The organism is Rhizorhabdus histidinilytica (genome assembly GCF_900167915.1).
Lineage (GTDB): Bacteria > Pseudomonadota > Alphaproteobacteria > Sphingomonadales > Sphingomonadaceae > Rhizorhabdus > Rhizorhabdus histidinilytica.
Window position 1 is genome coordinate 394,216 of the sequence record NZ_FUYM01000002.1, and the last position, 55,785, is coordinate 450,000.

54 protein-coding genes (2 of these 54 cut by a window edge) are annotated in these 55,785 nt (G+C 68.8%); 12 read left to right on the forward strand and 42 right to left on the reverse strand.

The annotated features are described in order from the left end of the window. The 4 genes from B5X82_RS05600 to B5X82_RS05615 all read left to right on the forward strand — a co-directional run. Positions 1-263, forward strand: partial view of an alpha/beta hydrolase gene (locus B5X82_RS05600; RefSeq protein ID WP_079647121.1) — the end only. It extends 688 nt beyond the left edge of the window; only the last 263 of its 951 coding nucleotides appear in the window; the start codon falls outside the window, past its left edge; its stop codon occupies positions 261-263. Next, the gene (locus tag B5X82_RS05605; RefSeq protein ID WP_079647122.1) at positions 260-736 is read left to right on the forward strand and encodes an RNA pyrophosphohydrolase; all 477 of its coding nucleotides are present in this window, start codon (positions 260-262) and stop codon (positions 734-736) included. The genes B5X82_RS05600 and B5X82_RS05605 overlap by 4 nt, the downstream gene beginning before the upstream one ends. Positions 737-822: 86 nt before the next feature. Beyond that, positions 823-3,009 carry a TonB-dependent receptor gene (locus B5X82_RS05610; protein WP_079647123.1) on the forward strand — a complete coding sequence of 729 codons (2,187 nt, stop codon included), beginning with the start codon at positions 823-825 and terminating at the stop codon, positions 3,007-3,009. After that, positions 3,006-4,067 (forward strand): PepSY-associated TM helix domain-containing protein, encoded by a 1,062-nt coding sequence (locus B5X82_RS05615; RefSeq protein ID WP_176152485.1) that lies wholly within the window; start codon positions 3,006-3,008, stop codon positions 4,065-4,067. The genes B5X82_RS05610 and B5X82_RS05615 overlap by 4 nt, the downstream gene beginning before the upstream one ends. On the opposite strand, the gene B5X82_RS05620 is transcribed toward B5X82_RS05615, so the two are convergent. From B5X82_RS05620 to B5X82_RS05630, 3 genes are all read right to left on the reverse strand, one after another. Continuing rightward, positions 4,062-4,523, reverse strand: coding sequence for a peroxiredoxin (locus tag B5X82_RS05620; RefSeq protein WP_079647125.1), 462 nt, complete (start codon positions 4,521-4,523; stop codon positions 4,062-4,064). The genes B5X82_RS05615 and B5X82_RS05620 overlap by 6 nt on opposite strands. A gap of 49 nt (positions 4,524-4,572) precedes the next feature. After that, positions 4,573-6,351 (reverse strand): glutamate-ammonia-ligase adenylyltransferase, encoded by a 1,779-nt coding sequence (locus tag B5X82_RS05625; RefSeq protein WP_079647126.1) that lies wholly within the window; start codon positions 6,349-6,351, stop codon positions 4,573-4,575. 228 nt (positions 6,352-6,579) lie between these two features. Next, entirely contained in the window at positions 6,580-9,270 is a 2,691-nt protein-coding gene (locus B5X82_RS05630; protein WP_235862603.1) for a bifunctional [glutamine synthetase] adenylyltransferase/[glutamine synthetase]-adenylyl-L-tyrosine phosphorylase, read from the reverse strand. 75 nt (positions 9,271-9,345) lie between these two features. Between B5X82_RS05630 and B5X82_RS26215 the strand changes: the two genes are divergently transcribed. After that, positions 9,346-9,525 (forward strand): hypothetical protein, encoded by a 180-nt coding sequence (locus B5X82_RS26215; protein ID WP_125725141.1) that lies wholly within the window; start codon positions 9,346-9,348, stop codon positions 9,523-9,525. Between the two features lie 49 nt (positions 9,526-9,574). Here the strand turns inward: B5X82_RS26215 and B5X82_RS05635 are convergent, their stop codons facing one another. Further along, entirely contained in the window at positions 9,575-10,210 is a 636-nt protein-coding gene (locus tag B5X82_RS05635) for a sigma-70 family RNA polymerase sigma factor (protein WP_176152469.1), read from the reverse strand. A gap of 165 nt (positions 10,211-10,375) precedes the next feature. Next, positions 10,376-11,170 carry a response regulator gene (locus tag B5X82_RS05640; RefSeq protein WP_079647129.1) on the reverse strand — a complete coding sequence of 265 codons (795 nt, stop codon included), beginning with the start codon at positions 11,168-11,170 and terminating at the stop codon, positions 10,376-10,378. A gap of 135 nt (positions 11,171-11,305) precedes the next feature. Here B5X82_RS05640 and B5X82_RS27015 point away from each other — a divergent pair, with 135 nt between their 5' ends. From B5X82_RS27015 to B5X82_RS05655, 3 genes are all read left to right on the forward strand, one after another. Next, positions 11,306-11,650, forward strand: coding sequence for a NepR family anti-sigma factor (locus B5X82_RS27015; RefSeq protein WP_235862604.1), 345 nt, complete (start codon positions 11,306-11,308; stop codon positions 11,648-11,650). Between the two features lie 61 nt (positions 11,651-11,711). Beyond that, complete coding sequence (locus B5X82_RS05650) at positions 11,712-13,253, forward strand: sensor histidine kinase (protein WP_079647130.1); 1,542 nt, start codon at positions 11,712-11,714, stop codon at positions 13,251-13,253. A gap of 300 nt (positions 13,254-13,553) precedes the next feature. Further along, positions 13,554-13,694 carry an entericidin A/B family lipoprotein gene (locus tag B5X82_RS05655; protein WP_016746793.1) on the forward strand — a complete coding sequence of 47 codons (141 nt, stop codon included), beginning with the start codon at positions 13,554-13,556 and terminating at the stop codon, positions 13,692-13,694. A 60-nt stretch (positions 13,695-13,754) separates the two neighbouring features. Here the strand turns inward: B5X82_RS05655 and tatC are convergent, their stop codons facing one another. The 31 genes from tatC to B5X82_RS05810 all read right to left on the reverse strand — a co-directional run bounded on the left by tatC (position 13,755) and on the right by B5X82_RS05810 (position 45,983). After that, positions 13,755-14,522, reverse strand: a complete 768-nt coding sequence (gene tatC / locus B5X82_RS05660) for a twin-arginine translocase subunit TatC (protein ID WP_079647131.1) — start codon at positions 14,520-14,522, stop codon at positions 13,755-13,757. Beyond that, positions 14,519-14,902 carry a Sec-independent protein translocase protein TatB gene (tatB, locus tag B5X82_RS05665; RefSeq protein ID WP_079647132.1) on the reverse strand — a complete coding sequence of 128 codons (384 nt, stop codon included), beginning with the start codon at positions 14,900-14,902 and terminating at the stop codon, positions 14,519-14,521. Before tatB ends, tatC begins: the two co-directional genes overlap by 4 nt. A 29-nt stretch (positions 14,903-14,931) precedes the next feature. Continuing rightward, positions 14,932-15,189, reverse strand: a complete 258-nt coding sequence (locus B5X82_RS05670; protein WP_079647133.1) for a twin-arginine translocase TatA/TatE family subunit — start codon at positions 15,187-15,189, stop codon at positions 14,932-14,934. 152 nt (positions 15,190-15,341) lie between these two features. After that, positions 15,342-15,929 carry an SMC-Scp complex subunit ScpB gene (gene scpB, locus B5X82_RS05675; protein ID WP_079647134.1) on the reverse strand — a complete coding sequence of 196 codons (588 nt, stop codon included), beginning with the start codon at positions 15,927-15,929 and terminating at the stop codon, positions 15,342-15,344. Continuing rightward, on the reverse strand, positions 15,926-16,699 hold the full coding sequence (locus B5X82_RS05680) for a segregation and condensation protein A (protein WP_079647135.1): 774 nt from the start codon (positions 16,697-16,699) through the stop codon (positions 15,926-15,928). Before B5X82_RS05680 ends, scpB begins: the two co-directional genes overlap by 4 nt. Positions 16,700-16,744: 45 nt before the next feature. After that, positions 16,745-17,758, reverse strand: a complete 1,014-nt coding sequence (gene nagZ / locus B5X82_RS05685; protein WP_079647136.1) for a beta-N-acetylhexosaminidase — start codon at positions 17,756-17,758, stop codon at positions 16,745-16,747. A gap of 105 nt (positions 17,759-17,863) precedes the next feature. After that, positions 17,864-18,670 (reverse strand): SPOR domain-containing protein, encoded by an 807-nt coding sequence (locus B5X82_RS05690; protein ID WP_079647137.1) that lies wholly within the window; start codon positions 18,668-18,670, stop codon positions 17,864-17,866. Next, positions 18,670-20,400 carry an arginine--tRNA ligase gene (gene argS, locus B5X82_RS05695; RefSeq protein WP_079647138.1) on the reverse strand — a complete coding sequence of 577 codons (1,731 nt, stop codon included), beginning with the start codon at positions 20,398-20,400 and terminating at the stop codon, positions 18,670-18,672. The genes B5X82_RS05690 and argS overlap by 1 nt, the downstream gene beginning before the upstream one ends. A gap of 59 nt (positions 20,401-20,459) precedes the next feature. Continuing rightward, positions 20,460-22,310, reverse strand: a complete 1,851-nt coding sequence (locus B5X82_RS05700; protein ID WP_079647139.1) for a M20/M25/M40 family metallo-hydrolase — start codon at positions 22,308-22,310, stop codon at positions 20,460-20,462. After that, positions 22,310-23,473 carry a deoxyguanosinetriphosphate triphosphohydrolase gene (locus B5X82_RS05705; RefSeq protein ID WP_079647140.1) on the reverse strand — a complete coding sequence of 388 codons (1,164 nt, stop codon included), beginning with the start codon at positions 23,471-23,473 and terminating at the stop codon, positions 22,310-22,312. The genes B5X82_RS05700 and B5X82_RS05705 overlap by 1 nt, the downstream gene beginning before the upstream one ends. 36 nt (positions 23,474-23,509) lie before the next feature. Continuing rightward, complete coding sequence (locus B5X82_RS05710; protein ID WP_079647141.1) at positions 23,510-23,758, reverse strand: hypothetical protein; 249 nt, start codon at positions 23,756-23,758, stop codon at positions 23,510-23,512. A 230-nt stretch (positions 23,759-23,988) separates the two neighbouring features. Next, complete coding sequence (locus tag B5X82_RS05715) at positions 23,989-25,410, reverse strand: SPOR domain-containing protein (RefSeq protein WP_235862605.1); 1,422 nt, start codon at positions 25,408-25,410, stop codon at positions 23,989-23,991. Positions 25,411-25,523: 113 nt separating this feature from the next. Then, a complete protein-coding gene (gene ftsZ, locus B5X82_RS05720) occupies positions 25,524-27,011 on the reverse strand; it encodes a cell division protein FtsZ (RefSeq protein WP_079647143.1) in 1,488 nt (495 codons plus the stop codon). A gap of 139 nt (positions 27,012-27,150) precedes the next feature. Continuing rightward, a complete protein-coding gene (gene ftsA / locus B5X82_RS05725) occupies positions 27,151-28,410 on the reverse strand; it encodes a cell division protein FtsA (protein ID WP_079647144.1) in 1,260 nt (419 codons plus the stop codon). A 34-nt stretch (positions 28,411-28,444) separates the two neighbouring features. After that, positions 28,445-29,359, reverse strand: coding sequence for a cell division protein FtsQ/DivIB (locus B5X82_RS05730; protein ID WP_079647145.1), 915 nt, complete (start codon positions 29,357-29,359; stop codon positions 28,445-28,447). After that, a complete protein-coding gene (locus B5X82_RS05735) occupies positions 29,356-30,297 on the reverse strand; it encodes a D-alanine--D-alanine ligase (protein WP_079647146.1) in 942 nt (313 codons plus the stop codon). Before B5X82_RS05735 ends, B5X82_RS05730 begins: the two co-directional genes overlap by 4 nt. Then, positions 30,294-31,214 (reverse strand): UDP-N-acetylmuramate dehydrogenase, encoded by a 921-nt coding sequence (murB, locus tag B5X82_RS05740; protein WP_176152487.1) that lies wholly within the window; start codon positions 31,212-31,214, stop codon positions 30,294-30,296. The genes B5X82_RS05735 and murB overlap by 4 nt, the downstream gene beginning before the upstream one ends. After that, positions 31,211-31,411, reverse strand: a complete 201-nt coding sequence (locus B5X82_RS05745; protein ID WP_079647147.1) for a hypothetical protein — start codon at positions 31,409-31,411, stop codon at positions 31,211-31,213. Before B5X82_RS05745 ends, murB begins: the two co-directional genes overlap by 4 nt. Beyond that, positions 31,408-32,829 carry a UDP-N-acetylmuramate--L-alanine ligase gene (gene murC, locus B5X82_RS05750; protein ID WP_079647148.1) on the reverse strand — a complete coding sequence of 474 codons (1,422 nt, stop codon included), beginning with the start codon at positions 32,827-32,829 and terminating at the stop codon, positions 31,408-31,410. The genes B5X82_RS05745 and murC overlap by 4 nt, the downstream gene beginning before the upstream one ends. Beyond that, complete coding sequence (gene murG / locus B5X82_RS05755) at positions 32,826-33,986, reverse strand: undecaprenyldiphospho-muramoylpentapeptide beta-N-acetylglucosaminyltransferase (protein WP_079647149.1); 1,161 nt, start codon at positions 33,984-33,986, stop codon at positions 32,826-32,828. The genes murC and murG overlap by 4 nt, the downstream gene beginning before the upstream one ends. After that, complete coding sequence (locus B5X82_RS05760) at positions 33,983-35,200, reverse strand: FtsW/RodA/SpoVE family cell cycle protein (RefSeq protein ID WP_079647150.1); 1,218 nt, start codon at positions 35,198-35,200, stop codon at positions 33,983-33,985. Before B5X82_RS05760 ends, murG begins: the two co-directional genes overlap by 4 nt. Beyond that, positions 35,197-36,477, reverse strand: coding sequence for a UDP-N-acetylmuramoyl-L-alanine--D-glutamate ligase (gene murD / locus B5X82_RS05765; RefSeq protein ID WP_079647151.1), 1,281 nt, complete (start codon positions 36,475-36,477; stop codon positions 35,197-35,199). The genes B5X82_RS05760 and murD overlap by 4 nt, the downstream gene beginning before the upstream one ends. Further along, complete coding sequence (gene mraY, locus B5X82_RS05770; RefSeq protein ID WP_047166507.1) at positions 36,474-37,544, reverse strand: phospho-N-acetylmuramoyl-pentapeptide-transferase; 1,071 nt, start codon at positions 37,542-37,544, stop codon at positions 36,474-36,476. The genes murD and mraY overlap by 4 nt, the downstream gene beginning before the upstream one ends. Next, positions 37,532-38,947: a UDP-N-acetylmuramoyl-tripeptide--D-alanyl-D-alanine ligase gene (locus tag B5X82_RS05775; RefSeq protein ID WP_079647152.1), complete on the reverse strand. Its 1,416-nt coding sequence runs from the start codon at positions 38,945-38,947 to the stop codon at positions 37,532-37,534. The genes mraY and B5X82_RS05775 overlap by 13 nt, the downstream gene beginning before the upstream one ends. Beyond that, complete coding sequence (locus tag B5X82_RS05780; protein ID WP_079647153.1) at positions 38,944-40,395, reverse strand: UDP-N-acetylmuramoyl-L-alanyl-D-glutamate--2,6-diaminopimelate ligase; 1,452 nt, start codon at positions 40,393-40,395, stop codon at positions 38,944-38,946. Before B5X82_RS05780 ends, B5X82_RS05775 begins: the two co-directional genes overlap by 4 nt. Continuing rightward, on the reverse strand, positions 40,382-42,121 hold the full coding sequence (locus B5X82_RS05785) for a peptidoglycan D,D-transpeptidase FtsI family protein (RefSeq protein WP_079647154.1): 1,740 nt from the start codon (positions 42,119-42,121) through the stop codon (positions 40,382-40,384). Before B5X82_RS05785 ends, B5X82_RS05780 begins: the two co-directional genes overlap by 14 nt. After that, positions 42,118-42,732 (reverse strand): hypothetical protein, encoded by a 615-nt coding sequence (locus B5X82_RS05790; RefSeq protein WP_079647155.1) that lies wholly within the window; start codon positions 42,730-42,732, stop codon positions 42,118-42,120. The genes B5X82_RS05785 and B5X82_RS05790 overlap by 4 nt, the downstream gene beginning before the upstream one ends. Then, a complete protein-coding gene (rsmH, locus tag B5X82_RS05795) occupies positions 42,729-43,697 on the reverse strand; it encodes a 16S rRNA (cytosine(1402)-N(4))-methyltransferase RsmH (RefSeq protein ID WP_079647156.1) in 969 nt (322 codons plus the stop codon). Before rsmH ends, B5X82_RS05790 begins: the two co-directional genes overlap by 4 nt. Continuing rightward, positions 43,694-44,266, reverse strand: coding sequence for a division/cell wall cluster transcriptional repressor MraZ (locus tag B5X82_RS05800; protein WP_223811011.1), 573 nt, complete (start codon positions 44,264-44,266; stop codon positions 43,694-43,696). Before B5X82_RS05800 ends, rsmH begins: the two co-directional genes overlap by 4 nt. Before the next feature lie 390 nt (positions 44,267-44,656). Next, on the reverse strand, positions 44,657-44,893 hold the full coding sequence (locus tag B5X82_RS05805) for a hypothetical protein (protein WP_079647157.1): 237 nt from the start codon (positions 44,891-44,893) through the stop codon (positions 44,657-44,659). 91 nt (positions 44,894-44,984) lie between these two features. After that, positions 44,985-45,983 carry a cysteine synthase A gene (locus B5X82_RS05810; protein ID WP_079647158.1) on the reverse strand — a complete coding sequence of 333 codons (999 nt, stop codon included), beginning with the start codon at positions 45,981-45,983 and terminating at the stop codon, positions 44,985-44,987. Positions 45,984-46,087: 104 nt separating this feature from the next. On the opposite strand from B5X82_RS05810, the gene B5X82_RS05815 reads away from it, so the two are divergent. Both B5X82_RS05815 and B5X82_RS05820 read left to right on the forward strand, forming a co-directional pair. Next, the gene (locus tag B5X82_RS05815; protein WP_176152471.1) at positions 46,088-46,618 is read left to right on the forward strand and encodes a DNA-deoxyinosine glycosylase; all 531 of its coding nucleotides are present in this window, start codon (positions 46,088-46,090) and stop codon (positions 46,616-46,618) included. Positions 46,619-46,701: 83 nt separating this feature from the next. Continuing rightward, positions 46,702-47,082: a hypothetical protein gene (locus B5X82_RS05820; protein ID WP_079647160.1), complete on the forward strand. Its 381-nt coding sequence runs from the start codon at positions 46,702-46,704 to the stop codon at positions 47,080-47,082. A 69-nt stretch (positions 47,083-47,151) separates the two neighbouring features. Here the strand turns inward: B5X82_RS05820 and B5X82_RS05825 are convergent, their stop codons facing one another. From B5X82_RS05825 to B5X82_RS05850, 6 genes are all read right to left on the reverse strand, one after another. Continuing rightward, a complete protein-coding gene (locus tag B5X82_RS05825; RefSeq protein ID WP_079647161.1) occupies positions 47,152-47,619 on the reverse strand; it encodes a YbaK/EbsC family protein in 468 nt (155 codons plus the stop codon). A gap of 3 nt (positions 47,620-47,622) precedes the next feature. After that, positions 47,623-48,813, reverse strand: a complete 1,191-nt coding sequence (locus tag B5X82_RS05830) for a hypothetical protein (protein ID WP_079647162.1) — start codon at positions 48,811-48,813, stop codon at positions 47,623-47,625. Positions 48,814-48,857: 44 nt separating this feature from the next. Next, positions 48,858-49,883 carry a phytanoyl-CoA dioxygenase family protein gene (locus tag B5X82_RS05835; RefSeq protein WP_079647163.1) on the reverse strand — a complete coding sequence of 342 codons (1,026 nt, stop codon included), beginning with the start codon at positions 49,881-49,883 and terminating at the stop codon, positions 48,858-48,860. 185 nt (positions 49,884-50,068) lie between these two features. Next, positions 50,069-50,872 carry a 3-deoxy-manno-octulosonate cytidylyltransferase family protein gene (locus B5X82_RS05840; RefSeq protein WP_079647164.1) on the reverse strand — a complete coding sequence of 268 codons (804 nt, stop codon included), beginning with the start codon at positions 50,870-50,872 and terminating at the stop codon, positions 50,069-50,071. 14 nt (positions 50,873-50,886) lie between these two features. Next, complete coding sequence (locus B5X82_RS05845) at positions 50,887-51,879, reverse strand: KpsF/GutQ family sugar-phosphate isomerase (RefSeq protein ID WP_079647165.1); 993 nt, start codon at positions 51,877-51,879, stop codon at positions 50,887-50,889. Positions 51,880-52,018: 139 nt separating this feature from the next. Next, positions 52,019-53,437 (reverse strand): SAM-dependent methyltransferase, encoded by a 1,419-nt coding sequence (locus B5X82_RS05850; protein ID WP_079647166.1) that lies wholly within the window; start codon positions 53,435-53,437, stop codon positions 52,019-52,021. Between the two features lie 177 nt (positions 53,438-53,614). Here B5X82_RS05850 and B5X82_RS05855 point away from each other — a divergent pair, with 177 nt between their 5' ends. Together B5X82_RS05855 and B5X82_RS05860 are read left to right on the forward strand one after the other, a co-directional pair. Further along, on the forward strand, positions 53,615-54,457 hold the full coding sequence (locus B5X82_RS05855) for a metallophosphoesterase family protein (protein WP_235862606.1): 843 nt from the start codon (positions 53,615-53,617) through the stop codon (positions 54,455-54,457). Between the two features lie 66 nt (positions 54,458-54,523). After that, on the forward strand, positions 54,524-55,785 hold the beginning of the coding sequence (locus B5X82_RS05860) for an EAL domain-containing protein (RefSeq protein ID WP_079647167.1). Its footprint extends 1,402 nt past the window's final position; only the first 1,262 of its 2,664 coding nucleotides appear in the window; its start codon is at positions 54,524-54,526; the stop codon falls past the right edge of the window.

A 55,785-nucleotide genomic window follows, 5' to 3' on the forward strand; every position in this document is an offset into this window, starting at 1 on the left:
ATTGGCGCGCCTCGCCTCGGCTTGGCGACCAGCGCGGCATGCCGCCCGCGCTGGTCGTGACGGCGACGCTCGATCCGCTGCTCGATCAGGGGCGGGCCTATGCGATGGCCTGCATCGAGGCGGGCGTGCCGGTGGTCTATCGCGAGGCCAAGGGCAATATCCACGGCTGGCTCACGCTTCGCCGCGCGATTCCCTCGTCGGAGGACGACCTGCGCGGCTGCCTCACCGCCTTCCGGATGATGATCGAGGAATATCGGCCGTGAAGAAGACGCTTCCCTATCGCCCCGCTGCGGCGATCATGCTGCTCAATGCCGAGGACAAGGTGTTCGTGGCGCAGCGGATCGACAGTGCGCTCGAGGCCTGGCAGATGCCGCAGGGCGGGCTCGATCCGGACGAGGAGCCGCAGGCCGGCGCGCTGCGCGAGCTCCAGGAGGAGACCGGCATCAGGCCCGAGCTCGTCGAGATACTGGCCAAGGCGCCGGAGGTCCTGTTCTATGACCTGCCGCCCGAGCTGATGGGCAAGATCTGGGGCGGCCGATACCGCGGGCAGGCGCAGCACTGGTTCGTCGCACGCTTCCTCGGCACCGACGCCGATGTGAACCTCGACACGCCCGAACCCGAATTCCGCGCGTGGAAATGGGCCGAGGCCGGCGAGCTGGTCGACCTGATCGTGCCGTTCAAGCGCGCGCTCTATACGCGGGTGATCGAGACGTTCCGCGATCATCTGCCGCGCTGATCCATCGGCTGCGAATCTGCGCTACTGATAATCACTTGCAGAAATAAACGACAAGGATTAGCGGCTCCCCATCAGAAAGGGGAAAGATGATCCGTCCGTTCCGCATCGCCGCGTCCGTCTCGGCGCTCGCCATCGCCATGCCCGCCCTGGCCCAGGTCTCGCCTGACGCCGCTGCCGAAACGGCGAAGGAAGACATCGTCGTCACCGCAGCGCGCAGCATCCTGCCGGCCAATGCGCTGCCGCTGACCATCGACATCGTCGGCAAGTCCGAACTCGACCAGCAGATGTCGATCTCCGGATCGGTGATCGATTCGATCGCGACGCTGACGCCGTCCTTCTCGCCGACCCGGCAGAAGATGTCCGGCGCGGGCGAGACGCTGCGCGGCCGCTCGCCGCTCTATGCGATCAACGGAATCCCGCAGACCACCCCGCTGCGCGACGGCAGCCGCGACGGCTTCACCATCGACGGCTTCTTCATCGACCGGGTCGAGGTGATCTACGGTTCGAACGCGTTGCAGGGCGTCGGCGGTACCGGAGGCATCGTCAACCAGGTGACGGTCGCGCCGCCGACCGCCGAAGGGTTCGGCGGTCGCGTGCTGTTGCAGGGCAATGCCGACGATCATTTCCGCAAGGACGGCCTGGGCGGAAAGGCCGCTGGGCTGATCCAGTATCGCAAGGACCGCTTCGACGCGACGGTCGGCGCCGCCTATGAGAAGCGCGCGGTCTTCTACGACGGTGACGGTCGCCGGGTCGGCGTCAACCTGACCCAGGGCGAAACCCAGGATTCGCGGACGCTCTCGCTGTTCGGGCGGTTCGGCTACCAGCTCGGCGACACCGGCCGCATCGACCTGATCGCCAGCCGTTACGAGATGAAGGTCGACGGCGACTATATCGCTGTGGCGGGCAATAAGGCGGCGGGCCTGCCGACAAGCGCCACGCGCGGCAACCCGCCGCTCAAACCCGCCGAGAGCCGCACCGAAAGCGTCGCGCTCTCGGTCACCGACACCGATCTCGGCGGCGGCAACTTCGTCAGCCAGCTCTTCTTCAACCGGACCCGCGATACCTTCGGCGGCGAGCCGGTTACGCAGGCGACCTTCCAGGATCCGACGATCGCGCCGGTCGGCGCGCTGTTCGACCAGTCGCAGAACCGGTCGCGCAAGCTCGGCTTCAAGATCAGCTATGAGCGCGCGCTTCCCGGTTTCGAGGCATTGACCGGCACGCTCGGCTTCGACGCCCTGTTCGACAAGACCGAGCAGCGGCTGATCGCCACCAACCGGATCTGGGTGCCGCCCAGCGATTTCCGCAGCCTCGCGCCCTTCGCCCAGCTCAACCTGGCCCTGTTCGACGAGAAGCTCCGCGTGGCGGGCGGCGCGCGCTGGGAGAATGTCCAGATCAAGATAGACGACTTCCGGACGCTGGCCTCGACTACGGTGACGGCAGCCAATCCGACGGCCTATGGCGGCGTCACGGTCGGGGGCGGCAAGCCGAAATTCGACGACGTGCTGGTCAATGGCGGCATCATCTTCGAGCCGTGGAAGGGCATTCGCGCCTATGCCAGCTATGCCGAGGGTTTCACCGTCGCCGACATCGGACGCATCACCCGCTCGATCGGCAAGCCCGGCATCGATCTCGACAATTATCTCGATATCAGCCCGGTCATCTCGAACAACCGCGAGGTTGGCGTCGAGGTGAAGCGCGGCCCGCTCGACGCGAGCGTCACCTATTTCTGGTCGTCGAGCAACCAGGGCCAGATCCTCGTCGCCGGCAGCGACGGCATCTTCAACGTCATCCGGCAGCGGGTCGAGATCGAGGGGCTGGAGCTCAATGCCGGCGTCCGTATGCCGATCGACGGGCTGAGGCTGTCGGTGGGCTACGCCCATATCAAGGGCCGCTACGACGCCAGCGCCACGCCCGACGGCACGGCCGGCACCGACCTCGACGGCGCCAACATATCGCCCGATCGCCTGAACCTCGCCGCCAGCTTCAACCGGGGTGCGGTCTCGGCGCGGGTACAGACCAACTTCTATCTGAGCCGGACGTTCCGGAGCAGTGAGATCGTGCTCGACCCGCGCAACAGCTTTGGCGGCTACGACCTGACCGACGCGAGCATCCGCTACCAGACGCGGCTGGGCGGTTTCACCTTCTCGGTCCAGAATCTTTTCGACAAGCAGTATATCGATTACGCCTCCTCGACGCAGCGCCCGACCGACAATTTCTTCAACTTCGCCGGCCGGGGCCGCAACTTCACGCTTAGCTGGGACTATCGCTTCTGAGCCTGCTCGACACGCTGCATCGCTGGACCGGCGGGCTGATCGGGCTGGTGCTCGCCCTGTTGGGGCTGACCGGCGCGATCCTCGTCCATCGCGATGCCTGGATAGGCCTGCCGCATGCGTCGGACGCCCGCGTCGCCGACGCGGGGGCGCTCGCCGCCGCGACCGCGCGGCTGATGGCCGATCCGGCGGCGCGGCCGCAGAGCATCCTCTATGCCAGCGACGGCTTCGGTCTGCTGCGCCTGTCTTACGCCAAGGGCGCGGGCGCCTATGCCGATCAGGCGGGCAACATCGTCAGCCGCTGGGACAGACAGTGGGAACGGCCCGAGCTGTGGCTGTTCGACCTCCACCACCATCTCTTCGCCGGCGACGCGGGCGAAGTGGTGATCGGCATCGCCGCGCTGTGCGGTCTGTTCTTCGTGATATCGGGCGTGATCCTGTGGTGGAGGACGCGCAAGACCTTCGAATGGCGGCTATGGCCGAGGCGGATGAGCCGGCCGGCGATCGTCCGACATCATCGCGACCTCGGCATCGTCATGGCCCCGCTGCTGGCGATGTCGCTCTACACTGGCGCGGTGATGATCTTCCGGCCGGTTGCCGTCGTGGCGCTGGGCCCCGGCACCTCCGCCGCGGTCGAGCGGGCGATGAAGCCGCCGAAGCCGCTGGGCGTGCCGCTGTCCGACCGGATCGACTGGGCCGGGATCGTCCGCGCCGCGCATGCGCGCTTCCCCGATGCCGAGCTGCGGCTGCTCAGCCTGCCGCGCAAGGACAGCGGCCTGATCGCGGTGCGGATGCGCCAGCCCGAGGAGTGGCTGCCCAATGGCCGGACGATGCTGTGGTTCGCGGCCGACAGCGGACGGCTGGTCGCCGCGCGCGACGCCCGCGGCTTCGACCGGCAGGCGCGCGGCTACAACATGATCTACCCGCTCCACGCGGCGAAGGTCGGCGGCCTGGGCTGGCGGATCGTCATCACCCTGTCGGGGCTGGCGCTCGCGTTGCTCGGCAGCCTCGCGGTGTGGAGTTTCTGGTTCCGGCGGCCGAAGCCGAGGCGCCCGCTATAAGGCCTTCGCGGCGGCGAGCACCTCCTCGGCGTGGCCCTTGACCTTCACCTTGCGCCAGATGCGCGCGATGGTGCCGTCCTTGCCGATCAGGAAGGTCGCGCGGTCGATGCCCATATATTGGCGGCCGTAGAGCGACTTCTCGATCCAGGTGCCGAACGCCTCGCACACGCTGCCGTCGCTGTCGGAGGCGAGGCGGAGCTTCAGGCCATATTTGTCGATGAACTTCTGGTGGCGCGCGGCGCTGTCCTTCGACACGCCGATGATCGTCGCGCCCGCCCTGGCGAAATCGTCGGCCAGCGCGGTGAAGCCTTGCGCCTCGGTGGTGCAGCCCGGCGTGTCGTCCTTCGGGTAGAAATAGAGGACGAGGATCTTGCCCGCCTCTCCGGCGACACTCGTCTTGCTGCCGTCGGGCAGGTCGAGCGTCACGTTGGGGGCCTTGTCGCCTTCCTTGAGCATCGCATGTCTCCTGAATCAGGAGACCTTTAGGACGGGGCGAAGGGGGACTTCAACCGTTCGTCGCCATCGTCCGCGCAACCGCTGCGCGCCAGCTCTCCTGCACGATCACCCGCGCGGCGCCGTAATCGGCTTCCAACCCGTCCCAATGGTCATGGCCGCAGAGGCGGGCGACGGTCGGCCGCTGTTCGGGCGTGGGTTCCCCGCCGCCCGGTGACAGCAGGTCGAACACCATCAGCAGCCGGACGAGCGTCGCGTGCGCGCCGGCTGCCGCCGGATCGAGCAGCCCCGCCCGGACCTGTGCGCCGACCGCCGTGCGCAGCTTCGGATCGACGCCGGCATGGTGGCCGAGCTGGTTGAGCCGGACCGCGAGGTCGAGCTCGGCCAGCCCGCCGCGTACCCGCTCGACGTCATAGGGGCCGCTGGCCAGCTTCCGGCGGGGAATGCCGCAAGGTTCGGCAAGCCCGCGCCGCATCGCTGCCAGCGCCGCCGTGCGGGCCGTATCCGGACCGTAGACCGGCCGCGCGCGGCTTAGCGCGATCGGATTCCGTATCTCCGCGTCGAAACCCTCGACCGGGCAGGGAGGCTGCCACGAGGCGATCGGGTGGAGCGTTGCCATGGCGGCGCTGATCCGCGCGGCCGCCCGCCCATAATAGGCATCGGCGTCGAGCGGGCTGCGACCGTCGCTCCGCGTCTCGCGGTCGCCGGTGAACAGATAGGCGAGGTCGAGGCGGGACTGGCTCGTCAGCGCGCCGGCGCCGAAAGGGCCGAGGGCCAGGATGACGAGGTCCGATCCCGGTATGGCGCCGTGATCCTCGCGCATCCGCGCCAGCGCGTCGGCGGCGATCGCGCGCAGCGCCGCCTCGGCGAGGCGGGCATGGGCCGCGGCGAGATCGAGCGGATCGGCCGTCCGCTCGATCAGCCGCAGCCCCAGGCCGAAGCGATGTGCTTCGACCGTGCGCGCGATCCGCGAGGGTCCCGCCTGCCGGTCGTCGAGACCGATCAAATGGCCGAACTCGGTATCGAGATCGGCAGGCGGGGGCAGCGGCGCGGAGGCGCTGCCGTCGATCAGCCGGCGGATCAGTGCCGGCTGGGCGATCAGGGAAGGTGACAGGCCCGGCGCATCGCCAAGCAGCTCGATCAACGCACGAAGCGAGGTGGAGAGGGCAATGTCGGCGGGCTGTCGAGCGACGATGATGTCGAGCGTGGCGAGCATGCCGTCGGGGTCCCGTGACTGGCCGAGCCTCGCGAGCAGGCCGGGCAGCAGCGCGTCGAACGCGTCGCGGTCGGTCGGGGCGATCCGCCAGCCGCGCAGCCGCTGCGCCGCATTGACCGGATCGGCGCAGCCCGCATCGGCCAATTGCACCTCGATCGGATCGTCGACCCCTGGATGGAGCAGCGCGCGGACCTCTTGCGACAACACGGCGTGGAGGCGATCGGCGTCAGCGCGAAGGGGCGCCATCAGCGCCATCAGCGCGGTGGCGGCCAGCATCTCGTCGCTGAAGCGCACGGTCGAGATGCCGAGCCGGGCCGGGAGCGCCAGCAGTCTTTCGACGTCGATGAAGACCTTGCCCAGATCGACATGGGCTTGACGGAAGGCGCGGCGGGCCTGCGGTTGCGGGCCGGCAGGATCGGACAGGTGCTCGATCAGTTCGGCTGCCCGGGCTGCGAAATCGTCCAGCCGGGCGAACAGCGGATCGATGCGGGCGGCGCCGGGCCGGGTGCGCAGGTCGAGGCAGCGCCGCTCCAGTTCCGCCAGCAGGCGGGTGGCGCCGGGGCCGGGACCGCCGTCGGGAAGGGCCGGAACCCGTAGGGCGGGTTCGTGCCTCATGGCCGCACCGGGCGGAGGAAAAGGGGGCGCCCCGATACGCTGGGGCGCCCGTCGATGAATACGACCATCGATGATCTCACGCTACGCAACACGCACTTCAATGATGATCGGGATAGCAGCGAGTCTTTAAGCTCGGGTGCGCGAGACTGGTTAAAATCGGGGTACCATATTTTCCCCGCTGTTCGTCCCCAAGCCGGAACGAGCCCGCATTTCCGCGCTGTTCTCGCTTCAGCCCGCGGAAGAGACCCGTTTCCATTCGTGGCGGATCAGCGCGCGGGCGGTTTCATAGGCCTTAACCAGCGATGGCCAGTCGGCCTGTCCGCAGGTCCGCGCCACAAGCGCCTGCGACGCCTCGGGAGGCTCGGTCGACGCAGGCGACACGAGCCGCAACGTGACGAGCATCCGGGTCAGCAGCTCGTGCGCGGGAATCACCGCCGGATCGAGCAACCCCTGGTCGGCGAGCAGCCGCATCGCGGAGCGCAGCCGTGGATCGAAGCCGGTGCGGTGGCGGAGCTGCAGCAAATGGACGGTGAACTCGGCATCGACGAGCCCGCCGTCGATCAGCTTGACGTCGAACGGGCTGGACGGCGGCTTGTGGCGGGCGATCTCGCCGCGCATCTTGACGACGTCGGCGAGCAGCGCGACCGGGTCTCGGTCGCGGCCCAGCGCTTCGGCGATGATCGCGTCGACCCGCGCGCGCGCCTTCGCCGATCCGAAGATCGTGCGCGCCCGGGTCAGCGCCATATGCTCCCAGGTCCAGGCGCTCTCTCGCTGATATTGCGCGAAACTGTCGATCGATGCAGCCAGCGGCCCCTGCGTGCCCGATGGGCGCAGCCTCGTGTCGACCTCGTAGAGCGGGCCGGCGGCGGTCGGGACCGACATCGCCGCCGAGACGCGCTGCGCCAGCCGGTTGAAATAGGTGGTGGCGCCGAGCGGCTTGGGGCCGTCCGATTCGGCCATGAAGTCGCCGTTGAACAGATAGACGATGTCGAGGTCGGAGGCATTGGTCAGCGCGCCGCCGCCGAGCCGGCCGAGCGCCACGATCAGCAGCTCGCCGCCCGGAATCCGGCCATGGTTCGCCTCGAACTCGGCGACGGTCGCGCTCGCCAGCACGGTGAGTGCGGCTTCCGCCACCCGGGCATAGCCCTGCGCCACGTCGAGCGGGTCGGACACCGCTTCGATCAGTTGGACGCCGAGCGCGAAGCGCCGCTCGCCGACCCGCTGGCGGACGCTGTCGAGCAGCAGCTCGTAATTGTCGCTGCGCTCGCTATCGCCGAACTCGGCGACCAGTTCGTCCTGCGGTGGGGGCGGTGCCAGCGCCGTCGCGTCGATCAGCCCGTCGAGCAACGCGGGGCGGCGGCCCAGCGCCTGCGACAGCGCCGGGGCATGGCTCAGCACGTCGATCAGCGCACGGGCGAGGGCGGGGCGGGCCTGGAGCAGCCGGAACAGGTTGATCGCGCTCGGCAATCCGGCGACGAGGTCCTCGAAGCGGTTGAGCGCGTCCTGCGGCGACGGCGCCTTGCCGAGCGCGGCGATCAGCGTCGGCAGCATCGCCTCCAGCGCGTCCTGCGCCACCGGCGTCCGCAGCGAGCGGCTCTTGCCGTCGCGCATCACCTCGATCCGCAGCCGGGCGGCCGACGGATCGGCGAAGCCCGCCTCCTCCAGCGCCGCTTCGAGCTGGTCGGGCTGGACGGGCAGGCGCGCCTCGCCGTCATTGTCGAGCCCGTCATAGACGGTGCCGACCCGGTCGACATGCGGGCGCAGCAGCTCGACCAGCGCAGGCCCGTCGTCGAGCCCGTGCAGCCGCGCGACATTGTCGAGCGCTTCCATCTGCTTGGGGAGTTGGTGGGTCTGGTGGTCGTCGACCATCTGGAGCCGGTGCTCGATGGTGCGGAACAGGCGATAAGCCTCGGCCAGGTCGGCGGCCGCATCGGCATCGATCCGCCCCGCCTCGCTCAGCGCGCGCAGCGCGTCGAGCGTCGCCGGCGCGCGGAGCTGCGGTTCGCGTCCGCCATGGATGAGCTGGTGAATCTGCGCGAAGAATTCGACCTCGCGGATGCCGCCGCGCCCGCGCTTCAGGTCGTAGCCCGGCCCCAGCACCTGCCCCCGCGAATAATGGTCGCGGATGCGGCGGGAAATCTGCCGGATCTCGCGCACCGCGCCGAAATCGAGCGAGCGGCGCCAGACGAAGGGTCGGATCGCCTCCAGAAAGCCTTGCCCCAGCGCGATATCGCCGGCGGCGGCGCGGGCGCGGATGAAGGCGGCGCGTTCCCAGGGCAGCGCCGCCGATTCATAATAGCTGAGCGCGGCATCGACCGGCAGGGCGAGCGGCGATACTTCCGGCGAGGGACGCAGCCGCAGATCGACCCGGAAGACATAGCCATGCTCGTCGCGGCTCTGGAGCAACTCGACGATCCGCCGCGCGATACGCACGGCGGCCTCGACCGGCTCCTCACGCGCCCGGTGCGGCAGCGTCCTGGGGTCGAAGATCAGGATCGGGTCGATGTCCGAGGAATAGTTGAGTTCGCCGCTGCCGTGCTTGCCGAGCGCCAGTACCGCGAAGCCGCCCGGTTCGGCGTCGGGGGTGCGTTCGGCGATGGCGGCTCGGATCGCCGTGTCGAGCGCATGATCCGCGAAGGCCGACAAATGGCCGACGACCTCTTCCAGCGTCGCCATTCCCGACAGGTCGGCGAGCGCGGTGGCGAGTGACACGACCTGGCGCTGCCGGCGCAGCATCTTGCCGACGTCGTCCGAATGCGCGGCGGCGAGGCCATCGCGGATCGCGCGGTCGAGGCCATGGTCGCGCACCGCTGCGACGATCTCGGGATGCCGGCCGACGAGGCTCGACAGGAACGGGGAGAAATCACCTATCCTTTCCAGCGTCTTGGAAAAGACATGCTCGTCGACGCGCACGGTCATCCTTTCATCGCATAAGCGATTCGGACGGGAGTGCAACATTGGGAAACATGGCCGGCTTATTGCGTTATGTTAGTCATGGAAAAACCGACGCCCTCCCATTTGTCCATGCAGGCGAATATCTCCCGGTCGCGGACGATTCAGGCGCCGCAACGCTATGAAGGCATCGGCAATGCGTTGCGGTCGGCGTTCGATCCGGGCAGTTACGGCCTCCCTGACGAGCTGACGCGGCTACTGTCGAAGCTCGACGGTAAATAGGACAGGAGTCCGCCGGCCCGCGCGGGTGCGCACGGGCCGGCTTGCCGGGCTATTCCTTGCTGAGAAAGTCGACGTCGGCCATGATCTGCTGGAGCGTCGTGGTCGACGGGTCGGTCTTGTGCTCGCGTCGCGAGGGCAACTGGCCATGGTCGAGCAGCTGCTCGAGCGCGGCGCGCCCACGGGCGACCCGACTCTTGATTGTTCCCACCGCGCATCCGCAGATTTCGGCCGCTTCCTCATAGGCGAAACCGCCGGCACCGACGAGGATCAGGGCCTCGCGCTGCGGCTGGGGCAGGTGCATCAGCGCGCGCTGCATGTCGGCCAGCTCGATGTGGCGGTCCTGCGACGCAGGGGCCGCGAGCATCTTGTTGGCGGTATGCTCGTCCCATTCGCCGCGGAAGCGGGCACGCCGCATCTGCGACAGGAACAGGTTGCGCAGGATGATGAAGGTCCAGGCCCGCATATTGGTGCCCGCCTGGAAGCGCTTGCGCGCCGCCCACGCCTTCATCAGCGTTTCCTGGACGAGGTCGTCGGCCAGATCGCGATTGCCCGACAGTGAGCGGCCGAAGGCGCGAAGGTGGGGAATCACCCGCGCAAGCTCCTCCTTGAACTCGTCGTCAGACAGGGCGACCAGCTCGCCGCGCGGCGTCTCGACGCCGTCGACGTCCTGATCCTCGTCATCCATATGGTCTATAACCCCAGCTGAAGCGTTTGCCGCCATGGCGGCCTGGGCCTGTCCTGCCATCCGATCCCCATTGTCCGGGCGGGACGACTCGTGTCGTCCATTCTGCCAGGTCAACGTCCGTTCGGCGGGCGGGTTCCAATGCAATCGCGCCCGAAACGATATCCTTCAAGCTTCGATCGTGGCCGCGTTGAAGAACAGCGCCTGGCTGATAGCGGCCTTTACCGTCGATCGCTGGAAGGGCTTGGTGATCAGGAAGGTCGGCTCGGGCCGCTCGCCGGTCAGGAGCCGCTCCGGGAAGGCGGTGATGAAGATGACGGGCACGCTGAACTCGGCCAATATGTCCTTGACCGCGTCGATGCCCGAGCTGTCGTCGGCAAGCTGGATGTCGGCGAGGACGAGCCCGGGGCGGTGGGCATGCGCCTGGGCCACCGCCTCGTCGCGGGTCACTGCGACGCCGCTGACGCTATGGCCGAGATCGCGAACGATGGTTTCCAGGTCCATCGCGATGATCGGTTCGTCCTCGATGATCAGCACGTCGGTCCGGGTCTGGCGGTCGATCTCGGCGATCGCGTCGGCGACCAGCGACTCGACCTCCTCCGGGCTCGTCTCGATCAGATAGGCGGTGTCGGCGACGGTGAAGCCTTCCATCGCGGTCAGCAGCAGCGCCTGGCGCGACAGCGGCGTGATCGCGTTGAGCCGCGCCTGGGCGATCGCCTCGCGCTCGGCATCGACGGTCGGGGATTCGATCTCGTCATAATTGGCCGAGGTCCAGATGGCCTGGAAGGTGCGGTAGAGGCCGACCCGGACGTCGACCCCATCGGGAAAGCTGTCGGGAGAGGCGACGATCGCTTCGAGCGTGGCCCTTACATAATTGTCGCCGTGGCTCTGACTGCCGGTGAGCGCCCGGGCATAGCGACGCAGGAAGGGCAGGTGGGGGGCGAGTTTCTGGCCGAGCGACATGGGTATCAACACTCCCTGGATTCATCGACGCGGGTGGCTGCCGCCACACGGGCAAGGAGGGTAGCCGCCCTGCCGGTGTCGCGGAAGCCGCCCAGGGCTTCCAATGACGAATGTGTAAAAAGAGACATTCCCATCATGGAACCAACGGACGACTTTTTTGTTTCATGCATGATGCTCGTTTTACCACGTCGTGTAAAATGGTACGCATCCGGATCGATCCAAGAGGGGCGGTATCCAAAGCCGTTGCATTGGAGAGTGTTGGACAACGAGATGCAGGTCAGGGGCGTGGGCCGGTTGGCTAATCAGGATCAGTCGAACGAACCGGCGAACGACACCGGTGGAGGCAAGGCGGCCAGGAAGCGGAAGAGCGATCCTGTACGGGACGCCTCCGTCGGCGCTGCCTTGCGGTCCGTTTATTCGCAAACGGTCGATGAAGCCATTCCCGCGGAATTCCTGGATCTGCTGAACAAGCTCGATTGATCATGTCCCCGACAGTCGCCTTCAGGACGGGTCGGGCCAGAGGGGCGGGCCGCCCCCGCGGATGAAGCAGCCCGCCAAACTGGCTTTTGCCCGCTTGTCCACCGGCACCAAGATGCTGCTGATCCTGTCGGCGGCGATGCTGCCCCTCGGCTTCATCGCGTTGCTGACCTCGCTCGACATGGCGCGCTCGGCTTCGGCCGAGCAGCGCATGGCGGTCCGGACCGGGATGGCTTTCCACGCCACCCGTGTCGAGATGGTGATCGACCGCGGGCGTGATGCGGTGCGCTCCGCCCGGGCCAGCCTGCAGCCGGCCTCGGCGCTTTGCGCGTCGATCGCGCGGCAGGTGCGTCTCGATCGCGGCAGCCGGCCGCCGCTGGCGATCTTCGATGGCGAGGGGCGGAGGATCTGTCAGTCGCACGGCGCGCCGATCGATCGGATAGCGCCGGTCGATCCGAAGGGCGACCATGTCTGGCTCGACCTCCAGCGCCGCAGCTTCCGCTTCACCGCCGCTGCGCCCGACCGCAGCCTGCTGTTCGAGGCGGACATTCCGCTCGCGGAGATACGCTTCGCCATCGGTTCGGGCGGCGGCCTGCCGCTCAACCGGATGATTCTGCGGCAGGGGCCGGTCGATGTCGTGCTGGTCGACCATGGCGAGACCGCCGAGAAGGACATATTGCGGCTGTCGCAGCCGTTGGCCGGGAACCAGCTCGCGCTGATCGCCGAATATCGGCTGGCGCCGTCACGAGCCCGGACGATGCTTGTCGTCCTGCTGCCCCTGCTGATGTGGGCCGCCGCTGCCTTCACGGGGTGGCTGATCGTCAACCGGCTGCTGTTGCGCCCGCTCAGCCAGCTCAAGCAGTCGATCGACAGTTGGAAGGGCGGCCGCAGCTCGCTGCAATTGCCGCGGCTCACCACTCCCAGCCACGAGATACGCGACCTGGCCGAAAGCTTCGGCGCGGTCGCGGCGCGGATCCACGACCATGAGCAGGAACTGGAGGATGGCCTCGCCCGCCAGACGCGCCTCACGCGCGAGGTCCATCATCGGGTGAAGAACAACCTTCAGGTCGTCTCCAGCCTGATCAACCTGCACGCGCGCGGGGCCGAGGGGGCCGTCGCCGACGCCTATGGCGCAATCCAGCGTCGTGTCGACGCGCTCGCCGTCGTCCACCGCAACCATTATGCGGAGCTGGAGGAGAATAATGGCGTCTCCGTGCGGGCGCTGGCCGGTGAACTGGCGACCTCGCTCAGGGCGTCCGCGCCGGCGGGGGCCACCGGCATGCCGATCGCGCTGAACCTGATCGACGTGCAGGTGACCCAGGATGTCGCCGTGCCGGCCGCCTTCTTCATCACCGAGGTCGTCGAGCTGCTGATGCACTGCAATCCGCAAGGGTCGGTGCTGATCTCACTCCAGGGGACCGACCGGCCGGATCGTGCCAATCTGCGAATCGAGACGGTCGGCATGGCCGAAGGGGCGCTCGACGACTATCCCGGCATCGGCCGTTTCGAACGGGTCGTGACAGGTATAGCGCGCCAGTTCCGGGCGCCGCTGTCGCAGGATCTCCAGACCGGTCGCTTCGAAATCGAGATCAGCGTCCGGTCGTGAAGCGGCGCTCCGCGGTTTCCAAAAAATTTCTTGGGGGTGCGGAACAAGGGGGTGGCCGGCTCGTTCTGCTGTTCGGATAGCGATGCTTTGCCCCCCCGCTCCCGCTATCCGCTCGACAAAGGGCCCGGTCGCATTACCCCCCCGTAAATGCGTCCGGGCCCAACTTTTTTTGAGCAAGCCTCTGAAAATTCAGACCGATTTCTGCGGGCTCGGTACAGGCCGGGAACAAAGCCCGGCAGCGCGCATTGATCCGTTGCAGCTTCCGCGGAGGAAGCCTCAGGCCATCCAGAAAGGTTCGCCATGTTCAAACGCACCATCGCCGTCGCCTTTGTCAGCCTTTCGCTGCTCGCGGTCACCGCGTGCAACACGGTCGAGGGCGCGGGCAAGGACGTATCCTCGGCCGGCCGCGCGGTCTCCGATGCCGCCGACGATTCGAAATAAGCTATCGACGAGAGCGCTCGCCTTCATGGCGGGCGCGACGTGGGAGGAAGCCCGGGGCGGTCAGACCGTCTCGGGCTTTTCCTCATCCCCGGTCTTGCGCCGCCGCTCGGTGAACCAGATACCGATCAGTGCCAGCTCGTAGAGGATGACCAGCGGCACCGCGAGCAGCAGTTGCGAACCGACATCGGGCGGGGTCAGCACCGCGGCGATCGCGAAGGCGCCGACGATCGCGTAGCGCCGCGCCCCGACGAGCTGCCTGCGGGTGACGATCCCGGCGCGTTCGAGCAGCATCAGCAGTACCGGCAACAGGAAGGAGAGACCGAAGCCGAACAGGAACTGCATCACGAAGGACAGGTAGTTGCCGACCGCCGGCAGGGCCTCCTGCTGGACGCCGCCCAGATTGCCCTGGAAGCCGAGCAGGAAATGGAGCGCGACCGGAATGGCGACATAATAGGCCATCGAGGCGCCCGCGAGGAACAGGATAGGCGTGGCGAACAGGAAGGGCAGCAGCGCCCGCTTCTCGTTCTTGTAGAGTCCCGGTGCGACGAACTGCCAGATCTGGTTGGCGATCACCGGGAAAGCCAGCATCATCGCGGCGAAGAAGGCGACCTTGATCTCGACGAAGAAGGCTTCGAATATCTGCGTGTAGATCAGCTTGCCCTGGCCGGCGCGCAGCAGCGGCTGGACGAGGAAGGCGAAGATCGGACGGGCGAAATAGAGGCAGATGCCGAACGCGACGGCGAGCGCCGCGAATGCCATCAGCAGGCGGCGGCGCAGTTCGAGGAGATGGTCGAGCAGCGGTGCGCGGCTGTCGTCGATGTCGTTCATGGCTGTTGCGGCGCGGGGGGGCGATCGGACGGGGAAGCCTCCGGCGCAGCGGGCGTCGCCGTTTCCGGGGCCGTCATTTCGGCCGCGCCGCCATCCTGCGGCGCACCAAGCGGCAACATCTCGCCATCGGCCGGCAGCGGCTGCGGCGGATGCTCGCGCATGATGCGCTCATTCTCCGCCTTCCATTTCTTTTCCATCTCCTCGAGCTCGGCCTGGCGGATCATCTCGTCGATGCCCGAGCGGAAATGGCGGGCGACGCCCCGCGCGCGGGCCACCCATTGGCCGACGAACCGCATCGCGCGCGGCAGGTCCTTCGGCCCGATGACCACGAGCGCGACGAGCGCCACGAGCAGCAGTTCGGTGGGGGCGACGTCGAGCATCGCTTATGGCGCCGGCGGCCTCGAAAGGATCAGTTCTGCGGCCGATCGTCCTGCATCGGCTGGAGCTTCGGATCGGCGTTCGGCTCGATCGGGGGCTGCTGCTGCAGACGCGGGGTCGGACGGGGCTGGGCCGGCTGGGTCGGCTCGTCCTCTTCGGACATGCCCTTCTTGAAGCTCTTGATGCCCTTGGCGACGTCGCCCATCATGTCCGAAAAGCGGCCCTTGCCGAACAATAGCAGCACCAGGACGCCGACGACGAGCCAATGCCAGATGCTCATACTACCCATGGGGAATCTCCTTGATTGGGGTCATTTAGGGCCTGCCCACGGCATCCGCAACGTCCGTTGCGGATCGGGGCCCGGCCGGGGCGCGGAACGGACAGCGCCATGACGCCCGGTCGTGACGGGACGGTGACGGCCGATCGCCGTCCTGAAGCCCGTCACTCCTCTTCTTCCGGCGCGCCGCCGGTCTCCATCTGGAGCTGTTCGAAGGCGAGATCGACTGGGTCGAGCAAGCCGGCCGCCTTGAGGTCGGCGATGCCGGGCAGGTCCCGGCGGCTCGACAGGCCGAAATGGGTCAGGAAGCTCGGCGTCGTCGCGTAGAGCAGCGGCCGGCCGGGAGCCTCGCGCCGTCCGGCGGGGCGGATCCATCCCGCCTCCAGCAGCACGTCGAGCGTGCCTTTCGATATCTGCACGCCGCGGATCGCCTCGATCTCGGCGCGGCTGACCGGCTCGTGATAGGCGATGATCGCGAGCGTCTCGATCCCCGCGCGGCTCAGCTTGCGTGGCTCCTCGCGCGTGCGGCGCAGGATATGGGCCATGTCGGCGGCGGTCTGGAAATGCCAGCGGCCGCCACGCTCGACCAGTTCGATGCCGCGGCCGGCATAGAGCGCCGCGAGCCGGGGCAGGGCGTCGCCCAGCGTGTCGATGCCGATCACGGTCGACAGCTCGGCCGCGCTCATCGGTTCCTCGGCAGCGAACAGCGCGGCCTCGAGCGCGCGGAGCAGGTTGTCGGGTTCCTCGATCATGCCGCCGCGCTCCGCAGCATGAGCGGCGCGAAGGCTTCCTCCTGCTGCAACGCGACCCGTCCCTGCCGGGCGAGCTCGAGCGCGGCGAGGAAGCTCGACGCGAGCGCCGAGCGGCGATAGTCGCCCGACGCGCCGGGGGGCAGGAAGGCCTCCAGGCTGGTCCAGTCGATCACCGCGCCGACCATCATCGACACACGTTCGATCGCCTGGTCGAGCGTCATCACCGGCCGCCGCTGGACGACATGGACCGCCTCTTCGCCCCGGGCGCGGACGGCGCCATAGGCGGAGATCAGGTCGAACAGGCTGGCGTCCCAGGCGGCCTTGCGGATTACCTTCAGCCCTTCCGGCGTGCCGCGCATGAAGACGTCGCGGCCCAGCCGGTCGCGCGCCATCAGCCGTGCCCCCGCCTCGCGCATTGCCTGCAGCCGTTGCAGCCGCAGTTGCAGGCGCATCGCCAGCTCCTCGGGGCTCGGCTCGACCTCCGGGTCCTTGGGCAGCAGCAGGCAGGACTTGAGATAGGCGAGCCATGCCGCCATCACCAGATAATCGGCCGCGATCTCCAGCTTCAGCGCCTTGGCGTTGTCGATGAAGGACAGATATTGCTCGGTCAGCGCGAGGATCGATATCCTGGCGAGATCGACCTTCTGGGCGCGGGCGAGGCTCAGCAGCAGGTCGAGCGGTCCCTCCCAGCCGTCAAGGTCGAGCGTCAGCACCTCGTCGGAGCGAGCCTCCGCCAGCGGCAGGTCGAAATTATCCTCCTCATCCCCCATCGGGCGAGTTAATCAGGATTCGGACGCGTTGGAAACCGTGATCCGTCAGGCCGGCAATATGGCGAGCAGCGCATCGCGCTTCGCGATCAGTTCGCTGGCCGCGATATCGTCGCGGCGGCCGCCGACGGTTGCCATCGCACGATCGAGCCGGGCGCGGGCCTGGTCGCCGATCGGCCCCACCGCGTCCGCGATCGCCTCCATCTCGGCCATGTCGCCCGAGCAATGGAGGGCAATGTCGCAGCCCGCCGCCAGCACGCCCGCCGCCCGGTCGCCGAAGCCGCCGGTCAGCGCGTGCATGCCCAGATCGTCGGACATCAGCAGCCCGTCGAAGCCGATCCGTCCGCGGATGATCCCGCCGATCACGCGGGCCGACAGGCTGGCGCACTGGTCGGCGTCCCATGCCGGGTAGACGACGTGCGCCGTCATCGCCATCGGCGCATCGTTGAGCGCGACGAAGGGGGCGAGGTCGGTTTCCAGCGCGTCGGCGTCGGCGTCGACGACGGGCAATTCGACATGGCTGTCGGCCATCGCCCGGCCATGTCCGGGAACGTGCTTGACGACGCCGACGACGCCGGCGGCGCGCAGACCCTCGATGACCGCGCGGCCCATCGCAGCGACACGCAGCGGCTCCGTCCCCAGCGCCCGGTCGCCGATGATGTCGTGCGCGCCCGGCTGGCGGACATCGAGCAGCGGCAGGCAGTCCACGGTGATGCCGACCTCGGCGAGCGTCGCCGCGATCGCCTGGGCATTGTGCCGCGCCGCCTCGATCGCCGTCATCGGCGCGACGTCGTAGAGCCGGTCGAACAGCTCGGCCTTCGGGAAGGCCGGCCATTCGGGCGGCTGCATCCGCGCCACCCGACCGCCTTCCTGGTCGATCAGGATCGGCAGGTCGTCACGGCCGGCGATCCCGCGCAGCGCGTCGGTCAGCGCGCGAAGCTGGGCGCGGTCGGCGACGTTGCGCTTGAACAAGATGTAGCCGGCCGGATCGAGATCGCGGAAGAAGCTGCGCTCGGTATCTGAAAGCTCGGTCCCGGCCATGCCGAGGAACAAGGGCGTCATGGTCGTTATCCCCCACAACGTCATCCCGGCGGAAGCCCGGGTCTCGGAGGCTCGCGCGCTACGCTGCTCCCGAGATCCCGGCCTCCGCCGGAGTGACGGATTCTCCTATCCGATCACCGAGCAGCTTTCGCCCGCGGTCTTCAGCCGGCGGCAGATGTCGCCCGCATTGCCGCCGCTCGCGCGCAGCCGATAGAGCGTCTTGTCACCCGATTGCACCGGCACCACCGACTGGGTGAGGCCCGAGAGGAAGGAGAAGCGGCCCGACAGTGTCTTCCATGCCGCATTGGCCTTCGCCTGGCTGGAAAAGGCGCCGAGTTGCACCATCGATCCGCCCGAGGCCGGCTCCGCCGCCGATGCGGAGGTCACGGGGCGGGGCGCCGGCTTCGGCTCGGCGGGTTTGGTCGCCTGCCGGGCGAGCGCCTGGTCGACGGTCGGGGTCGGCTTGGGTGCCGCGGGCTTCGCCGTGGCCGGGGCGGGCCTGGCGGCGGGGGCCGAGGTCGATGGCGGAATCGCCGTGGTCGCGATCGGCGCCTCGGGGCGCGGGCGGTCGATGTTGACCGGCGTCTCGGCCGCGCCGCTGGTGTCGATCACGCTTTCGACCTCATTGCCCTTGCTGGCGCTGTAGACGATCTCGTCCTCGCCGATCGGGGCGGCCGTCTCGCCGGGCCGTTCCTTGTAATAGCTGTCGGGCGCCTTGATCAGCGCGCCTTCGCCCGAGGTCGCCTTATCGTTGCCGCGCAGCCAGAAATAGCCGCCGACGACCAGTGCGAGCAGCATCAGCGCCGCGACAAGCCAGACGATCAGCCGGCCGGTACCGACGCCGCCCTCCTCATATTCTTCCTCGACCGGTTCGAGCCACGGCAGGCGGTCCTCGTCCTGGGGACCGAGCCTGTCGCGCGAGTAATCGGTCATTACTGCATCTCCTCCGCAGCGGTGACGCCCATGACGCCGAGACCATTGCGGATAATCTGCCCGATCGCATCGCTGAGCGCCAGACGGGCGCGCGTGATTTCGGGCTTGTCGGAGAGCAGGAAGCGACGGGCCGGGTCGTCGTTGCCCCGGTTCCACAGCGCATGGAACATCGCCGCCAGATCATAGAGGTAGAAGGCGATGCGATGCGGCTCGTGCGCCTGCGCCGCGCCCTCGACGATCCGGGGGAATTGCGCGGCGAGCTTGACCAGCGCCAGTTCCTCCGCGTCGAGCAGGGAAAGGTCCGCCGCCGGAGCCAAGTCGATCCCCGCCTCGGCCGCACGCCGGTGCAGCGAGCGGCCCCGCGCATGGGCGTATTGGACATAGAAGACCGGATTGTCCTTCGACGCTTCGACCACCTTGGCGAAGTCGAAGTCCATCTGTGCGTCGGCCTTGCGGGTCAGCATGGTGAAGCGGACGACGTCCTTGCCCACCTCGCGCACCACGTCGGCGAGCGTCACGAAGCTGCCCGAGCGCTTCGACATCTTCACCGGCTCGCCGCCGCGCAGCAGCCGGACCATCTGGACCAGCTTGACGTCGAACGCGACCTTGCCGGCGGTCAGCGCCTGGACGGCGGCCTTGATCCGCTTGACGGTGCCGGCATGGTCGGCGCCCCAGATGTCGATCAGCATGTCGGCCGTCTCGGCCTTCTGCGCATGATAGGCGAGGTCGGTGCCGAAATAGGTCAGCCCGCCGTCCGACTTGCGCACCGGCCGGTCGCTGTCGTCGCCGAAGGCGGTCGCCTTGAACAGCGTCATCTCGGTCGGCTCCCAGTCGTCGGGAAGCTCGCCCTTGGGCGGTTCGAGCGTGCCTTCGTAGACGAGGCCCTCGCCGCGCAGCCGATCGAGCGCGGCGTCGACCTTGCCGGCCTTCTGGACGGCGGCCTCGGACGCGAAGACGTCATGCGCGATGCCGAGCAACGCCAGGTCGGCGCGGATCATGTCCATCATCGCCGCGACCGTTTTTTCGCGGAACAGGTCGAGCCACTCGCTCTCGGGCTTGCCGACATAGGCATTGCCGAACTCGGCGGCGAGCGCCTGGCCGATCGGGATCAGATAGTCGCCCGGATAGAAGCCTTCGGGAATCTCGACCGTCTCGCCCAGCGCCTCGCGGTAGCGCAGATGTGCCGAGCGGGCGAGCGTCTGCACCTGCGCGCCCGCGTCGTTGACATAATATTCGCGGGTGACGGCATAGCCGGCGAACTCCAGCAGCGCGGCGAGCGCGTCGCCGACCACGGCGCCGCGGCAATGGCCCATGTGCATCGGTCCGGTCGGGTTGGCCGAGACATATTCGACGTTGACCCGCGTGCCGCGGCCGGCGGCCGAGCGGCCATAGTCGCCGCCCGAGGCAAGGATGCCGGCGAGCTCGTCGCGCCAGCTCTGCTCGGTCAGGCGGACGTTGATGAAGCCGGGGCCAGCCACCTCGGCGCTCGCGATCTCGGGTAGCGCCGCGAGCTTCGGCACGATCAGCTCGGCCAGCGCACGCGGATTGGTGCCGGCGGGCTTGGCCAGCACCATCGCCGCGTTGGTGGCGAGGTCGCCATGTGCGGGATCGCGTGGCGGCTCGATCGCGACATTCCGTCGATCGAGGCCGGCGGGCAGCGCGCCGCTGGCCTGGAGGTCGTCGAGGATGGCGCCGATCCGGTCGGCGAAGCTGGCATAGAGCGTGGTCAAGGCGAAATCCGCTGGAAGGAAAGAATGGAGCGTGGCCTTAGCTGATCGGAAAAGAAAGGTCAGCCCTTCGTCTTCTTGCCGCCTTCGGCCTGGCTGTAGACCGCGACCGAGGGAGCGATCGGATCGAGCCGGACCCAGAGCGTGATCGCCAGCGCGGCCGCCAGCGCCGTGGCCGGCATCCAGCGCGGCGCCCGCTCCGGCAGCAGCGGCAGGAGCAGGGGGAGCGCCGCGAACAGCAGGACGATCATCACAGCCGGCAGTTCGGCGCCGATCCCCAGGAAGATGAAATGCGCCTGGGTCAGCAGGTGGCCGACGCCCGCCGCCGCGCAGATCGCGGTCAGCGCCAGCCCCGCGCCCTGCGGCAGCCAGGCCCGGCCCGCCATCGCCAGCGCGCCGAGCAGCAGTGGCCATTGCAGCAGCGGACCTGCGGTCGGCTGCGTCGCCTGGACGGCGGTTGCGGCGAGCAGCAGCAGCACGATTGCCGCGAGGGGCGCCTCGCTGTCGTCGGCCGGCAGGAAGAAGGCGGCCCCCATGGCGAGCAGCGCGAGCGGGATCACCACGACGATCGAGCCGCCGGTCAGCAGCCCGACCCACATCAGTGCCATGGCGGGCCCGACCGCGACCATGCGGGGATCGGTGCGGCGGAAGAAGGGCAGCAGCAGGAGCAGCGCCGCGACGAGCAGCCCGGCGACCGTCTCCAGCCGGGGCAGGGCGGCCAGCCGGTCGTAATAATTGGCGTCGCCGCTGCCCGATACGGCGTTGTAGACGGTCAGCAGCAGCGCGCCGTGGAGCAGGATCGCGGCGATCAGCACCGCGGCCCCGCCGACCGCGCGAGGCGCCGGGCGGCGGCGGCGCCAGGCTGCGCCGACGAGTGCGGCTGAGACGAGCAGCAGGCCCCAGCCCGCCGCCGCCGGATAGACGATCGTCACCCGGCCGAGCAGGTCGGCGAAGGCGGCATTGTCGGATCGGGCGGGTAGTTCTGCCGCGAAGGCCAGCGCCGAGGCTAGTGCCAGTGCCTGGTCGCCCATGTCCTGCACCGACCCGGGGTCGACGACCGCCGGGGTCGCCAGCGGCGAATGATAGGCGAAGGCGCGGTCGAGCGTCGCCAGGTTGAAGCCGGGCACGCCCTTGTGCTTGGCGATCGTATAGTCGGTGTAGTTGGGCATCAGGTCGTAGATCAGCACCGCCAGCGAATTGGTTGCCGGGCGAGTGACCCGATCGGCATAGAGCTGCATCATCTCCCCATTGCCGGGGCCGGTCTCGAACATGTTGGCGCGGCCGCCGGCGCCGCGCGCCTCCATGTTGACGATCGCGCCGACATGGGCGGCCAGCGGATGCGGCGGCGCGCCGTCACCGAAGAAGGCCTTCGCACCATTGAGGCCCAACTCCTCGCTGTCGGTGAACAGCAGGATCACGTCGCGCTCGGTCGTGCCCTGTGCACGCAGGGCGCGGGCGATCTCGAGTGCGGCGGCGACGCCCATCGCATCGTCGGCGGCGCCAGGCGATCCCCAGACGCTGTCGTGATGCGCCATCAGCAGCAGCGCCGGCCTGGCGCGGTCGCGGCCCGGGAACAGGCCGATCAGGTTGCGGCCGGTCACCGCCGTCTCGGTCCGCCCGCTCCATTTGCCCAGCCGGTCGAGCGTCTTGCGGTCGAGCGGGACGGGCTGTTCCGACACTTCGGCGCCTAACGTCAGCAGCCGCGCCGAGAGATAGGCGACACCGCGCGCATGGCCGTCCGATCCGATCGGGCGTGGCGTCCGGCTCAGGGCCTCGATATCGGCGAAGGCGCGGACGGCGGAGAAAGCTGCGGCCGGCGCATCGGCCCCGCGCGCCGCCGGGGGAGCCGCCGCGACGATCGCCCAGACCAGGGCGGCGGCCAGGGCGGCGACGAGTGCGATCGTGCGATTCATCAGAAACCCTCGATCGATACCGGTCCCACCAGCTCCGCATAGCGGGACAGCGCGTAGCGATCGGTCATCCCGGCGATGAAGTCGCCGACGTGCCGGGTGCAGGCAGGCTCGTCGGCGGGCAGGCTCTCGCGCCACTTTCCGGGCATCAGGCTGGGGTGGGCCTTGTAGACCGCCGCCAGCCCGGCGACGACCTCGCCCGTCCGCGCGGCGATGTCGAGCTGTTGCGGATGATGGTAGAGATTGGCGTACATGAAACGGGTCAGCGCCTTCTCGCGCGCCGCCATCGCCTCGGAAAAGCCGATCAGCGGCCGGCCGGCTGCGCGGACATCCTCGACCGAATGGGGTGCGGCCTCGTCGAGCCGGCGGCGGCTCTCGTCGAGCAGGTCGTTGACCATGCAGCCGATCTGCTCGCGCACCAGCTCGCCGACCAGGCGCTCGGTCGGTACGTCGGGATAGCGCGCGCGGACCCGGTCCCAGTTCGACCGGATCAGCGGTTCCTCCAATATCTGTTCGAGGGTCAGCAGCCCGGCGCGGACGCCGTCGTCGATGTCGTGATTGTCGTAGGCGATATCGTCGGCGAGCGCCGCGACCTGCGCCTCGGCTCCCGCCCAGCTGTCGAGGTCGAGCGGCCATTGATCGTCGATCTCGGCCATCGCCCAGGTCCGCCGCCGTACCGGACCGTTATGCTTGGCGAGCCCTTCCAGCGTCTCCCAACTCAGGTTGAGTCCTTCATGGGAAGGGTAGGGCGAATCGAGCCGGGTGAGCATCCGCAGCGTATGGGCGTTGTGATCGAAGCCGCCCACCTCGGCCATCGCCGCCTGCAGCGCTTCCTCGCCGGCATGGCCGAAGGGCGGGTGGCCGATGTCGTGGCCCAGGCACAGCGCCTCGGTCAGGTCCTCGTTGAGGCCGAGGGCGCGGGCGATGGTGCGGCCGATCTGCGCCACCTCCAGGCTGTGGGTCAGCCGGACGCGATAATGGTCGCCGTCGGGGGCGACGAACACCTGCGTCTTGTGGCGCAGGCGGCGAAAGCTGATCGAATGGATGATGCGGTCACGGTCGCGCTGGAAGGCGTCACGCGGGCCGCGCGTCTCGCCGCCGCCTTGCTGGTAAAGGCGGCCACGGCTGCGGGTGGGATCGGAAGCATAGGGAGCGAGCGTCGACATCGGTCCCGTGATGGCCGAGCGCGCCCGCCAAGTCGACTATCTTGTCTCGGTGCCCTGTGCGGGCGGTGTGTCGAGGGCGCCCGCGGTCCTGGCGCGCGCGGCCTGCTCGACGTTCATCAGCATGATCGGCAGCAGCCCGCGCCAGCCCTCTCCCTCGATCTCCATCTCGGGATAGAGGCGCGCCACCGGCGGCGCCTTTTCCGCGGGCAGCACCGCTTGGCCCCGCGCCGCTAGCGCGGGTTGAGCGGCGAGCAACAGCAGGGCGGCAACAGGCAGGCGGGTCATGGCGTCTCCGATTCGGTGACGCTGATGCGGCATGGCTGTTACGTACGTATGACAGTTGGGTTGCGGGGAGTTTGGGGGCGGTCGTTTCTGACCGACTCGCTCACTCCCGCACATCCTGAGGAGCCATTGAGCGAAGGCGAAATGGCGTCTCGAAGGATCCTTCGAGACGGGCCTTCACCTTCGTTCAGTCCCTCCTCAGGAGGAGCAGTTCAGGTGACAGGCTCGATGTTCTAGTTGATCCGCTCCACCTTCTGCCCGGCCGAGGTGGTGACCGGGAAGCTGCTCAGCCCGGCGGCGCGCGCCTCGTTCACATAATCCTGCGCGGCGCCCTTGCTGGGGAAGGGACCGATCAGCAGTCGATTGGTCGTCTTGTAGGGCGTGGTCCATGGCGTCTTGCCCGCGAGCAGCTTGCCATGGGCCTTCTTCTGCTTGTCCCATTCCTTGTCGAGATCGGGCTTGTAGGCGCCGCTCGCGATCTGGACCCAATAGCGTTCGGGATTGGACTTGCGGGCCTTGGCCTCCTCCTGCGCCTTGGCCTTCTTCTCGGCGGCGGCCTTTTCCGCAGCGGCCTTGCGCTGGGCGGCGCGGCGATCCTCGGCCAGGCTGCGTTCGTCGGCGGCCTTCTGCTGGGCGGCCTGCCGGGCGGGGGAGGTTTCGACCGTTGCCGACGTCGTCGTCGATGCCGTGGATGCGCTGTCTGGCTTCATCACGAGCCGGCCGCTGCTGTCGAAACGCGGTCGGGCGGCTGGCGTGGACGAATAGGACGGAGATGGTTGGGGCGCCGCCGCGACGGCCGCCGGCATGCCCTTGGACGCCGGGACCGGACTCACCACCGCCATCTCGGTCGGGACCTTGTCCTCGGGGAAATGGCCGAAATGGACGGCAGCGGCCTTTTCGGCGGCCTTGAGCGCAGGCAGCCGCGACAGGAAGGGCTTGAGCGCGTCGGCCTGGTAGCGCGGCAGCACCGCATAGGCGGCGGACTCGGCGCCCGGCGTGTCGCCAGTCATCGCCAGCACGAAGGCACGCGCACGCCACGCGGCGATGTCGCGCTTCTGCAGCAGCGGATCGAGCGCCGCGAGCGCGCCGACCTTGTCGCCGCTCATCGCCAGCGACAGCGCCAGCCGGCGGGTCGCCTCGGCATCGGGGCGGGTGCGGAGCAGCAGATTATATTCGGCCTGCGCTTTCTTGTTCTCGCCGCGAAGGTCATAGGCGAGGCCGCGGTCGAGCGCGACGTCGACCGGCGGGACGCCGAGGTCGGTTGCGTTGTCGAACAGGCGCAGCGCGGCGCGGGGCTGTTCCTTCTGGACCAGCGCGGAGCCGAGGCCTGCCTTGACCCGGCCGTCGCGCGGCGAGATCTTCTCGGCCCGAACGAAGAAGTTGATCGCGGCATCGGCGTCGCCGACCGCCAGCGCCGCCGAACCGGCGCCCGACAGGGCGTCGAGATCGCCGGGATCGCGCGCCAGCACGCGCAGATAGCGCGACAGCGCCTCCGCGGGGTCGCCGCGCGCCATCGCGTCGCGGGCCTGGGCCATCGGATCGGTGATCAGCGGTTCGTCGCCGGCCGTCGTCGAATCCATCTGGGCGGCGGCGGGCGGGATGATCAGGAAGGCGGAAGCCAGCGCGAGAAGGCTGACAAGGGATTTTCTTTTCATGGGCGCATCGCTTTCGGACATTCGCCTTATCGCCCGCAAGAGGTGAACCCCGGCAGAACGCCGAAACGAGATACGCCCGCGTCGATCGGCGCGGGCGTATCGATATCGGACGGTTACTGGTTGCTCTGGCGGTTCAGGAAGCGCGGGATGTCGGCGTCGTCATTGCCGCGATCGTCGTCGACCTGCGCCTTGGCGGCGCCGCGGGCGATGTTCGACATCCGCTCGAACAGCGTGGCGCCGGCGCCCGACGGACGGCGGGCCGGCGGCTCGGCATCGGTCACCCAGCGGCGGTTGCCCTGCGACGCGGCGTCCTCGTCGGCTGGCGCTTCCGGTGCCGGGGTCGGCATCGCCGATTCCGGCTGGAGCAGCAGCTCGTCATTGAACAGGTTGGTCAGCTCCAGCGGCTCGGCGGCGGCCTGCTCGGGCGCTTCGAGGACGATCTTCTCCTCGGCCGGGGCTTCGGCGGCGGCCGGAGCGGCGGGCGCCTCGGGTTGCGCAGCCTGCTGCTGGACGGCTGGCGCCTCGGCCTGCGGCGCGGGGGTCGGGGTCTGCGGCACCACGACCGGCTTGTCGTCGCGGATCGGGGTGCGCGGCGGGAAGCTGAAGCTCTTCGACGGCTCGGGCATCGTCGCGGCGTCGACCTCTATGCCGGTCGCGACCACCGAGACGCGGATGCGGCCCTCGAGCTCGTTGTTGAACGCCGAACCCCAGATGATGTTCGCGTCGGGATCGACGAGCTGGCGGATGTGGTTGGCGGCCTCGTCGACCTCCAGCAGGCGCATGTCGTCGCCGCCGGTGATCGACACGATCACGCCCTTGGCGCCGTTCAGGCTGACGCCGTCGAGCAGCGGATTGGCGATCGCCTTCTCGGCAGCCTCGATCGCGCGGTTGTCGCCGCTCGCCTCGCCGGTGCCCATCATCGCCTTGCCCATCTCGCTCATCACCGAGCGGACGTCGGCGAAGTCGAGGTTGATGAGGCCGGGCATGACCATCAGGTCGGTGATGCCGCGCACGCCCTGCTGCAGCACCTGGTCGGCCATCTGGAACGCTTCCTTGAAGGTCGTGTTCGGATTGGCGATCAGGAACAGGTTCTGGTTCGGGATGACGATCAGCGTGTCGACGTGCTTCTGCAGCTCCTCGATGCCGGCGTCGGCCGAGCGCATGCGGCGGTTGCCCTCGAAGCTGAACGGCTTGGTGACGACGCCGACGGTCAGGATGCCGCGGTCGCGCGCTGCCTTGGCGATGACCGGAGCGGCGCCGGTGCCGGTACCGCCGCCCATGCCGGCGGCGATGAAGCACATGTGCGATCCTTCGAGCGCCTTCTCGACCTGGTCGAGGGTCTCCTCGGCGGCCGCCCGTCCTATTTCGGGACGGCTGCCGGCGCCCAGGCCCTGGGTGATCTTGAGACCGAGCTGGATGCGACGCTCCGCCGACGAGGCGTTGAGTGCCTGCGCGTCGGTGTTGGCGACGATGAAGTCGACGCCCTGGACGTCCGCGCCGATCATGTTGGCGACCGCGTTTCCGCCCGCCCCGCCAACGCCGATCACGCTGATCCGGGGTTTCAGCTCATCGACCTGCGGGCGCATGAACTCGATCGTCATAGATTTTCTCCCTGGCGGCCATGCCGGCCCAAGCAACACGTGGATCGAATCTTGCCAGACGCGATTCGCCGAATCACGCGAAAAGTTGTCCTATCCACAGTTTTCGAGGTTAACCGATGTGGGACGAGCGCCCACATGATCAATAACCCGACTTCACCGCTGCGATGAGCCGCCCGACGAGGCCCATGGGCTGCGTCCGGTGGACGGTCTGCTCGGCGGCGAAGGGGCGTAGCTCGGCCGGATTGGTCGCCGCCACCTGGGCGAGGCCGACCAGCGTCGCGAAGCCCGGACCGCTGTGCGCGTCGGGCAGGCCCGACAGGGTGCGCGGCCGGCCGACCCGGACGCTGCGGCCGAGCACGCCCTGCGCATAATCGGCGATGCCGCGCAGCTCGGCGCCGCCGCCGGTCAGCACCACCTGCCGCCCGACCGGGCCGACATAGCCGAGATCGGTCAGCGCCTTGGCGACTGCGTCCATCCAATGGTCGAGCCGCTGGCGGATCACCTGGATCAGCTGGGCGCGGCTGATGCGGGGCGGATCGGCGCCGTCGGCGACCTCCTCGGGCGATCCGATCTCCAGCATCTCATGATTGTCGCGCGGCGAATTCTGCGCCGATCCATGGACGCATTTGAGCCGCTCCGCCTGGGCGCGACGGATGTTGAATGCCGAGGCGATGTCGTCGGTGATGTCGGCGCAGCCCATCGGCAGCGAGGCGAGGCCGACCAGCAGCCCGCCTGCGAACAGCGAGACGTTGGTGACGCCGGCGCCCATCTCGACCAGCGCGATGCCCATCTCGCGGTCCTCCTCGGTCAGGCAGGAGGCGCCGGTCGCGATCGGCGAGGCGACGATCGAGCGGACGCCGAGATGCGCGGAGCGGACGCAGAGGGCGAGGTTGCGGACCGGCGAAGGCTCGGCCGCGATGACGTGGATCTCGACCCCAAGCTTGTCGGCATGGAGACCGAGCGGGTTCTTCACCCCGGTCAGCCCATCGAGCGTGTAGAGCGTCGGCTGGGCGTGGAGGACCATCCGGCCCTCGGGGTTGAGCGAGCGGCGGCCCTGGTGGAGCAGGTCGTCTATGTCCTGCTGTTCGATCTGCACGCCGCCCAGGTCGACCTCGACCTGCGCCACGTCGCTGACCAGGCCGCCGGCCGAGAAGCTGACCCAGACATGGTCGATATTGGTGCGGGCGATCGTCTCCGCCTGCTCGACCGCCTCGCGGATCGCGCCCTCGGTCGCCTCCATGTCGGCGATGTAGCCGCGGCGCACGCCCCGGCTCTCGCGCTGGCCGGTGCCCAGCACCTCCAGCTCGCCCTGGTCGTCCGCGCGCGCGATCAGCGCCGAGATCTTCGACGATCCGATGTCGATCGCGGTGATCAGCCCGTCATTGCGTGCCTGCGACATCGCTATCCCCTTTCCCAAAATCGCCATGCCTGCCTCACGTCACCGACTTCGCGCTGAGCGGCGGGGCCGGGGCCTCGATCCGGCTGCCCGGCTCGCGCGACATGCGCGCCACCATCCGGCTCGGATCGCGCAGGTCGATCGACACCAGGCCCTTGCCCAGCATCCCGGCGCGCCGATCCTCCTGCGCGAAGAAGGCCAGCGCCTTGGCTGCCTCCTGATCCCCTTCGGGGAGCATCACCTTCTCGCCCGACTGGAAGATGATGTCCCAGCGGCGGTCGCCCTGCCAGCTTGCCGCCGTGATCAGCGGCTTGAGCGAGGGTGCGGCCGCCATCAGCTGGGCGAGCTGGGTGGCGCGGCGGTTCGCGCCCGGGCCGACGACGACCGGCAGGTCGGGCATCGCCCGGTCGTCGACCGGGCCGATCACCACGCCGTCCTTGTCGATCAGCGCCAGCCGGTGCTGATATTGCCAGATCGCGGCCGGCACCCGCTCGACGATGTCGACGACCAGCGTGTCGGGCAGGCGGCGCGACACCCGGGCGTCGGCGATCCAGCCCATCTTCATCAGCTCGGCGCGCGTCCCTTCGAGGTCGACGAGCGGCATCGGCCGCGCCTGCTGGCGCATCGCTATGTCGTAGACATAGCCGCTGTCGACCTGCCGGCGGTTGAGGATTTCGACGTTGCGGACCTTGAAGCCGGCGTCGCCGATTCCGTCCGCGATCATCAGTCCGATCATCTGCGGCAGGCCCATCGCGACCAGCCCGGCGACGATCGCGCCGGTGATGGCGATGCCGAGCGTCCAGTTGCCCGCCGCGCGCAGCGTCTCGCGCGAGACGGGAATCTGCTCGATGGCGCGAGCGACGATCGAGGGTTTGCGGCGTGCGGGCGCACGCTTCGCCGGGGGCGCGGCGCGCGGCCTCCGGTCGACGGGACGTGCCCGCGCGGCCTTCATCGCGCGGCCTTTCCGGCCAGCGCCTCGTCGACGATCGCCTGGACCAGGTCGGCGTAGGTCAGGCCGACATGGCGCGCCTGCTCGGGGACCAGGCTCAGCGGGGTCATGCCCGGCTGGGTGTTGACCTCGAGCAGGTAGAGGCCGGCCTCACCCTGTTCGTCGTCCCAGCGGAAGTCGGAGCGCGACGTGCCCTTGCAGCCGAGCAGCCGGTGCGCGTCGAGTGCCATCCGCATCGCCGCCTCGGCGATGTCGGCGGGAATGTCGGCGGGGCAGATATGGGTCGTCAGCCCGTCGGTATATTTGGCTTCATAGTCATAGAAGCCGCTGCTGGGGACCAGCTCGGTCACGCCGAGGGCGCGATCGCCGAGCACCGCGACGGTCAGCTCGCGCCCCCGTATGAAGGGTTCTGCCAGCAGGGTCGCGAAGGTCTGCCACGGGCCATGCGAGTCACGATGAATCGGCACGCCATGATTGTCACGTTCTTTTATGATGGCGACGCCGACCGACGACCCCTCGTTGACCGGCTTGAGCACATAGGGGCGCGGCATCGGGTCGCCGGCATAGAGGCTTTCGCTCTCGACGATGATGCCCTCCGGCATGCGGATGCCATTGGGCACGAGCTGCTGCTTGGTCAGCTCCTTGTCGATCGCGATGACCGAGGTGGTCAGTCCCGAATGGGTGTAGGTCAGGCCCATCAGGTCCATCATGCCCTGGACGGTGCCGTCCTCGCCCGGCGTGCCGTGCAGGGCGTTGAATACCACGTCGGGCTTCGCCTCGGCCAGGCGCAGCGCGACGTCGCGGTCCATGTCGATCCGCGTAACCCGGTGGCCCAGGCTCTCGAGCGCGTCGGCGACGCCGTTGCCCGAGGTCAGCGATACCTCGCGCTCGGATGACCAGCCGCCCATCAGCACCGCGATGTGGAGGGGGGAACGGGTCATGGGTTCACCCCCACGCGCTGGATTTCCCATTCCAGGGTCACGCCCGAATTCGCCTTCACTCGTTCACGCACCTCTTCGCCCAGCCCCTCGATGTCGGCCGAGCTGGCCGATCCTAGGTTGAGCAGGAAATTGCAATGCTTCTCGCTGACCTGCGCGTCGCCGCGGGTCAGGCCGCGGCAGCCGGCGGCGTCGACGAGCTGCCAGGCCTTGTGGCCCTGCGGGTTCTTGAAGGTCGACCCGCCGGTGCGGCTGCGCAGCGGCTGGCTCGCCTCGCGCTCCGCGGCGATGCGGTCCATCTCCGCCTGGACGACGGCCGGCTCCTCGGCATGGCCCCGGAAGGTCGCGGCCACGACGATCGCACCCTCGGGCAGCGCGCTGTGGCGATAGGTGTAGCCCAGCTCGGCCAGGCCGAGCACCCTGCGCTCGCCCGATCGCAGCACGACCTCGGCCTCGACCAGCACGTCCTTGACCTCGCGGCCATAGGCGCCGCCGTTCATGCGCACGAAGCCGCCTACCGTGCCGGGGATCGAGCGCAGGAACTCGACCCCGCCGATCCCGGCGTCGCGCGCCGTCGAGGAGACGAGGATGCCGCTCGCGCCGCCGCCGCAGCGCAGCGTCGTCGCGTCGAGCCGCTCGACCCGTGCGAACGGCTTGCCGAGGCGCACCACGACGCCGGGCACGCCACCGTCGCGGACGATCAGGTTGGAACCGAGGCCGAGCCCCATCACCGGCACCGCCGGGTCGAGCGCGGCCAGGAAATCGCTCAGGTCGTCGATATCGGCGGGCTCGAACAGCCATTCGGCCGCGCCGCCGCTCTTGAACCAGACCAGCGGCGCCAGCGGCGCACCCGCCGTCAGCCGGCCCCGCACGGGCGGCAGGGTCGACGGGCGGGTTGCGCTGCCGGCGGCCGGGTTCACTTCTTGTCGACGCCCCACATCGCCATCCAGCGTTCCCACGCCTGGACCTGCATGTCGGCGAGCTCCTTGGCGGCCTTCGCCGCATTGTCGAACTGCTCGCCGCTGCCCATCGCCCTGAACGCGGCGTCGACCGCGGTCCTGTGCATGTGCATCGCCTGGTCCTGGAGCATCTTCCAGGGTCCGAAGAAATCGGTCATCGCGCCGTCTCCTTGGCTATCGCCTCCGAAAGCCCCGCCGCCCACTTGGTGATATCACCAGCGCCCAGGCAGATCACCATGTCGTCGGCGGCGAGCGTCGTCGCCAGCGTCGCGGCGAGCGCCTCCGGCCCGGCGATGACCTGCGCCGACCGGTGGCCGCGCTGCTTGAGCCCGGCGACCAGCGCCGCGGCGTCGACGCCGTCGATCGGAGCTTCGCCGGCCGGATAGACCGGGGCGACATAGACGGTGTCGGCGTCGTTGAACGCCGTCTGGAACTCGGTCATCAGGTCGCGCAGCCGGGTGAAGCGATGCGGCTGGACGACGGCGATCACCTTCGCCCGGGCGCCCTCGCGCGCGGCGGCCAGCACCGCGCGGATCTCGACCGGATGATGGCCGTAATCGTCGATCACGGTGGCGACGCCGCCGTCGACCGGAACCTCGCCGACCTTGGTGAAGCGCCGCTTCACGCCGCCGAACTTGGCGAAGCCGTTGGCGATGATCTCGTCGGAGATGTTCATCTCCAGCGCGACGCCGATCGCGGCCAGCGCGTTCTGGACGTTGTGGCGGCCGGGCATCGGCAGCGTGACGCCCTCGATCCGACGGGTGTCGCCGTCGCGGTTGCGGACCACGACGTCGAAGCGGTTGCCGCCCGGAATCGGGGTGACGTTGTCGCCGCGCACGTCGGCCTGGGCGGAGAAACCGTAGGTCACGACCTTGCGGTCGCGGACCCGCGGGATGATCGCCTGCACCTCGGGATGGTCGATGCAGAGCAGCGCCGCCCCGTAGAAGGGGACGTTCTCGACGAACTCGACGAAGCAGTCCTTCACCTTGTCGAACGAGCCATAATGGTCGAGATGCTCGGGATCGATGTTGGTGACGACCGCGATCGTCCCGTCGAGGCGGAGGAAGCTGCCGTCGCTCTCGTCGGCCTCCACCACCATCCAGTCGGATGCGCCGAGCCGGGCATTGGAGCCGTAGCTGTTGATGATGCCGCCGTTGATCACGGTCGGATCGACCCCGCCCGCGTCGAGCAGCGCCGCCACCATAGAGGTCGTCGTCGTCTTGCCGTGCGTGCCGGCGATCGCGACGGTCGACTTGAGCCGCATCAGCTCCGCCAGCATCTCGGCGCGGCGGACGACGGGGACGCGCTTCTCCAGCGCCAGCTCGACCTCGGGGTTGCCGCGCTTGATCGCGGTCGAGGTGACGACGACGGCGGCGTCGCCCAGATTCTCGGCCTTGTGGCCGATCATCACCGCGATGCCGCGCTTGCGCAGCCCATCGACGACGTAGCTCTCGGCGACGTCGCTGCCCTGCACCTTGTAGCCCAGATTATGCATCACCTCGGCGATGCCGGACATGCCGATGCCGCCGATGCCGATGAAATGGATGGTGCCGATGTCGGTTGCGACACCCTTCATGCGAAAGCGCCTTTCAAGGGACGGAGTTCCAGTTTTTCGACGGGGATGGGTTCGACGATCGGATCGGGGCCGATCCGTTCGACGAGGTCGGCCAGTTCGGCGGCGGCGTCGGGGCGGCCGACGCTGCGCGCGCGCTTGGCCGCGTTGATCAGCGCCTGCGGATCGAGCGCCAGCTTCTGCATCTGCTTGGCGAGTTCCTGCGGCGTGAAATTCTCTTGCCGGATAGCTCGCGCGCCGCCGACCTGTGCGAGCTCGCGCGCGTTGGCGGTCTGGTGGTCGTCGGCGGCCGAGGGCAGCGGGATCAGGATGGCGGGGCGGCCCGCGACGCTGATGTCGGCGATCGTCGAGGCGCCGGCACGCGCGATCACCAGATGCGCCCAGGCCAGCCGCTCGGGCAGGTCGGTGAAATAGGTGCCGAGGTCGGCCGGGATGCCGAGCACCTTATATTTGCTGCGTACCGTCTCGATGTCCTCGGGCCGGCACTGCTGGGTGACCTGCAACCGGCGGCGGAAGCCCTGCGGCAGCAGGGCGAGGCCGTCGGGCACCACGTCGGACAGGATGGATGCGCCCTGGCTGCCGCCGGTCACCAGCACGCGGAAGATGCTGTCGGGGCCGAGATCGGGGAAGGGCTGGTCGCGGATGTCGCGGACGATGTCGCGCACCGGGTTGCCGACCAGCACGGTCTTGTCCTCGAACTTCGGCTTGAGCCGCTCGACGACTGGATAGGCGGTGGCGATCGCGTCGACCCGGCCCGCGACCAGCCGGTTGACCCGGCCGAGCACCGCGTTCTGCTCGTGGATCACGGTGGGCACCCGCCGCTTGAAGCCGGCCCGCAGCGCCGGCAGCGCCGGATAGCCGCCGAAGCCGATCACCGCCGCGGGATCGAAGGTCGAATAGAGCTGGAGCGCCATCGCCGTGCCGGCGCGGATGTCGCGGAACGCCTTCAGCCATTCGCGCGGGCCGCCGCCCAGCCGGCCGGCGGGGATGACGTGCGTCTGGACGCCGTCGAACAGGCCGGGGATGCGCGCGCCGCGCTCGTCGGTGACCAGCGCGACGCGGTGGCCGCGCCGCATCAACTCGGCCGCCAAAGCATGTGCGGGGACCATATGGCCCCCGGTACCGCCCGCCGCGAGGACGAAATGCCGCGTCACCCTCATCTGCCGTTCCACCGCACCGTGTAGGTCGCTTCCTTCAGATGGGGATTCTCGCGGGTGAAGGCCAGCAGCAGGCCCATGCCGATCGACAGCGCGATCATCGACGAGCCGCCATAGCTGATGAAGGGCAGGGTCATACCCTTGGACGGGGCGAGGCCGACATTGACCATCATGTTGATCAGCGCCTGCAGCCCGAATTGCGAGACGAGGCCGGCCGAGGCGAGCAGCAGGAAATCATCCTCCTCGCGCAGCAGGCGCAGGCTGACCCGCAGGACGATGGCGAGGTAGAGGCACGCGATGGCTATGCAGGCGATCAGCCCGAACTCCTCGCCGATCACCGAGAAGATATAGTCGGTGTGTGGCTCGGGCAGGGTGAACTTCTCGGTCCCCGCGCCGGGGCCGGTGCCGAGCAGGCCGCCGTTGGTCAGCGTCGCATGGGCGCGGTCGACCTGATAGGTGTCGCCCTGCTTGAACAGGAATTTGTTGATGCGCTCGGTCGCCACCGAATAGAAGAGATAGGCCGAGACGATCGCCGCCAGGCCGCCTGCGCCGAGCATGCCGAGCAGCTTCAGCGACGCGCCCGACAGCATCAGCAGCACGATCCAGACCGACGCGAAGATCACCGTCTGGCCGAAGTCGGGCTGCTTCATCAGCAGCGCCGCGATCAGCGCCATCGGCACCACCGAGATCAGCGCGAAGGGCAGGCCCGGATTGCGCGCCCTGAGCGAGAACAGCCAGGCCATTGCGACCGCGAACATGGGCTTCAGGAATTCGGACGGCTGGAGCTTGGCCGGGCCGATCGAAATCCAGCGGGTAGCGCCGTTGGCGGCGCTGCCGATCACAGGCACCAGCGCAAGCAAGGCCAGGAACACCAGGCCGCCGATCAGCGCCGCGCGGCGCGCGATCTGCACCGGCAGCGCCGAGACCGCGAGCATGATCGGCACGGCGATCACCGTCCAGGCGAGCTGCATCCAGAAATAATGGCGCGCCGCGACGGTGACGCCGCTGCCCGAATAGCGGACCCCGGCTGCGGGCGAGGCGGCGGCCACGGCGATCAGCCCGACGCCGATCAGGATCGTCACGAGCAGCAGCAGGACCCGGTCGATCTCCCAGAACCAGCGCGCGATCGGCGTGCGCTTGCCGCGTCCGAAACGCGAGCGCTTGAAGGGGGATTGCGGGGTCGGCACCGAGGACTCGAAGGACACTGCGACGTTCATAGCGGAAGCCCCTCCACCGCGCGACGGAAAGCGTCGCCACGTGCCTCATAGTCGCTGAACTGGTCGAACGAGGCGCAGGCCGGCGACAGCATCACCACCTCGCCCGGCCGCGCCGCCGCGGCGGCATCGGCCACCGCCTGGTCGAGCGTGCCGCTCTCGGTCACCGGCTTGCCCGCCTCGCGCAGGATGCGGGCGAACATCGGGCCCGCCTGGCCGATCGTGTAGCCGGCGACGACATGGCCGAACCAGGGCGCGCAATCGTCGAGGTCGTCGGTCTTGGGCAGGCCGCCGAGGATCCAGTGGATCTTCGGATAGGCACCGAGCGCCGGCGCGGTCGCGGTCGCGTTGGTCGCCTTGCTGTCGTTGATGAACAGCACGCCCCGCTTCTCGGCGACGCGCTGCATCCGGTGCGGCAGGCCGGGATAGCTGCGCAGGCCTTTTTCTATCGCGTCGTTGGCGATGCCGAGCGCGCGGGCCACCTGGATGGCGATCGCCGCATTCTGGGCATTGTGCGGACCCTGCAGCGCCGGCCAGGCTTCCTGGCCTGCGATATCGGACGACCGCACGGCGATCGTGCCGGGGTGGCGCGCCGCGATCACGCGGCTCGGCTCGTCCTCGACCGCGATGATCGCGACGTGGCCGGCCGACTGCATGTCGAACAGCCGCTCCTTCGACGCTGCATAGCCGGTGAAGCCGTCATAGCGGTCGAGATGGTCGGGCGTGATGTTGGTCAGCACCGCGACGTCGCAGTCGAGGCTTTGGGTGATGTCGATCTGATAGCTCGACAGTTCGAGCACATAGGCCCCGCCCGCCGGCAGCGGATCGCGGCCGAGGATGGGAAGGCCGATATTGCCGCCCATCAGGGTCGGTACGCTCGCCGTTTCGAGGATGTGGGTGATCAGCGCGGTGGTGGTCGACTTGCCGTTGGTGCCGGTGATGCCGACGACCTTGTGCGCGGGCAGCGAAGCGCGCGCCTGGGCGAACAGCTCGATGTCGCTGATCACCGGTACGCCGAAGCTGGCGGCATGGCCGGCGATCGGATGCCGGTTGAGCGGCACGCCCGGCGACACGACGATTCCCGCGAAGCCGGTCAGGTCGATGGTGGCCGGGTCTGCGAAGGTGACATCACCCGTCACCTTGGCCCGCGCCGCCTCGTTCGAATCCCACGCCGTCACCCGGGCGCCGCTGGCGAGCAGCGCCTCGACCGTCGCCAGCCCCGATCGCGCGAGGCCGAGGACGGCGTAATGTCTTCCGGCGAAGGCGGGGCTCGTGATCATCGCAGCTTCAGCGTGGCGAGGCCGGCGAGGGCAAGGACGAAGGAGATGATCCAGAAGCGGACGACCACGGTCGGCTCGCTCCAGCCGAGCTGTTCGAAATGATGGTGGATCGGCGCCATGCGGAAGATGCGCTTGCCGGTGCGCTTGTAGAAGAAGACCTGGAGGATGACCGAGATCGTCTCCATCACGAACAGGCCGCCGACGATCGCCAGGACGATCTCGTGATGCGCGACGACCGAGATGACGCCGAGCGCGCCGCCGAGCGCGAGGCTGCCCGTGTCGCCCATGAAGACCGCGGCGGGCGGCGCGTTGAACCACAGGAAGGCGAGGCCGCCGCCGATGATCGCGGCGGTCAGGATCGTCAGGTCGCCTGCACCGGGCACATGCGGAATTCCCAGATATTGGGCGAATTTCGCATTGCCGACGAGATAGGCGATGACGAAGAAGGCGAGGCTGGCGATCACCACCGGCATGATCGCCAGGCCGTCGAGCCCGTCGGTCAGGTTCACCGCATTGCCGAAGGCGACGATCACGAAGGCCGCGAACACCACGTAGAAGGGGCCCAGGTCGATCACCGGCCCGTTGTAGAAGGGCACATAGAGCTGCGTGCCATTGCCGGAGACGATCAGCCAGCTCGCAAGGCCGGCGATCAGGAACTCGCCAAGCAGGCGCGCCTTGCCGGAGACGCCCTTGGCGCTGCGCTTCTTGACCTTGTCGTAATCGTCCATGAAGCCGATCAGGCCGAAGCCCAGCGTCACGCCGATGCAGGCCCAGACATAGCGGTTGCCCAGGTCCATCCAGAGCAGCAGCGACAGCATCACCGAGATCAGGATCATCAGCCCGCCCATCGTCGGCGTGCCGACCTTGGACAGGTGGGTCTGCGGGCCGTCGGCGCGGATCGGCTGACCCTTGCCCTGGCGGATGCGCAGCCATCCGATGAAGCGCGGACCGATGATCAGGCCAATGAACAGCGCGGTCAGCGCCGCCGCCCCCGCACGGAAGGTGATGTAACGGATGAGATTGAGCACGCCCGGAAACCCGAGCTGTTCGGCTATCAGGTAGAGCATGTCGTCCTTTCGCCGGCCGGCGGTTTCGTGCGCAGATGCGCGACGAGACGCGACAGGCCGATCGCGTTGGATCCCTTGATCAATATGGCGTCGCCGGGCGCGATCTTCGCTTCGATCGACTCGATCGCCGCGTCGGCGTCGGGCACATGCTCGAATTCGATGCGTCCCTCAAGGGCGTTCGCGAGCGCGGCCATATCGGATCCGACGAGCAGAGCGAAATCGACCCCGGCGTCGCGCAGCGGCCCGGCCAGATCGGCGTGATAGCCGGCCGATCCGGCGCCCAGCTCGCGCATTTCCCCGAGCACGGCGATCCGCCGGTCCGCGCGTTCGCCGCCCAACATCTTGATCGTCGCCGCCATCGAAGCGGGGTTCGCGTTGTAGCTCTCGTCGATCAGCAGCGCCTCGCCCGATCCGACCGGAATCGTGCTGCGCTGGCCGCGGCCGGGCAGGCCCTCCATCTCGGCGAAGGCGAGGCCGGCGGCGGCGAGGTCGCCACCCACCGCCCAGACGGCGGCGATCACCGCCATCGCGTTCGACACCCAATGCTCGCCTGGCGGGGCGATGGTGAAGGTCAGCTCGGCATCGGGCAGGACCAGCGACAGCAGCGTGCCCCGGTCGAGCGGGATCACGTCCTGCGCATGGACGTCGGCGGCGCGATCCATGCCGAAGGTCAGGATGCGGGCGGCATGGGGCTTGGCCGCCGCGATCAGCCGGTCGCGATGCGGGCTGTCGTGCGGGATGATCGCGACGCCGCCGGGTTGTAGCCCCTGGAAGATTTCGCCTTTCGCATCGGCGATGTCGGCCTCGCTCGCGAAGAAAGCGCTGTGCGCCGGGGCGATGGCGGTGACGATCGCGACATGCGGGCGGACGAGCCGGGTCAGCGCCGCCAGCTCGCCGCTATGGTTCATCCCCATCTCGAACACGCCGATCCGGGTGTCGGCGGGCATGCGGGCGAGGCTCAGCGGGACGCCGGTATGGTTGTTGTAGCTCTTGACCGAGCGATGGACCCGGCCGGGCAGGGCGCGGTCGAGGCAGGCGAAGAGCGCTTCCTTGGTACCGGTCTTGCCGACCGATCCGGTGACGCCGATCACCCGGCCGTGCATCCGGTCGCGCGCCGCCGCACCCAATGCGTTGAGCGCCGCCATCGTGTCGGCGACGCGGACGTGCGGGCCGTCGCAGGCGTCGGAGACGATCGCACCCGCCACGCCGGCGGCGAACGCCTTGTCGAGGAAGCGATGGCCATCGGTCGTCTCGCCCTTCAGCGCGATGAACAGGTCGCCCGGGCCGACTTCACGCGAGTCGAAGGTGACGCCGTCCACGCGGAAATCGCCATAGACCTCGCCGTCCACCGCGGCGGCGATGTCGAACGCGGTCCAGAGGGGCGTGGAGGCTTCCTCGCTCATGCCGCGCATTCCCGTGCGACGGTGACGTCGTCGAAGGGGAGGACGCGCATCTGGTCCCCGGCGCCGACGATCTGCCCCTGCTCATGGCCCTTGCCGGCGATCAGCACGATGTCGCCGGCCTGCGCCTCGGCGATGGCGGCGGCGATCGCCTCGCGTCGGCCGCCGATCTCGATCGCGCCGGGCGCCCCGGCCATCACGTCGCGGCGGATCGCGGCGGGGTCCTCGCTGCGCGGATTGTCGTCGGTGACGATGGTGCGGTCGGACAGCCGGGTCGAGACCTCGCCCATCAGCGGGCGCTTGCCGGTGTCGCGGTCGCCGCCCGCGCCGAACACGGTGATCAGCCGGCCTGCCGTGTGCGGGCGCAGCGCCTCGATCGCGGCTTCCAGCCCGTCGGGCGTATGCGCATAGTCGACATAGATCGGCGCGCCGGTCCGGCTGATCGCGGCGCGTTCGAGCCGTCCGCGCACCGGAGCGACCCGTTGGAGATTGGCGAGGGTCAGGCCGATGTCCCCGCCGGTGGCGACGACCAGCCCGGCCGCGACCAGCGCATTGGCGGCCTGATAGGCGCCGATCAGCGGCAGCTTCACCTCGCGCGCCTTGCCCTCGACCTCCAGCTTGAGCGTCTGGCCGAGCGCGGTCGGCGTGCGTTCGACGAGGCGGAACGTCTCCCCGGCCGCGCCGACGCTGAGCAGGCGGATGCCGCGCGCCCGCACCGCCGCGATCACGTCGGCCGATCGCGGATCGTCCGCCCAGACCACGGCGGCGCCGTCCTGGTCCACCACCTCGGTGAACAGCCGCAGCTTGGCCGCGAAATAGGCCTCCATCGTGCCGTGATAGTCGAGATGGTCGCGGCTGAGATTGGTGAAGGCCGCCGCGCGCACCGGCAGGCCCTCGGTCCGATATTGCGACAGGCCGTGGCTCGACGCCTCGAAGGCGGCGTGGGTGACGCCTTCCTTGCGGAGCCCGGCCATGTTCGACAGGAAGGTGACGATGTCCGGAGTGGTCAGCCCGGTCGACACCTGGTCGTCGGCGGTGGTGACGCCGAGCGTGCCGATCGAGGCGGCGTGGAAGCCCGCCATCCGCCACAGCTGGCGGGTCAGCTCGACCGTCGAGGTCTTGCCGTTGGTGCCGGTGACGGCGACCGTGGTGTCGGGGAAAGGCGCGAAGAAGCGCGCGGCGAGCCTGGCGAACAGCCGGCGCGGCTCGTCGTCGACGATGTGGACCGCACCCTCGACGACGACGCCGGGCGCGGAGACGATCGCCGCCGCGCCATCGGCGACAGCCTGGGCGATGAAGTCCTCGCCGTTGAAGCGGCTGCCCTTGAAGGCGCCGAACACGGTGCCCGGCGCGACCTTGCGGTGATCGATCGCGAAGCCGGTGATCCGCGCGTCGCCGGCGTCCGCGCCCGATGCGGCCGGAAGCCCGGCCAGGAGGTCAGTCAATCGCATGGACCCCCGTGTCCTTCTTTTCCGGCTTGTAGACGAAGGGCATCAGGTCGGAGACGTCGATGTCCTTGCTGGGATCGGGGATGACGCCGAGCAGCGGGCCGATCCGGGCGATGACGTTCTTGACCGCCGGCAGCGCGTTCCACGCGGCGGTGCGGAAGCCGTAGGTCTCGGGAATGCCCTTCGGCTCGTCCATCGTCACGACCACGACGTAGCGCGGCGCGTCCATCGGGAAGGCGGCGGCGAAGGTGGTGACGAGGCTGCTGTGGATGTAGCGGCCGTTGAGGTTCTTCTCGGCGGTGCCGGTCTTGCCGCCGACGCGCAGGCCGGAGATGTTGGCGCCGCGCCCGGTACCTTCCTCGACGACGAGGCGCATGAGCTGGCGGATGCGGTAGCTGGTCTGTTCGGAGATGACGCGCTTGCCCTGCGGCGCCTGGCCGGCCGGCAGCTTGAGCATCGTCGCCGGACGCAGGATGCCGCCGTTGACCATCGCCGCATAGGCGTTGGCGAGGTGCATCTGGCTCACCGCGATGCCATGGCCATAGGCGACCGTCATCACGGTGGTCCGCGCCCAGAAGCCCGGCCACAGCGGCTTGCCGCGCGCCCCCAGTTCAAGGTCGACCGGCCGGTCGAAGCCGAGCTGGCGGAAGAAGGCCTGGGTGCGCTCGGGACCGATCTCCTCGGAAATCCGCGCGGTGCCGATGTTGGACGAATGGATCAGGATATCGGGCACCGACATCCAGCGGTTCTCGGGATGGTCGTCCTTGATGCGGAAGCCGCCGACCTGGAGCGGCGCGGTCGCGTCGTAGCGCTTGCCGAAGTCGGTGATCACGCCATGCTCGATGGCGTTGGCCATGGTCAGCACCTTGAAGGTCGAACCCAGCTCGTAGACCGAGCTGACCGCGCGGTTGTAGCGGGCGTCGGGCCGCAGCGGATCGGTGCCGACCGGCACGAGGCCGGGCGCGTTCGAGTTGAACACCGGCAGCGAAGCCATCGCGAGCACCTCGCCGGTGTGGACGTCGAGGACGACGCCGGCGCCGCCGACCGCGAGATATTTCTCGGCCGACGTCCGGATCGCGCTTTCGAGCGCGGCCTGCACGCGGCTGTCGATCGACAGCGCGACGGGCTGGCCGCCATTGGCGGCGCTGGTCAGCCGCTTGTCGAGAAAGGCTTCCATCCCGCTGACCGGCACGCCGCCGATGTCCATATAGCCGATGACCTGTGCGGCCATAGTACCCTGCGGATAGAAGCGCTTGGGTTCGGGAACTTCCTCGATCGCCGGTTCGCCGAGCAGGCGGACGGCATGGATCTTGGCCGGGGTGGCGCCGCGCTCCAGATAGACGAACTTGCGCCGCCCGTGCAGGATGCGGCGATAGTCGTCGACGCTACGGTTCGGGAAGAGGCGGGCGAGCTCGGCCGCCAGCCGTTCCTTGTCGCCGATCACGCGGGGCGGGCGGATCGCGAGGCTGATGCCCTTGATGGTCGCGGCGAGCACCACGCCGTTACGGTCGGTGATGTCGGCACGCGGGCCGATCGCCGACGCGACCGGCGAACGGTCCGGCGCGTCGAACACCGCCAGGTAGAGCAGCCGCAGCGAGATCACGCCGACCATCAGCGCAAACAGCAGCATCAGCACCATCAGCCGGTAATGGGCGACGCGGACGCTGTCGTTGTTCTTGACGAGGGCGCGGTCGCGCGGCGGGGCTAGCCCGGCGGCGATCGCGTTCATTGCTTCCCCTTGCGCGCGCGGGCCGGCGCCTCCTCGGCGAGACCGTCCAGGAAGTTGTCGTCGAGCCGGACCGCGCGGACCAGCTTGCGTTCGGCCACCTCACGCACCGGTGACGCCTGCGGCGCCAGCGCCGAGGGCGTCGGCTGCACGTAATTGGCCTGCCGCAGCGCGGGCTGCGGGGGCGGAGCGGGGATCGCCACCGGCGCGGGGGCCGGGCGGGACCGCGCCGGTGCCATGCCACCGTCCTCGATCCGGTCGTAGCTGACCTTGTCGAGCGCGCCATGGCTGGCGACGATCGCCGGGTCGAGCGGCACGCGCTGCGGCTGGGTCAGAGCGACCAGCCGGACCGAGCTGGTCACGAACTGCTCGGGGCCGGGTGCCTGCAGGCCGTAGACGTTCTGGTTCCACCGTTCGATCTGGGCGAGGCCACCGCGCGTGTCGATCTCGGTCCGCAGGCGGCGGATCTCCTGGTTGGTGGCGGCGATCTTGCGCTCGACGCCGGTCAGCTCGGCGCGCTTCGCGGCGACGGTCTGCGAGATCATATAGAAGGAGAGAGCCGCGACGCAGATGCCGCTCGTCCAGACCACCTCCTTGAAGCGGGTCGTGATCATCCCTGACGTCCTTCCTTTTTGGGCGCGGTGCCCCATGGCGCTGCTGCGGTCCTCCGGGCGACGCGCAGCGTCGCCGAGCGGGACCGGGGGTTGCGGGCGAGTTCCGCTTCGCCCGCGCGAACGGGCTTGGCGACGGCCTCGAAACTGGGACGCGGCCCCCCGGCGCGCACATCTGGAAGGTGACGGGAACCGGCCGGCGTGGCGCCGCTGCGATCGCGCAGGAAGCGCTTCACGATCCGGTCCTCGATCGAATGGAAGGAGACGACCGCCAGCCGCCCGCCGGGGCGCAGCACGCGCTCGGCAGCGGCCAGACCCTGCTCGAGCTCGTCGAGCTCGGCGTTGAGGTGGATGCGGATCGCCTGGAAGGTGCGGGTCGCGGGATCCTTCTTCTCGTGCGGCTTGTGGCCGAGCGCACGGCGCACGACCTCGGCCAGTTCGGAGGTCCGGCTGATCGGCCGGGCCTGGACGATGGCGCGGGCGACGCGGCGGGCGCGCGGTTCCTCGCCCAGATCGTGCAGCACCTCGGCGATCTCGGCCTCGTCGGCGGTGTTGACGAAGTCGGCGGCGCTCATGCCGCTCTTCTCCATCCGCATGTCGAGCGGGCCATCCGCCTGGAAGGAAAAGCCGCGGTCGGCGCGGTCGAGCTGCATCGACGACACACCGATGTCGAGCGTCACGCCGTCGACCTGGCCGATGCCGCGCTCGTTCAGCGCCTCCGCCATGCGGGAGAAGCGTTCGGGAACCAGGATCAGCCGGCCCTCCGCCCCCGCCTCCAGCGCGCGGCCCTCGGCGATCGCGTCGGGATCGCGATCGAACGCATAGACGCGCGCACCCGCGTGCAGCAGGGCGCGGGTATAGCCGCCGGCGCCGAAGGTGCCGTCGACATGGGTCTCGCCGGCAGCGGGATCGAGGCCGGCGATCACCTCGTCGATCAGGACGGGGACATGGGGCGCGGCCGGGGTCATCCGCGCTCCTTTCGCTTGGCGAGGAGGTCTTCCATCTCCTCGAGCACGTCGCCGGACTCGCCGCCGGCGGCTGCGCGCAGCACCTCGGGGCTCCAGATGCGGAAACGCCGGCCGCGGCCGACGAAGAAGGCGTCATTGCCGATCTGTGCCTTGGCGCGCAGCCGGTCGGGCAGGACCATTCGGCCCGCCGTATCGAAGTTGACGTCCTTCATCAGCGGGTAGGTCTCGGCCTCGAGCCGGTCGAGCACGTCGCCCACCAGCTCGCCGGTCTGCTCGGAGACGCGGACGGCGTGGGCGTTCATCTGCTCTTCGGTCTCGGCGATCTGCAGCCCGTCGCTGACCTCGATGCATTTGAGCGCGGCGTTGAAGGTCATGCGCAAGGTGCGGCCGAGACCCGAGGCCACCTTGGGCGAGCCCGAGCGGATGTCGATCGTCTGACGGAAGGCAGCAGGGAGCGAAACGCGTCCCTTAAGGTCCACGCCGTTCAAATGAACGTCATTGAAGACCGCACCACCCGCCGCCACCGACGCATACCCCAGCCAGATCGAGGGAAGCACCGCCGGGACCACGCCGCCCTTCCGGGCCGGCGGGAGGCGTCAATGCGCCAAGCGATACTCCCCACCCCATTTCACCATTCTGGTGTACTTGGGTCGCTCCGCCATTTCAAAGGATTTTTATACCATTTTATGGTTTTCCATGGATTCGGCTGTGGATTCCAGGGAAAGCATGGAGCGCCACGGGACGGCCGGAAACGCGCGGAAGCGCAGAAATCCGGGCAGGGGACGACGATCGCCCCCTGTGGATAAGTTTGTCGAAAAGCTATGGGCCGGACCTTGGCGGAATCGCTGCCGGCCAAACCGTCAGCCCGCACGGAGCCGAAACGAGTTTGATTTTACGGGCTTATCGCAGTTGCCGAGTCGGCGGGCCGGCGGATGCGCCGGCCATCGGCGCCAATGCCGTCACTGCTGCGGAGGAGGGGCGTCCTGGGGCGTGCTGCTTTCGCCGGCGGTGCCGCCGGGGGCGACGCCCAGCTCGGCGAGCGGATCGGCGGGAGGCTTGGCGCCGTTCTCGCTCTCGGCGACCAGATTCGCCTCGCCGTTCCGCTCCTTCGAGTGGAAGCCCACGATCGCCGCCGCCAGCAGGACGATCAGGAAGACGACGGCCAGGCCGGTGATACCGATCCGCACGCGCTGCATCAGGCGATGATCCCCATGCCGCCAATGTCCGCCAGGCTCGGGCGGAGGTCAATCGTCAATATCGTCGCCACCGGGCGACGGTCGTCCGGGATCAGCGGCGCAGCAGCGCCGGGACCGGCAGGCCCTTGGCCTCCAGCCAGGCCGGGTTGAACAGCGATGACAGGTAGCGCATCCCGGAATCGCACAGGATGGTGACGATCGTCTTGCCCGGGCCCAGTTCCTTCGCCAGCGCGATCGCGCCGGCGACGTTGATGCCCGAGGACAGGCCGACGCACAGCCCCTCGCTGCCGAGCAACGCGATCACCTGTTCGAGGCCCTCCTGGTCGGAGACGCGGAACTGGGTGTCGATCGGCGCGCCGTCGAGATTGGCGGTGATCCGGCTCTGGCCGATGCCCTCCGCGACGCTCGACCCTTCGGCCTTGAGCTCGCCATGGGCGAAATAATTGTAGAGCGCGGCGCCGTAAGGGTCGGTCAGCCCGATCACGATGTCCTCGCTGAACGCCTTGAGGCCCAGACCTACGCCGGCCAGCGTGCCGCCGGTGCCGACCGCACAGGTGAAGCCGTCGATCCGGCCGCCGGTCTGCGCCCAGATTTCGGGCGCCGTGGTGCGGATATGGGCGAGGCGGTTGGCGGTGTTGTCGAACTGGTTGGCCCAGAGGGCGCCCGGTGTCTCCTCGGCGATCCGGCGCGAGGTGTGGACGTAATGGGCAGGGTTCGAATAGGCGGTCGGCGGTACCAGCACGAGCTCGGCGCCCAGCGCGCGCAGCGTGTCCTGCTTCTCCTGGCTCTGGGTGTCGGTCATGACGATGATCGTGCGGTAGCCGCGGGCATTGCCGACCAGCGCCAGGCCGATGCCGGTGTTGCCGGCGGTGCCCTCGACGATGATGCCGCCCGGCGCGATCTGGCCGCGTTCCTCGGCATCGGTGATGATCGCCAGCGCGGCGCGGTCCTTCACGGAGCCGCCGGGATTCATGAACTCGCACTTGGCGAGGATCTCGCAGCCGGTCGCTTCGCTGGGGCCCTTCAGTCGAACGAGGGGAGTGTTGCCGATCAGGGCGAGCGCATCGGGCGCTATCATGTCATGTGCCATGCCGCCAAGCCTAGCCGAGCGACGCCGGGCTTGCCAACATAGCTTCTCTTGGGCGCGCGTCTTTGCTGCTTGGCAGCGCGGACAAATCGCCCCATCTCCGGTCGATGACCGATCCCCCCGTGCGCAAGGCCAGCTTTCCCCCCGTGGTTTCCGCCGACACCCGCCTGCTGCTGCTCGGCAGCCTGCCGGGCGAGGCGTCGCTGCGTGCCGCGCGCTATTATGCCCATCCGCAGAACCAGTTCTGGCGGCTGACCGGTGCGGTGATCGGCGACGAGGGGCTTCCCCTGCTCGACTATGCGGCGCGGCTCGACCGGCTGCGCGCCGCCGGGGTCGGCCTGTGGGACGTCGTCGCAGACGCGGTCCGCGACGGCAGCCTCGACGGTGCGATCCGCGATCATCGGCCGAACGACCTCGCCGCGCTGGTCGCGACGCTGCCGGCGCTGCGCGCGATCGGCTTCAACGGCGGCACGGCGGCGCGACTCGGGCGGCGGATGATCGGGGCGCCGGCGGGACTCGCGCTGGTCGACCTGCCGTCGAGCAGCCCCGCCTTCACCCGGCCGATCGCCGAGAAGCGGGAAAAATGGCTCCAGTTGCGCGAATTCCTCGACCCGATAGCCGAATTTTGCCGGAATTGACCGAATTTCGCATGTTCATGGCCCCTTCATCGGCACGCTGTACTTGACGCACTGCACACAAGGACTCAAAGACACCGCTCGTTATGCAGAACCACCACCGCTTCACCGCCGCCGCCCTTCTCGGCACCGCCCTCCTGCTCACCGCTTGCGGCAAGCCCGAAACCGTCACCGCCGGAAACGACGATCCTGATTCGGCCACGCTGAACGCCGCTGCGCCGGTCGAGCTGCCCCCGATGGTGACCGCCAGCCGCACCTATCGTTGCAAGGACGGCAGCCTGGTCTACGTCGATTTCTTCAGCAACAACACGGCCGCCTACAAGACCAAGAAGGAAGAGGCCGGCGTTTCGCTGACTGCTCCCGAGGCCGGCAAGCCCTACGTCGCCGAAGGCTATTCGATCAGCGGCGACGGCCCGCAGGTCGACATCGCCGCCCCGGGCAAGCCTTCGCAGAGCTGCAAGGCCTGATCCATCCTTCCCTGATCATGGAAAGGCCGGCTGGAGCGATGCTCCACCGGCCTTTTTTGATGCGTCGCGTCAAGCAGGTGGCTGGCAGACATCCACCCATGTCGCACCGGTCAACACCGCGAGCCTGCCGGGGGTGAGCCGCACCGACGCGGTCCGCGATCCGGCGGCCGGATAGACCGTCTCGAAATCCTTGAGCGAGACGTCGCAGTAGATCGGTAGCGGACTGGCCAGCCCGAACGGGCAGACGCCGCCCACCGGATGACCGGTCAGCGCCTCGACCTCTTCCGCACCCAGCATGCGGGGCCGCCCGCCGAGCGCGTCCTTGGTCTTGCGGTTGTCGAGCCGCGCATCGCCGCGCGCGACGACCAGCATCACCGTTTCGCCGACGCGGATCGACAGCGTCTTGGCGATCTGCCCCGGCAGCACGCCGAGCGTCTCGGCGGCTTCGAGCACGGTGGCGGTGCTGGCGCCCTGGTCGATGATCGCGATGTCGGGAGCGTGCGCCGCCAGGAAGGCGCGGACCGATTCCAGGCTCACCGGTCAGTCCTTGCGGGCGATCAGGGCAAAGGGAACGGTGGCGCGCGGGCCGATGCCGGCGAAATGAAGCTGGGCGACCGAAAAGCCGCGCGCGATCAGCATCACCGCGAGCCGTTCGACCTCGGACCGGGGAATTCCGGCCGCGCCGGCGTTGGCCGCCAGGTCGAACAGATGGACGGCATAGCCGCCAGGGCGCAGCACGCTCATCAGCTCGGCCAGCAGGTTGACGGTGCTGCCGGCGGCGTAGCCCTGCTCGGCCATGCCGATCGACCAGAGGAAATCGAAGCCGCGCTGATCGGCGGGCTGTTCGACGAGCGATATCAGCTTGCCGGGCAGCGCACCGTCGGGTCCCGGAACGGCATCGAGCGCCGAGCAGGCGAAGGCGTTCCAGGCGATCGACAGGCCGCCGGCGTCGGCCGGCGGGGCCGCCAGCGCCACATCGCTCCCTGCCGCGGCGAAAATCGGTGCGAGCGCGCGGCTCTCTTCGCCCCAGCCTATCCCGCAGGCGCCGGAACGGAGCATGCCGTAGCGATCGAGCGCCTGGGCGATGAAGGCGAGCCGCCACTGCGCGTCGGGTGCAGCGGGCCGCGGCGACAGGCGCGACGCCCAATGCTCGAAGGCCGGCTCGCCGAGTTGCGCCTCGGTCAGCGGCTGCGACGCGGGATCGATGAAGCAGGGCGTGTCGTCGCCGACCAGCCGCGCCGGCATCTGCAGGTCGGTCCCGGTGAAATGGGTCGGCAGCAGCGGCTGCTGCCCGGCCTCGTCATTCGCTTCGAGCTGTTCGGCGTGGATCGAGATGCCAGCGGCCTGCGCGTCGGTTCCCTCGGCGCAATAGCCGAAGGCGGCATAGGTGGCGCCGGCGACGCTGAGGAAGGGGATGGACAGGCCCCGCGCGACGGCGCTGGCGTCGCCGAGTTGGAGCCGGACCGAGGTGACGAAGATCGCGTCGCGTCCACTGCCCGGGATGAAGGCGTTGATGTTGACCCGCAGCTCGCCGAAGCTCGCCTTGAGCTTGTCGAAGCGGATCGTGAACAGCACCCGGCCCGGCCGGAACTCGACATAAGGCGTGTGGAAGACGTAGCGCGGATCGGGGCTGCGCTCCTTGCCGCCGAGCGGGCGGATCGCGCTGGCATGCCCGATCATGAAGCCGAACGGATCGAGATCGCGGGCGGTGTCCTGAGCGTGCGCTTCCATCGTCGCTCCCTTAGGATTGAACCTCATGGGCCGCAATGGCCGAGCTATTCATCGCCGGGTCGCTTGCGTCCGGCCTTCGCCCAGGGCTGTCCGATCCAGCGGCGATAGATGTCATGGGTCAGCCACAGCAGCGGGATGCGCCGTTCGGCGATGCCGGGCAGGCTCCACGGGTCAAGCCCGGTGACGGGCAGGAAGGGATTGCGGCGGCTATAGGCGAACAGCTCGATCCGGGTGGTCGGCCGGTCGCTGGCGGTGCGGGCGTGGAAGCCGTAGGTGTCGGCGACGACCAGCGTGTTGGCGGGAACCGCGAAGGCCTTGGCTGGCGGCAGGCCGAGGCCCGCCAGCTCCTCCTCCTGGACCCGGAAGGAACCGCGCGCCGACAGATAGTCCTGCTCGCGGCCGACGGTCAGGCTGCGCTCCCTTTCCCAGGCAAGCCGTTCGGGCGTCAGCCGGTGCGATCCGGGGACATAGCTGAACGGGCCGTCGGCGGGGCCGACGTCCTGGAGGAACAGCCAGGCCTTCATCGTCGGATGGAAGGTGTCCGCGTGGAGCCGGGTCTGCGGATCGGGCGGCGCGTCGTGGCGCCGGCTGAGGATCGACTGGACGTAGAGCAGCGGCTCGACGTCGAAACTGGCGACGTAGCGCGCCAGCCCCTGCCAGCGCGGATCGCCCAGGAAGGCCTTCATCGCCGGCACCGCGCGGACCAGTTCGGGGTCGACCGCATAGCGGCGGGTGTTCGTGTCGCCTTGCACCATCTCGCGCGCGGGGCCGGACCAGCCGAACAGCCCGTCGCGCAACGCGGCGAAGGTGGCGGGCGGAAGGAAGTCGCGCTTGATGACGAAGCCGTCGCGCTCGAACGCTTCGCGGTCCTCGGCGGCCACCTGTCCGGCGAGCCCGGCGCGACGCCGTTCGGCCAGCCGGCGCGCCTTCGCCACCCGCCAGCCATGGAGCCCGCGGCGGTTGAGCGCTTCCGATCCGATCAGCGGGTTGTCGAGGAAGGACTTGGCGCCGGTCAGCAGTTGCGCCGCCCACCAGGGCGCGAGGAGCGAACGCAGAATCGAACCGGCCATGGTTCCTCCTAGAGCATCGTTCGGTTTATCTGAACCGCTCATCCTGAGTAGGGACTGAGCCTGGCGAAGGCCCGTATCGAAGGATATTTCGAGCGTCAAAGGCCCTTCGAGACAGCATTTCGACTACGCTCAGTGCTTCCTCAGGGTGAGCGGAGGCAGGTGCATCAAATCAAACGCGCGATGTCCTAGGCGATGCCGCGCGCTTTGAGGATGGCTTCGATCGGGCCGACGTCGGTCGGGTTGTTGAGCTCGATCGCATCCCATTCGATCGGATCGAACGGCACCACCCCGACAGCGACGCCGCCTGCGAGGAAACGGAGCTGTTCGAGCCCTTCGAGCTGCTCCAGCTCCGACACACCCATCGCGACATAGCGGCGCAGCGCTTCGGGTCGATAGGCATAGACGCCGAGGTGGAGATGCACCGGCGGGAAGGGCAGGGCCGCCGCCTCGGGCGGCAGGTGCGGGATCACCCGCTTCGAGAAATAGAGCGCACGGCGGTCGGCGCCGAACACCACCGTGGTGCCGCCGACCCGGCCCTGCGCCTGGTCCTCGACGAGATGGGCATAGGTGCTCCGCGCGCAGCGGATCGCCGGAGTGGTCATCGCGACCTCGGGCGTCTCGCGCAAGGCGTCGACCAGCGCGGTGACGACATGGCCGGGCGTCAGCGGGGCATCGCCCTGCAGGTTGACGACGATCTCGGGCGCGATGCCGAGCCGGCCGATCGCGTCGGCGCAGCGCTCGGTGCCGTTGGCGCAACTCTCGGCGGTCATCACCACCTGGCCGCCGAAGCCGCGTACCGCGTCGGCGATGCGCTCGTCATCGGTCGCGATCCAGACCGCGGCCGGATCGACGATCGCCGTCGCGCATTCCCAGCTTCGCCGGATCAGCGGCTTGGACGTGCCGGTCGCGCCGACCAGCGGCGCCAGCGGCTTGGCCGGATAGCGCGATGACTGGTAGCGCGCGGGAATGATGACCGCGACGTCGGCCATGCCGGGCGGCGGGATCAGCTCAGGCCGTAGCGGACGAAGTCGTGGATATGGACGATCCCGGCCGGATAATCGGGCCGCTCGTCCTCCATCACGAAGACCGTGGTGATCTTGCAGTCGTTCATGATCATCAGCGCATCTTCGGCCAGCGTCTCGGGCGGCACCGTCTTGGGGTTGCGCGTCATCACGTCGGCGGCGACGCCGTCGCCCAGGTCGCCGACATGGCGGCGAAGGTCGCCGTCGGTGATCACGCCGACCAGCCGGCCGTCGTCGTCGATCACGCCGGCGGCGCCGAAGCCCATCGAGGTCATCGTCATGATCACCTCGCGCATCGGCGTGTCGAGGCGCACCAGCGGCAGGCTGGCACCGCCGTGCATCATCTCGCGCACCGCCATCAGGCGCAGGCCGATCGCCCCGCCCGGATGCAGCTTCTTCAGGTTGTCACGGGCGACGCCGCGCAGATCCATCAGCGCCATGCCGAGCGCATCGCCGAGCGCGAGCATCATCGCCGTCGAGCTGGTCGGGGCAATGTTGCTGGGGCAGGCTTCGCGGACCTGCGGGAGCAGCAGGCGGACGTCGGAAGCCTGCATCACGGGGGAATCGAGCCGCGAGGCGATGCCGATGATGCGGATACGCAGGCTGCGGCAATGCTGCATGATCGGCGTCAGCTCAGGCGTCGAGCCCGAATTGGACAGGACGATCAGCGTGTCGCCCGGCTGCACCATGCCGAGGTCGCCGTGCGCCGCTTCGGCCGGATGGATGAAGATGGCGGGCGACCCTGTCGCCGCGAAGGTGGCGGCGATCTTGCGGGCGATATGCCCCGATTTGCCCATGCCGGTGACGACGATCCGCCCCCGCGTCGCGTCCAGCATCCGCACGGCGCTGGCAAAATTGTCGTCGAGATAGGCTTCGAGCTGGTGGAGGGCGTCGATCTCCGCCCTGAGGACCTGGCGGCCGCGTTCCAATAGCTGTTTCGCGGTCGCCTCGGACCGGATGTCGTGTGTTATCACGCTCGTCTCCCTGGCCCCACCGCGCGTCGTGAAAATATACAGGCATGCATTTGTTGCAATAACAAATTGCGGCATTGCACCAAAACGGATCATGGGGCTGCGTAGTAACGACGGAGCCGTTTCGGGGTTGCCTTGATACTCAGCTCTTTTTTCGGACGATCATCCCGAACGAGGTCGAAACCCAGCGCAGCAGCTGCAATTTCAGATGCGGATCGCTGGAATAGGGCGGGAGGTCTATGAAACGGTCGAGATCGGTGTCTCCGCTGTCGAAGGTGATCGGCATCACCTCGTGCCCCTGGGCCAGCAGACGCTCGGCCAGCGTCTCGAAGTCGCGGCGGCGGAAGATCACCGTGCCGCCCTTTTCGAGGGTCGAGCTGTTCGAGCTGAGGTTGAGCTCGGTGGTGTGCACGGCGATGCCGCCCGGGGCCAGGCACTTCAGTGAATTCTCGAAGAAGGTCAGGCCGGCCTCGATCGACCCGAGATGCTCATAGGCGCAGGACGACCAGGTGAAGTTGAAGTCGACGAGATCGGCCGGGATCGCGTTCATGTCGACCGGGCGATAGCTGACGCGTTCGAAGAAGGCGGCCTCGTCGCAGAGCTGCGGATTGTGGATCTGCCGCAGGTTCGAGCCGAGCTGGGAGGTGTCGTTCCACACCTGCGCCCGGTCGTCGTCGGCGGCGAGATCGGTCGCGACCACCTGGCATCCCGCCGCGGCGAAGATCGATGAGAGCGGCTCGATTCCGACACCGAAGCCCAGGCCCCGCGATCCGGGTTTCAGCGCGCCGTAATATTCGAGCGCGCGGAGAATGAAGACGAACTCCCACTGCTTGCGGTGGCGGGTGGGGGCGTTGTCCATGCGGCGACACCATTCCGCATAGACGGGTTCGGCCATCTGCGAGGCGGTGCACATCTGCGAGATCGGATGGGCAAGGGTCGCGCGGCGGCGCACGACGATCTTCTTGAGGGCCCCGGTGCCCGGCGCCGACAGGAATTCGCGCCGCGCCGCCTCAAGCCGGGCGCGCAGCGCGTCGCTGCTGTCGCCGCCCTTCAGGCTGATCTCGATCCGGTCGGCCCGGGCGTCGGCGTCCTCGCTCAGCGTGCCCATGATCGCGTAGCTGTGGTGGGGCGACGCGAATTTGGTGACCTCGAACTCGCCGCCGTCGGCGACCAGCTTGTCGATCGGGAAGCTCAGCACCTTGGGCGGTACCGACTCGCCGGCCTCGGTGAGGCCGTTGATGTTGATGATAAGCTGTCCGCGGGTTCCCGTCAGCCCGGGCAGGCGGACCCGGTAGCGGAGCCGGCCGCCGGTCGACGGCACATAATCGGTGTGGAAGGCATAGCCGGGTACCAGGCTGGGATCGGCACCACCCTCGCCTGACAGCGCGCTCGTCTGCCCCGCCCAGAAGGAGAAGGGCTTGAGCAGGACCGCCACCTCGTCGCGTCGCCCGCCCGTGCGCAGGTCATGCCACCAGCGGAACGCCCTGGTCGCGATGAGGCGAAGCAGCGACCGATCCTGAAGCGAGGCGGGACGGGACTGAATGGGTGTGTTTACGGTCATGATCGATCGGCTGCTCTATGGCGGCACAAGGGCATGGTTTCAACCGTGTAGATGACGAACCGCCTCGTCGGGGCTGTCAGCATGACGTTGCCGGCTTAACCCAACCTTGCCGGTTCGGCCGCTCGCATTGCCAATCCGGCGGCCCGTCGCCATATTCGCACGGGTGGAGATGTTGCTTTGAACCAGCCAGGACTCGACCAGGGCGGCGACCGCGGATGGCGGCAGCGGATGAACACGCTGACCGCGCGGCGGGCCGACGCCAATCGCCCGCAGGTGCCGGCGGGGCAGCGTGTCTATGCGGTCGGCGACGTCCATGGCCGGCTCGATCTGCTGTTACCGCTGCTCGCCCATATCCGCGACGACATCGCTGCACGGTCGGAAGCCGACAACCATGTCGTGCTGCTCGGCGACCTTGTCGATCGCGGGCCATATTCTGCGGAAACCGTCGAATATGCGATCAGCGGCCTGCCCGGTTTCGCAACTTTCCATATCCTCATGGGCAACCATGAGGAGGCGATGCTGCGCGCGCTCGATCCCCAGGACGACCAGAGCCAGAACCTCTGGTTGAAGTTCGGCGGGTACGAGACGCTGGCCAGCTATGGCGTCCCCGTCGCGACGCTGGGGGAGGAGCTGCCGCCGGCCGAGACGCTGCGGCGCTACATTCCCGAGCGCCACCGCCAGTTCCTCGAAGGCCTGCCCGACGCAATCCGTTTCGGCGACTATGTGCTGGTCCATGCCGGGGTGCGCCCCGGCGTTCCGCTCGAGGAGCAGGATCCGAAGGACATGCGCTGGATCCGACAGGAGTTCCTCGATCACAAGGGCGATCATGGCGCCTTCATCGTCCACGGCCACTCGATCTCGACCGAGCCCGACATCCAGCCGAATCGGATGGGGATCGACACCGGCGCCTATCGCAGCGGCACGCTGACGGCGCTCGGCCTCGAAGGCGACCGCCGCTGGCTGCTCCGCGCCAGCGTGGTCGACGGCGAAGTTCAAACGAAATTAAGCAGCTTGGGATAGACCCCGACTCGACGGGCGCGGGGACAGGTCTCCGCGGTCCGTGCGGGATCGAGGGAGAAACGCCGGATGCGGCGGGTACGCGGAAGATCGGCCTTCGCGATCGAGGGGCGCGGCGATGGCGACGATGGCGGCGATGGGGCGCGCATGCGCTTCCTGCGCGGTCTCTTTCCGCGCGGCGACGCCCACGACCGGCAGTCGGTCGCGAACCGGGTGCGGATGGCGACGGACGCGCTGCCGCTGCTGCTGCTCGCCGACCTGATAGTCGCCGCCGGCCTGTGGCTGCTGTGCCGCTCCGCGGCCGGTGGCGCCGGTCCCTGGCTGATCGCGGCGCCGCTGCTGGCGATGCTCGCGGCGGGCGCGGTGATCCGGCTGGTCGCGCGGCGCGGGAAGGGGGCGCCCGCTCCCGAACGGATGCACGGTTTCGTCGCGCTGTTCGGGATGGTCCAGGGGCTCGGCTGGTCGACGTGGCTGCTCGCTTCCGCCACCGGGCTGGCGCCGTCGCGCTGGGCGTTCGCGGCGGTCGCGCATGGCGGGCTGCTGGTCGTCACGACCCTGGTCTTCGCGCCGGTGCCGACCGCTGCGCTGGCGCTGTGGCTCTGCCTGGCGATCGCGGCCACCGTCGCGCTTGGCCCCTGGGCGGCGCCCCTGCTGCTGCCACTGCTCGCTGTCGCGGTCGTCATGCTCGGCGGCATATCGGAGCGCAGCTATGTCGCCTCGCGTCGCTGGCTCGCCAGCGCCGCGATCGCGCTGAAGGCCTCGCTGCTGCTCGGCGAGTTCGAGGAGAGTGGACGCGGCTGGTTCTGGGAAACCGACGATCGCGGCCTGATCACCTATATCTCTCCACAAATCGCGGCGGCACTCGGCCTTCCAGCCGACCGGCTGCTCGGCACGCCGATGACCGGGTTGGTGCTGCACGAGGCCGGCGACGGCGCCGGTTCGGGCGCGGGGGAGCGGACGCTGGGCTTCCATCTGGCGACCCGGCTTGCCTTTTCCGAGATCGCGGTGCGCGCGGCGGCTGGCGACGACGTGCGCTGGTGGTCGCTGTCCGGCCGCCCGGCCTTCGACGAATATGGCAATTTCCTGGGCTTTCGGGGCAGCGGCACCGACTTGACCGAGATGCGCCGGTCCGAAGCCGAGGTGAAACGCCTCGCCAGCTATGATTCGCTGACCGGCCTGCCCAACCGCATCCTGATGCGCCGCACTCTCGACGAATCGCTGCGCGACGTCGCGGGCCGGCCTAAGCGCGCTGCGCTGTTCATGCTCGATCTCGACCGCTTCAAGATGGTCAACGACACGCTCGGCCATCCGGTCGGCGATGCCCTGCTGCG

Excerpts from the sequence above, each read along its gene's own strand:
- B5X82_RS05610 (WP_079647123.1), top strand. The coding sequence starts at position 823 with ATGATCCGTCCGTTCCGCATCGCCGCGTCCGTCTCGGCGCTCGCCATC.
- B5X82_RS05620 (WP_079647125.1), bottom strand. The coding sequence starts at position 4,523 with ATGCTCAAGGAAGGCGACAAGGCCCCCAACGTGACGCTCGACCTGCCC.
- B5X82_RS05625 (WP_079647126.1), bottom strand. The coding sequence starts at position 6,351 with ATGAGGCACGAACCCGCCCTACGGGTTCCGGCCCTTCCCGACGGCGGT.
- B5X82_RS05630 (WP_235862603.1), bottom strand. The coding sequence starts at position 9,270 with ATGACCGTGCGCGTCGACGAGCATGTCTTTTCCAAGACGCTGGAAAGG.
- B5X82_RS26215 (WP_125725141.1), top strand. The coding sequence starts at position 9,346 with ATGGAAAAACCGACGCCCTCCCATTTGTCCATGCAGGCGAATATCTCC.
- B5X82_RS05635 (WP_176152469.1), bottom strand. The coding sequence starts at position 10,210 with ATGGATGACGAGGATCAGGACGTCGACGGCGTCGAGACGCCGCGCGGC.
- B5X82_RS05640 (WP_079647129.1), bottom strand. The coding sequence starts at position 11,170 with ATGTCGCTCGGCCAGAAACTCGCCCCCCACCTGCCCTTCCTGCGTCGC.
- B5X82_RS27015 (WP_235862604.1), top strand. The coding sequence starts at position 11,306 with ATGGAACCAACGGACGACTTTTTTGTTTCATGCATGATGCTCGTTTTA.
- B5X82_RS05650 (WP_079647130.1), top strand. The coding sequence starts at position 11,712 with ATGAAGCAGCCCGCCAAACTGGCTTTTGCCCGCTTGTCCACCGGCACC.
- B5X82_RS05655 (WP_016746793.1), top strand. The coding sequence starts at position 13,554 with ATGTTCAAACGCACCATCGCCGTCGCCTTTGTCAGCCTTTCGCTGCTC.
- tatC (WP_079647131.1), bottom strand. The coding sequence starts at position 14,522 with ATGAACGACATCGACGACAGCCGCGCACCGCTGCTCGACCATCTCCTC.
- tatB (WP_079647132.1), bottom strand. The coding sequence starts at position 14,902 with ATGCTCGACGTCGCCCCCACCGAACTGCTGCTCGTGGCGCTCGTCGCG.
- B5X82_RS05670 (WP_079647133.1), bottom strand. The coding sequence starts at position 15,189 with ATGGGTAGTATGAGCATCTGGCATTGGCTCGTCGTCGGCGTCCTGGTG.
- scpB (WP_079647134.1), bottom strand. The coding sequence starts at position 15,929 with ATGATCGAGGAACCCGACAACCTGCTCCGCGCGCTCGAGGCCGCGCTG.
- B5X82_RS05680 (WP_079647135.1), bottom strand. The coding sequence starts at position 16,699 with ATGGGGGATGAGGAGGATAATTTCGACCTGCCGCTGGCGGAGGCTCGC.
- nagZ (WP_079647136.1), bottom strand. The coding sequence starts at position 17,758 with ATGACGCCCTTGTTCCTCGGCATGGCCGGGACCGAGCTTTCAGATACC.
- B5X82_RS05690 (WP_079647137.1), bottom strand. The coding sequence starts at position 18,670 with ATGACCGATTACTCGCGCGACAGGCTCGGTCCCCAGGACGAGGACCGC.
- B5X82_RS05700 (WP_079647139.1), bottom strand. The coding sequence starts at position 22,310 with ATGAATCGCACGATCGCACTCGTCGCCGCCCTGGCCGCCGCCCTGGTC.
- B5X82_RS05705 (WP_079647140.1), bottom strand. The coding sequence starts at position 23,473 with ATGTCGACGCTCGCTCCCTATGCTTCCGATCCCACCCGCAGCCGTGGC.
- B5X82_RS05710 (WP_079647141.1), bottom strand. The coding sequence starts at position 23,758 with ATGACCCGCCTGCCTGTTGCCGCCCTGCTGTTGCTCGCCGCTCAACCC.
- B5X82_RS05715 (WP_235862605.1), bottom strand. The coding sequence starts at position 25,410 with ATGAAAAGAAAATCCCTTGTCAGCCTTCTCGCGCTGGCTTCCGCCTTC.
- ftsZ (WP_079647143.1), bottom strand. The coding sequence starts at position 27,011 with ATGACGATCGAGTTCATGCGCCCGCAGGTCGATGAGCTGAAACCCCGG.
- ftsA (WP_079647144.1), bottom strand. The coding sequence starts at position 28,410 with ATGTCGCAGGCACGCAATGACGGGCTGATCACCGCGATCGACATCGGA.
- B5X82_RS05730 (WP_079647145.1), bottom strand. The coding sequence starts at position 29,359 with ATGAAGGCCGCGCGGGCACGTCCCGTCGACCGGAGGCCGCGCGCCGCG.
- B5X82_RS05735 (WP_079647146.1), bottom strand. The coding sequence starts at position 30,297 with ATGACCCGTTCCCCCCTCCACATCGCGGTGCTGATGGGCGGCTGGTCA.
- B5X82_RS05745 (WP_079647147.1), bottom strand. The coding sequence starts at position 31,411 with ATGACCGATTTCTTCGGACCCTGGAAGATGCTCCAGGACCAGGCGATG.
- murC (WP_079647148.1), bottom strand. The coding sequence starts at position 32,829 with ATGAAGGGTGTCGCAACCGACATCGGCACCATCCATTTCATCGGCATC.
- murG (WP_079647149.1), bottom strand. The coding sequence starts at position 33,986 with ATGAGGGTGACGCGGCATTTCGTCCTCGCGGCGGGCGGTACCGGGGGC.
- B5X82_RS05760 (WP_079647150.1), bottom strand. The coding sequence starts at position 35,200 with ATGAACGTCGCAGTGTCCTTCGAGTCCTCGGTGCCGACCCCGCAATCC.
- murD (WP_079647151.1), bottom strand. The coding sequence starts at position 36,477 with ATGATCACGAGCCCCGCCTTCGCCGGAAGACATTACGCCGTCCTCGGC.
- mraY (WP_047166507.1), bottom strand. The coding sequence starts at position 37,544 with ATGCTCTACCTGATAGCCGAACAGCTCGGGTTTCCGGGCGTGCTCAAT.
- B5X82_RS05775 (WP_079647152.1), bottom strand. The coding sequence starts at position 38,947 with ATGAGCGAGGAAGCCTCCACGCCCCTCTGGACCGCGTTCGACATCGCC.
- B5X82_RS05780 (WP_079647153.1), bottom strand. The coding sequence starts at position 40,395 with ATGCGATTGACTGACCTCCTGGCCGGGCTTCCGGCCGCATCGGGCGCG.
- B5X82_RS05785 (WP_079647154.1), bottom strand. The coding sequence starts at position 42,121 with ATGAACGCGATCGCCGCCGGGCTAGCCCCGCCGCGCGACCGCGCCCTC.
- B5X82_RS05790 (WP_079647155.1), bottom strand. The coding sequence starts at position 42,732 with ATGATCACGACCCGCTTCAAGGAGGTGGTCTGGACGAGCGGCATCTGC.
- rsmH (WP_079647156.1), bottom strand. The coding sequence starts at position 43,697 with ATGACCCCGGCCGCGCCCCATGTCCCCGTCCTGATCGACGAGGTGATC.
- B5X82_RS05805 (WP_079647157.1), bottom strand. The coding sequence starts at position 44,893 with ATGCAGCGCGTGCGGATCGGTATCACCGGCCTGGCCGTCGTCTTCCTG.
- B5X82_RS05810 (WP_079647158.1), bottom strand. The coding sequence starts at position 45,983 with ATGGCACATGACATGATAGCGCCCGATGCGCTCGCCCTGATCGGCAAC.
- B5X82_RS05815 (WP_176152471.1), top strand. The coding sequence starts at position 46,088 with ATGACCGATCCCCCCGTGCGCAAGGCCAGCTTTCCCCCCGTGGTTTCC.
- B5X82_RS05820 (WP_079647160.1), top strand. The coding sequence starts at position 46,702 with ATGCAGAACCACCACCGCTTCACCGCCGCCGCCCTTCTCGGCACCGCC.
- B5X82_RS05830 (WP_079647162.1), bottom strand. The coding sequence starts at position 48,813 with ATGGAAGCGCACGCTCAGGACACCGCCCGCGATCTCGATCCGTTCGGC.
- B5X82_RS05835 (WP_079647163.1), bottom strand. The coding sequence starts at position 49,883 with ATGGCCGGTTCGATTCTGCGTTCGCTCCTCGCGCCCTGGTGGGCGGCG.
- B5X82_RS05840 (WP_079647164.1), bottom strand. The coding sequence starts at position 50,872 with ATGGCCGACGTCGCGGTCATCATTCCCGCGCGCTACCAGTCATCGCGC.
- B5X82_RS05850 (WP_079647166.1), bottom strand. The coding sequence starts at position 53,437 with ATGACCGTAAACACACCCATTCAGTCCCGTCCCGCCTCGCTTCAGGAT.